Origin of the sequence: Enterobacter sp. MGH 38 (assembly GCF_000492855.1) — a bacterium.
Classification (GTDB): domain Bacteria; phylum Pseudomonadota; class Gammaproteobacteria; order Enterobacterales; family Enterobacteriaceae; genus Enterobacter; species Enterobacter hormaechei_C.
The window spans coordinates 1-54,301 of sequence record NZ_KI535607.1 but is presented as its reverse complement, the minus strand read 5'-3'; the positions used below and the strand labels follow the sequence as shown (position 1 = coordinate 54,301).

Annotated in this window: 66 protein-coding genes, 1 rRNA gene and 1 other annotated feature (1 of these 68 cut by a window edge); of the genes, 49 read left to right on the top strand and 18 right to left on the bottom strand. The window is 53.7% G+C overall.

Going from position 1 to position 54,301, the window contains the following annotated elements; genetic code table 11:
• On the bottom strand, positions 1-361 hold the beginning of the coding sequence (nadK, locus tag L384_RS20555) for an NAD(+) kinase (protein WP_003863124.1). The gene continues 518 nt to the left of window position 1, outside the view; the window shows 361 of its 879 coding nt (coding positions 1-361); the start codon lies at positions 359-361; its stop codon lies off the left edge, out of view.
• A 122-nt stretch (positions 362-483) separates the two neighbouring features.
• Here nadK and grpE point away from each other — a divergent pair, with 122 nt between their 5' ends.
• Positions 484-1,077 (top strand): nucleotide exchange factor GrpE, encoded by a 594-nt coding sequence (gene grpE / locus L384_RS20560; RefSeq protein ID WP_003863126.1) that lies wholly within the window; start codon positions 484-486, stop codon positions 1,075-1,077.
• 52 nt (positions 1,078-1,129) lie between these two features.
• On the opposite strand, the gene L384_RS20565 is transcribed toward grpE, so the two are convergent.
• Together L384_RS20565 and L384_RS20570 are read right to left on the bottom strand one after the other, a co-directional pair.
• Positions 1,130-2,416 (bottom strand): HlyC/CorC family transporter, encoded by a 1,287-nt coding sequence (locus L384_RS20565; RefSeq protein WP_026094274.1) that lies wholly within the window; start codon positions 2,414-2,416, stop codon positions 1,130-1,132.
• A gap of 19 nt (positions 2,417-2,435) precedes the next feature.
• On the bottom strand, positions 2,436-3,227 hold the full coding sequence (locus L384_RS20570) for a cytochrome C assembly family protein (RefSeq protein ID WP_003863130.1): 792 nt from the start codon (positions 3,225-3,227) through the stop codon (positions 2,436-2,438).
• 166 nt (positions 3,228-3,393) lie between these two features.
• Between L384_RS20570 and ffh the strand changes: the two genes are divergently transcribed.
• The 7 genes from ffh to L384_RS20605 all read left to right on the top strand — a co-directional run bounded on the left by ffh (position 3,394) and on the right by L384_RS20605 (position 8,811).
• Positions 3,394-4,755: a signal recognition particle protein gene (gene ffh / locus L384_RS20575; RefSeq protein WP_003863132.1), complete on the top strand. Its 1,362-nt coding sequence runs from the start codon at positions 3,394-3,396 to the stop codon at positions 4,753-4,755.
• 116 nt (positions 4,756-4,871) lie between these two features.
• Positions 4,872-5,120: a 30S ribosomal protein S16 gene (rpsP, locus tag L384_RS20580; protein WP_003863133.1), complete on the top strand. Its 249-nt coding sequence runs from the start codon at positions 4,872-4,874 to the stop codon at positions 5,118-5,120.
• A 15-nt stretch (positions 5,121-5,135) separates the two neighbouring features.
• On the top strand, positions 5,136-5,675 hold the full coding sequence (gene rimM / locus L384_RS20585; protein ID WP_003863136.1) for a ribosome maturation factor RimM: 540 nt from the start codon (positions 5,136-5,138) through the stop codon (positions 5,673-5,675).
• Positions 5,676-5,706: 31 nt separating this feature from the next.
• Positions 5,707-6,474: a tRNA (guanosine(37)-N1)-methyltransferase TrmD gene (trmD, locus tag L384_RS20590; protein ID WP_003863138.1), complete on the top strand. Its 768-nt coding sequence runs from the start codon at positions 5,707-5,709 to the stop codon at positions 6,472-6,474.
• Positions 6,475-6,517: 43 nt separating this feature from the next.
• A complete protein-coding gene (rplS, locus tag L384_RS20595; RefSeq protein ID WP_002914145.1) occupies positions 6,518-6,865 on the top strand; it encodes a 50S ribosomal protein L19 in 348 nt (115 codons plus the stop codon).
• Positions 6,866-6,997: 132 nt separating this feature from the next.
• The gene (locus L384_RS20600) at positions 6,998-7,402 is read left to right on the top strand and encodes a DUF2946 domain-containing protein (RefSeq protein WP_023323615.1); all 405 of its coding nucleotides are present in this window, start codon (positions 6,998-7,000) and stop codon (positions 7,400-7,402) included.
• A 38-nt stretch (positions 7,403-7,440) separates the two neighbouring features.
• Positions 7,441-8,811, top strand: coding sequence for a PepSY-associated TM helix domain-containing protein (locus L384_RS20605; protein WP_023314689.1), 1,371 nt, complete (start codon positions 7,441-7,443; stop codon positions 8,809-8,811).
• Positions 8,812-8,813: 2 nt separating this feature from the next.
• On the opposite strand, the gene L384_RS20610 is transcribed toward L384_RS20605, so the two are convergent.
• The 4 genes from L384_RS20610 to L384_RS20625 all read right to left on the bottom strand — a co-directional run bounded on the left by L384_RS20610 (position 8,814) and on the right by L384_RS20625 (position 11,589).
• Positions 8,814-9,299 (bottom strand): OmpA family protein, encoded by a 486-nt coding sequence (locus tag L384_RS20610; protein ID WP_003863144.1) that lies wholly within the window; start codon positions 9,297-9,299, stop codon positions 8,814-8,816.
• A gap of 12 nt (positions 9,300-9,311) precedes the next feature.
• Complete coding sequence (gene dgcN / locus L384_RS20615; protein ID WP_023323614.1) at positions 9,312-10,532, bottom strand: diguanylate cyclase DgcN/YfiN; 1,221 nt, start codon at positions 10,530-10,532, stop codon at positions 9,312-9,314.
• Positions 10,525-11,061 (bottom strand): regulatory sequestration protein YfiR, encoded by a 537-nt coding sequence (locus L384_RS20620; RefSeq protein WP_023323613.1) that lies wholly within the window; start codon positions 11,059-11,061, stop codon positions 10,525-10,527. The genes dgcN and L384_RS20620 overlap by 8 nt, the downstream gene beginning before the upstream one ends.
• 153 nt (positions 11,062-11,214) lie before the next feature.
• Complete coding sequence (locus L384_RS20625; RefSeq protein ID WP_023323612.1) at positions 11,215-11,589, bottom strand: DUF2799 domain-containing protein; 375 nt, start codon at positions 11,587-11,589, stop codon at positions 11,215-11,217.
• 212 nt (positions 11,590-11,801) lie between these two features.
• On the opposite strand from L384_RS20625, the gene aroF reads away from it, so the two are divergent.
• Complete coding sequence (aroF, locus tag L384_RS20630; RefSeq protein ID WP_006811632.1) at positions 11,802-12,872, top strand: 3-deoxy-7-phosphoheptulonate synthase AroF; 1,071 nt, start codon at positions 11,802-11,804, stop codon at positions 12,870-12,872.
• 10 nt (positions 12,873-12,882) lie between these two features.
• On the top strand, positions 12,883-14,004 hold the full coding sequence (gene tyrA / locus L384_RS20635; protein WP_022649060.1) for a bifunctional chorismate mutase/prephenate dehydrogenase: 1,122 nt from the start codon (positions 12,883-12,885) through the stop codon (positions 14,002-14,004).
• A 188-nt stretch (positions 14,005-14,192) separates the two neighbouring features.
• Here tyrA and L384_RS20640 read toward each other — a convergent pair whose 3' ends face one another.
• Complete coding sequence (locus L384_RS20640) at positions 14,193-15,173, bottom strand: phage integrase (protein ID WP_023323611.1); 981 nt, start codon at positions 15,171-15,173, stop codon at positions 14,193-14,195.
• 69 nt (positions 15,174-15,242) lie between these two features.
• A complete protein-coding gene (locus tag L384_RS20645; protein WP_023323610.1) occupies positions 15,243-15,536 on the bottom strand; it encodes a helix-turn-helix domain-containing protein in 294 nt (97 codons plus the stop codon).
• 158 nt (positions 15,537-15,694) lie between these two features.
• Here L384_RS20645 and L384_RS20650 point away from each other — a divergent pair, with 158 nt between their 5' ends.
• From L384_RS20650 to L384_RS21505, 8 genes are all read left to right on the top strand, one after another.
• On the top strand, positions 15,695-15,967 hold the full coding sequence (locus tag L384_RS20650; protein WP_023295263.1) for a Cox family DNA-binding protein: 273 nt from the start codon (positions 15,695-15,697) through the stop codon (positions 15,965-15,967).
• Between the two features lie 2 nt (positions 15,968-15,969).
• Positions 15,970-16,149: a hypothetical protein gene (locus L384_RS20655; RefSeq protein WP_032627926.1), complete on the top strand. Its 180-nt coding sequence runs from the start codon at positions 15,970-15,972 to the stop codon at positions 16,147-16,149.
• Complete coding sequence (locus L384_RS20660) at positions 16,140-16,640, top strand: hypothetical protein (RefSeq protein ID WP_023323608.1); 501 nt, start codon at positions 16,140-16,142, stop codon at positions 16,638-16,640. Before L384_RS20655 ends, L384_RS20660 begins: the two co-directional genes overlap by 10 nt.
• 64 nt (positions 16,641-16,704) lie before the next feature.
• The gene (locus tag L384_RS20665) at positions 16,705-16,920 is read left to right on the top strand and encodes a DUF2732 family protein (RefSeq protein ID WP_023323607.1); all 216 of its coding nucleotides are present in this window, start codon (positions 16,705-16,707) and stop codon (positions 16,918-16,920) included.
• 16 nt (positions 16,921-16,936) lie between these two features.
• Positions 16,937-17,212 (top strand): DUF5405 family protein, encoded by a 276-nt coding sequence (locus tag L384_RS20670; protein ID WP_023323606.1) that lies wholly within the window; start codon positions 16,937-16,939, stop codon positions 17,210-17,212.
• The gene (locus L384_RS20675) at positions 17,202-19,496 is read left to right on the top strand and encodes a replication endonuclease (RefSeq protein ID WP_023323605.1); all 2,295 of its coding nucleotides are present in this window, start codon (positions 17,202-17,204) and stop codon (positions 19,494-19,496) included. Before L384_RS20670 ends, L384_RS20675 begins: the two co-directional genes overlap by 11 nt.
• On the top strand, positions 19,493-19,801 hold the full coding sequence (locus L384_RS20680) for a hypothetical protein (protein ID WP_023323604.1): 309 nt from the start codon (positions 19,493-19,495) through the stop codon (positions 19,799-19,801). The genes L384_RS20675 and L384_RS20680 overlap by 4 nt, the downstream gene beginning before the upstream one ends.
• Before the next feature lie 419 nt (positions 19,802-20,220).
• A complete protein-coding gene (locus L384_RS21505; protein WP_023323602.1) occupies positions 20,221-20,844 on the top strand; it encodes a hypothetical protein in 624 nt (207 codons plus the stop codon).
• Positions 20,845-21,170: 326 nt separating this feature from the next.
• On the opposite strand, the gene L384_RS20690 is transcribed toward L384_RS21505, so the two are convergent.
• Positions 21,171-22,196 (bottom strand): phage portal protein, encoded by a 1,026-nt coding sequence (locus L384_RS20690; protein ID WP_023323601.1) that lies wholly within the window; start codon positions 22,194-22,196, stop codon positions 21,171-21,173.
• Between the two features lies 1 nt (position 22,197).
• On the bottom strand, positions 22,198-23,967 hold the full coding sequence (locus tag L384_RS20695) for a terminase ATPase subunit family protein (RefSeq protein ID WP_023323600.1): 1,770 nt from the start codon (positions 23,965-23,967) through the stop codon (positions 22,198-22,200).
• Positions 23,968-24,132: 165 nt separating this feature from the next.
• Here L384_RS20695 and L384_RS20700 point away from each other — a divergent pair, with 165 nt between their 5' ends.
• The 12 genes from L384_RS20700 to L384_RS20750 all read left to right on the top strand — a co-directional run bounded on the left by L384_RS20700 (position 24,133) and on the right by L384_RS20750 (position 30,262).
• A complete protein-coding gene (locus tag L384_RS20700) occupies positions 24,133-24,987 on the top strand; it encodes a GPO family capsid scaffolding protein (protein WP_023323599.1) in 855 nt (284 codons plus the stop codon).
• A 55-nt stretch (positions 24,988-25,042) separates the two neighbouring features.
• Positions 25,043-26,137 carry a phage major capsid protein, P2 family gene (locus tag L384_RS20705; protein ID WP_023323598.1) on the top strand — a complete coding sequence of 365 codons (1,095 nt, stop codon included), beginning with the start codon at positions 25,043-25,045 and terminating at the stop codon, positions 26,135-26,137.
• 3 nt (positions 26,138-26,140) lie between these two features.
• On the top strand, positions 26,141-26,896 hold the full coding sequence (locus L384_RS20710) for a phage terminase small subunit (protein ID WP_023323597.1): 756 nt from the start codon (positions 26,141-26,143) through the stop codon (positions 26,894-26,896).
• A gap of 99 nt (positions 26,897-26,995) precedes the next feature.
• Positions 26,996-27,502, top strand: coding sequence for a head completion/stabilization protein (locus L384_RS20715; protein ID WP_023323596.1), 507 nt, complete (start codon positions 26,996-26,998; stop codon positions 27,500-27,502).
• Positions 27,502-27,705 carry a tail protein X gene (locus L384_RS20720; RefSeq protein WP_023323595.1) on the top strand — a complete coding sequence of 68 codons (204 nt, stop codon included), beginning with the start codon at positions 27,502-27,504 and terminating at the stop codon, positions 27,703-27,705. The genes L384_RS20715 and L384_RS20720 overlap by 1 nt, the downstream gene beginning before the upstream one ends.
• Positions 27,696-27,917, top strand: coding sequence for a phage holin family protein (locus L384_RS20725; RefSeq protein WP_014170137.1), 222 nt, complete (start codon positions 27,696-27,698; stop codon positions 27,915-27,917). Before L384_RS20720 ends, L384_RS20725 begins: the two co-directional genes overlap by 10 nt.
• Positions 27,901-28,413, top strand: coding sequence for a lysozyme (locus tag L384_RS20730; protein ID WP_023323594.1), 513 nt, complete (start codon positions 27,901-27,903; stop codon positions 28,411-28,413). Before L384_RS20725 ends, L384_RS20730 begins: the two co-directional genes overlap by 17 nt.
• Positions 28,410-28,841: a DNZ54_00345 family protein gene (locus L384_RS20735; RefSeq protein ID WP_023323593.1), complete on the top strand. Its 432-nt coding sequence runs from the start codon at positions 28,410-28,412 to the stop codon at positions 28,839-28,841. Before L384_RS20730 ends, L384_RS20735 begins: the two co-directional genes overlap by 4 nt.
• Positions 28,841-29,257 carry an Rz-like lysis system protein LysB gene (gene lysB, locus L384_RS22735; protein WP_017382983.1) on the top strand — a complete coding sequence of 139 codons (417 nt, stop codon included), beginning with the start codon at positions 28,841-28,843 and terminating at the stop codon, positions 29,255-29,257. The genes L384_RS20735 and lysB overlap by 1 nt, the downstream gene beginning before the upstream one ends.
• Positions 29,145-29,390: an Rz1-like lysis system protein LysC gene (gene lysC / locus L384_RS22690; RefSeq protein ID WP_072163360.1), complete on the top strand. Its 246-nt coding sequence runs from the start codon at positions 29,145-29,147 to the stop codon at positions 29,388-29,390. The genes lysB and lysC overlap by 113 nt, the downstream gene beginning before the upstream one ends.
• Positions 29,353-29,820 carry a phage tail protein gene (locus L384_RS20745; protein ID WP_023323591.1) on the top strand — a complete coding sequence of 156 codons (468 nt, stop codon included), beginning with the start codon at positions 29,353-29,355 and terminating at the stop codon, positions 29,818-29,820. Before lysC ends, L384_RS20745 begins: the two co-directional genes overlap by 38 nt.
• Positions 29,813-30,262 (top strand): phage virion morphogenesis protein, encoded by a 450-nt coding sequence (locus tag L384_RS20750; protein ID WP_023323590.1) that lies wholly within the window; start codon positions 29,813-29,815, stop codon positions 30,260-30,262. The genes L384_RS20745 and L384_RS20750 overlap by 8 nt, the downstream gene beginning before the upstream one ends.
• 15 nt (positions 30,263-30,277) lie before the next feature.
• On the opposite strand, the gene L384_RS20755 is transcribed toward L384_RS20750, so the two are convergent.
• Positions 30,278-31,255: a DUF4917 family protein gene (locus L384_RS20755; protein WP_023323589.1), complete on the bottom strand. Its 978-nt coding sequence runs from the start codon at positions 31,253-31,255 to the stop codon at positions 30,278-30,280.
• Between the two features lie 98 nt (positions 31,256-31,353).
• On the opposite strand from L384_RS20755, the gene L384_RS20760 reads away from it, so the two are divergent.
• Genes L384_RS20760 through L384_RS20785 form a run of 6 tightly spaced genes read left to right on the top strand, consistent with a single transcriptional unit; the run spans position 31,354 to position 36,479 of the window.
• Positions 31,354-31,995, top strand: coding sequence for a phage baseplate assembly protein V (locus tag L384_RS20760; RefSeq protein WP_023323588.1), 642 nt, complete (start codon positions 31,354-31,356; stop codon positions 31,993-31,995).
• Entirely contained in the window at positions 31,992-32,342 is a 351-nt protein-coding gene (locus L384_RS20765; protein WP_023323587.1) for a GPW/gp25 family protein, read from the top strand. The genes L384_RS20760 and L384_RS20765 overlap by 4 nt, the downstream gene beginning before the upstream one ends.
• Before the next feature lie 5 nt (positions 32,343-32,347).
• Positions 32,348-33,256, top strand: coding sequence for a baseplate assembly protein (locus tag L384_RS20770; RefSeq protein WP_023323586.1), 909 nt, complete (start codon positions 32,348-32,350; stop codon positions 33,254-33,256).
• A complete protein-coding gene (locus L384_RS20775) occupies positions 33,249-33,779 on the top strand; it encodes a phage tail protein I (protein WP_032627921.1) in 531 nt (176 codons plus the stop codon). The genes L384_RS20770 and L384_RS20775 overlap by 8 nt, the downstream gene beginning before the upstream one ends.
• Positions 33,780-33,790: 11 nt before the next feature.
• On the top strand, positions 33,791-36,046 hold the full coding sequence (locus L384_RS22265; protein ID WP_023323584.1) for a phage tail-collar fiber domain-containing protein: 2,256 nt from the start codon (positions 33,791-33,793) through the stop codon (positions 36,044-36,046).
• Between the two features lies 1 nt (position 36,047).
• Positions 36,048-36,479, top strand: coding sequence for a tail fiber assembly protein (locus L384_RS20785; RefSeq protein ID WP_023323583.1), 432 nt, complete (start codon positions 36,048-36,050; stop codon positions 36,477-36,479).
• A gap of 23 nt (positions 36,480-36,502) precedes the next feature.
• Here L384_RS20785 and L384_RS22730 read toward each other — a convergent pair whose 3' ends face one another.
• Positions 36,503-36,625, bottom strand: coding sequence for a hypothetical protein (locus L384_RS22730; protein ID WP_023295234.1), 123 nt, complete (start codon positions 36,623-36,625; stop codon positions 36,503-36,505).
• Between the two features lie 228 nt (positions 36,626-36,853).
• On the opposite strand from L384_RS22730, the gene L384_RS20790 reads away from it, so the two are divergent.
• The 8 genes from L384_RS20790 to L384_RS21575 all read left to right on the top strand — a co-directional run bounded on the left by L384_RS20790 (position 36,854) and on the right by L384_RS21575 (position 43,493).
• Positions 36,854-38,047, top strand: coding sequence for a phage tail sheath protein (locus L384_RS20790; protein ID WP_023323582.1), 1,194 nt, complete (start codon positions 36,854-36,856; stop codon positions 38,045-38,047).
• A gap of 12 nt (positions 38,048-38,059) precedes the next feature.
• Complete coding sequence (locus tag L384_RS20795) at positions 38,060-38,578, top strand: phage major tail tube protein (RefSeq protein ID WP_017382996.1); 519 nt, start codon at positions 38,060-38,062, stop codon at positions 38,576-38,578.
• A gap of 57 nt (positions 38,579-38,635) precedes the next feature.
• A complete protein-coding gene (locus tag L384_RS20800; RefSeq protein ID WP_023323581.1) occupies positions 38,636-38,959 on the top strand; it encodes a phage tail assembly protein in 324 nt (107 codons plus the stop codon).
• Between the two features lie 32 nt (positions 38,960-38,991).
• A complete protein-coding gene (locus L384_RS0120865) occupies positions 38,992-39,114 on the top strand; it encodes a GpE family phage tail protein (RefSeq protein WP_017382998.1) in 123 nt (40 codons plus the stop codon).
• Complete coding sequence (locus tag L384_RS20805; protein WP_023323580.1) at positions 39,104-41,554, top strand: phage tail tape measure protein; 2,451 nt, start codon at positions 39,104-39,106, stop codon at positions 41,552-41,554. Before L384_RS0120865 ends, L384_RS20805 begins: the two co-directional genes overlap by 11 nt.
• Positions 41,555-41,564: 10 nt before the next feature.
• Positions 41,565-42,029 (top strand): phage tail protein, encoded by a 465-nt coding sequence (locus L384_RS20810; RefSeq protein WP_023323579.1) that lies wholly within the window; start codon positions 41,565-41,567, stop codon positions 42,027-42,029.
• Positions 42,026-43,195: a phage late control D family protein gene (locus L384_RS20815; RefSeq protein WP_023323578.1), complete on the top strand. Its 1,170-nt coding sequence runs from the start codon at positions 42,026-42,028 to the stop codon at positions 43,193-43,195. The genes L384_RS20810 and L384_RS20815 overlap by 4 nt, the downstream gene beginning before the upstream one ends.
• Before the next feature lie 76 nt (positions 43,196-43,271).
• Positions 43,272-43,493, top strand: coding sequence for a DNA-binding transcriptional regulator (locus L384_RS21575; protein WP_023323577.1), 222 nt, complete (start codon positions 43,272-43,274; stop codon positions 43,491-43,493).
• Positions 43,494-43,538: 45 nt separating this feature from the next.
• Here the strand turns inward: L384_RS21575 and L384_RS0120860 are convergent, their stop codons facing one another.
• Entirely contained in the window at positions 43,539-44,132 is a 594-nt protein-coding gene (locus tag L384_RS0120860; RefSeq protein WP_232969587.1) for a hypothetical protein, read from the bottom strand.
• Here L384_RS0120860 and L384_RS20820 point away from each other — a divergent pair.
• Positions 44,131-45,003, top strand: a complete 873-nt coding sequence (locus tag L384_RS20820) for an SMP-30/gluconolactonase/LRE family protein (RefSeq protein WP_023323575.1) — start codon at positions 44,131-44,133, stop codon at positions 45,001-45,003. The two genes, L384_RS0120860 and L384_RS20820, sit on opposite strands and share 2 nt — an antisense overlap.
• Here L384_RS20820 and pheA read toward each other — a convergent pair.
• The 4 genes from pheA to bamD all read right to left on the bottom strand — a co-directional run bounded on the left by pheA (position 45,000) and on the right by bamD (position 47,767).
• Complete coding sequence (pheA, locus tag L384_RS20825; RefSeq protein ID WP_023323574.1) at positions 45,000-46,160, bottom strand: bifunctional chorismate mutase/prephenate dehydratase; 1,161 nt, start codon at positions 46,158-46,160, stop codon at positions 45,000-45,002. The genes L384_RS20820 and pheA overlap by 4 nt on opposite strands.
• Before the next feature lie 30 nt (positions 46,161-46,190).
• Positions 46,191-46,316, bottom strand: a sequence feature (Phe leader region).
• Entirely contained in the window at positions 46,268-46,315 is a 48-nt protein-coding gene (pheL, locus tag L384_RS22395; protein WP_100229775.1) for a pheA operon leader peptide PheL, read from the bottom strand. Its footprint overlaps the feature before it by 48 nt.
• A gap of 104 nt (positions 46,317-46,420) precedes the next feature.
• Positions 46,421-46,762, bottom strand: a complete 342-nt coding sequence (raiA, locus tag L384_RS20830) for a ribosome-associated translation inhibitor RaiA (RefSeq protein WP_003863162.1) — start codon at positions 46,760-46,762, stop codon at positions 46,421-46,423.
• A 267-nt stretch (positions 46,763-47,029) separates the two neighbouring features.
• Positions 47,030-47,767, bottom strand: a complete 738-nt coding sequence (gene bamD / locus L384_RS20835) for an outer membrane protein assembly factor BamD (protein ID WP_003863164.1) — start codon at positions 47,765-47,767, stop codon at positions 47,030-47,032.
• 131 nt (positions 47,768-47,898) lie between these two features.
• Between bamD and rluD the strand changes: the two genes are divergently transcribed.
• From rluD to L384_RS20855, 4 genes are all read left to right on the top strand, one after another.
• Complete coding sequence (rluD, locus tag L384_RS20840; protein ID WP_003863165.1) at positions 47,899-48,879, top strand: 23S rRNA pseudouridine(1911/1915/1917) synthase RluD; 981 nt, start codon at positions 47,899-47,901, stop codon at positions 48,877-48,879.
• Complete coding sequence (yfiH, locus tag L384_RS20845; RefSeq protein ID WP_003863167.1) at positions 48,876-49,607, top strand: purine nucleoside phosphorylase YfiH; 732 nt, start codon at positions 48,876-48,878, stop codon at positions 49,605-49,607. Before rluD ends, yfiH begins: the two co-directional genes overlap by 4 nt.
• A 129-nt stretch (positions 49,608-49,736) precedes the next feature.
• Positions 49,737-52,310 carry an ATP-dependent chaperone ClpB gene (clpB, locus tag L384_RS20850; RefSeq protein WP_003863168.1) on the top strand — a complete coding sequence of 858 codons (2,574 nt, stop codon included), beginning with the start codon at positions 49,737-49,739 and terminating at the stop codon, positions 52,308-52,310.
• Between the two features lie 429 nt (positions 52,311-52,739).
• Positions 52,740-54,281 (top strand): 16S ribosomal RNA (locus tag L384_RS20855).
• Positions 54,282-54,301: the final 20 nt, after the last annotated feature.

The window sequence follows — 54,301 nt, the reverse complement described above, 5'->3', positions numbered from 1 at the left end:
AGTGGCCTTCCAGCACGTCCGCCAGCTGCTGCTGCGCATTGTCCGGGTCGAGGTCGGTCAGGAAACCGAGATTGCCACGGTTAACACCTATAACCTTAATATCATAGCGAGCCAGCGTTCGCGCCGCGCCCAGCATATTGCCGTCGCCACCGACCACCACGGCGAGATCCGCCTGCTGGCCAATTTCCGCCAGCGTGCCGGTTCTGACGCTTTTAAGCTGCAACTCCTGGGCAATCTGCTGCTCGACCATCACTTCATAGCCTTTACCACACAGCCAGCGATACAACATTTCATGTGTCGTCAATGCGGTAGGGTGACGCGGATGGCCGACGATCCCAATACACCTGAAATGATTATTCATTTTCTGGAGGTCCTTGTGCCTGATGAATGATGACAATCTGCCTTGTTCCCTTGAATCCAGGAAACTGATCCCCATAATAAGCGAAGTTAGCGAGATGAATGCAGAAAAACGCGGAGAAATTCATGAGTAGTAAAGAACAGAAAACGCCTGAGGGGCAAGCCCCTGAAGAAATTATCACGGAACAGCACGATGAAGTTGAGGCAGTAGAGCCAGACACGTCTGCTGAGCAGGTGGACCCGCGCGATGAAAAAATTGCCAACCTGGAAGCTCAGTTGGTAGAAGCGCAGAATCGCGAACGCGATGGCGTACTGCGTATCAAAGCGGAAATGGAAAACCTGCGCCGTCGTACCGAGCTGGACGTTGAAAAGGCGCACAAATTTGCGCTGGAGAAATTCGTCAACGAACTGCTTCCGGTGATCGACAGCCTGGATCGCGCGCTGGAAGTGGCGGATAAAGCTAACCCGGATAACGCGGCGATGATTGAAGGCATTGAGCTGACGCTGAAATCCATGCTGGATGTGGTGCGTAAGTTCGGTGTTGAAGTGATTGCCGATACGGATGTACCGCTGGATCCAAACGTTCACCAGGCCATTGCGATGGTGGAATCCGAAGACGTTGCCGCGGGTAACGTGCTGGGCGTGATGCAGAAAGGGTATACCCTGAACGGCCGTACTATTCGCGCTGCGATGGTGACCGTGGCGAAAGCGAAAGCGTAATTTGCCGACCCGTAGTGCCGGGTGGCGGCTTCGCCTCACCCGGCCTACAACATTACTCGGCGATACTTTCGCGTAAAGGTTTAACGGGCAGGACCTTAACCTGCTTAATCATGTTGTCCTGAACGTCCAGAATATCAATATCATACTGCTCAATACGCACGCGCGTGCCTGCCGCCGGGATCTCTTCCAGCGCTTCCAGGATCATTCCGTTCATCGTCCGCGCTTCGTCTTCCGGCAAATGCCAGTTGAACGCTTTATTGATTTCACGAATGTTGGCGCTGCCGTCGATAAGCACTGACCCGTCATTTTGCGGGGTGACTTCTTCCGCAAGGGAAGGCGACATCGAGGTGGTAAAGTCCCCGACAATCTCTTCCAGAATATCTTCGACCGTCACCAGCCCCTGTATATCGCCGTATTCATCCACCACCAGGCCGACTTTCTTCTTGTTGCGCTGGAACTTCACCAGCTGCGTGCTGAGTGGGGTGCCTTCCGGCACGTAGTAAATTTCGTCGGCGGCGCGCAGCATTACCTCTTTGGTGAACTCGTTTTTCTCAGTCATCAGGCGATAGGCCTCGCGCACGCGCAGCATGCTGATGGCATCGTCGAGAGAATCGCGATAGAGGACGATACGCCCGTGCGGGGAGTGCGTCAGCTGGCGGACAATGGCCTTCCAGTCGTCGTTGATATCAATCCCGACGATTTCATTGCGCGGCACCATGATGTCGTCAACGCTGACCTTTTCCAGATCCAGCACCGACAGGAGCATGTCCTGATTGCGGCGGGAGATCTGCGAGCGGGATTCGTTCACTATGGTACGCAGTTCGTCTTTGCTGAGCGCGCTACTGATGGTGACGTCTGCCTTTATACCGACCATGCGCATCAGCACCCGTGTCACCATATTCAGCAGCCAGACCAGCGGCATCATCAGAATAAGCAGCGGTGCTAACAGGAAGCTGCTCGGGTAGGCGACTTTTTCCGGGTAAAGCGCCGCGATGGTTTTGGGCAACACTTCCGCAAACACCAGTACCACAAACGTGAGCACACCTGTGGCAATCGCCACGCCTGCGTTGCCGTACAGACGCATCCCGACGATGGTGCCCAGTGCAGAGGCGAGAATATTGACCAGGTTGTTACCGATAAGCACCAGGCTAATCAGACGGTCCGGCTTACGCAGAAGCTTTTCGACACGACGCGCGGCACGGTTACCCTGCTTGGCGCGATGACGTAACCGGTAGCGGTTCAGCGTCATCATGCCGGTTTCAGAGCCAGAGAAATAAGCGGAGATGACCACCATGATGACCAGAATGACGATCAGCGTGGTGGTAGAGATGTGTTCCAGGGGGAACTCCTTTTGTTACTTAGCCAGCAAATTGCTGTATGAAGCGGCTACCAAAATAGGCAAGCGTGAGAATGCCCGCACCCGCTACGTTGAACCAGACCACGCGACGACCGCGCCAGCCTTCATGATAATGGCCCCATAACAGGACAATATAGACAAACCACGCGATGATGGAGAGCACCGCTTTATCGATATTCTCCACGCTGAACAGGTTCTTCATGTAAAACAGCCCGGTGCAGAGCGTGAGCGTCAGCAGCACCACGCCGACCTGGGTGATGTGGAACATCTTACGCTCAATCACCATCAGCGGCGGCATTTCGTGGTTAAACGCCAGCTTTTTATTTTTCAGCTGGTAGTCAATCCAGGCGAGCTGCATGGCGTAAAGGGCGGCGATGATCAGCGTCGCGTAGGCAAAGAGCGACAGGCCGATATGCACCAGCATCCCCGGCGTGGCTTCCAGGTGAGTAATAAACTCATTGGGCATGAACGTGGCTAACGCCAGATTGATCAGCGCAAAGGCGTAGACTATCGGCAGCAGCAGCCAGCCACGGTTTTTAGACGCGACAATGGTCATGACCGTACAGATCATCAGGCTGACCAGCGAGCCGACGTTCAGTACGCTCAGATTTTGCACGCTGCCGTCGCCGGGGATAATGCGTGATTCCAGCGCAAACGCGTGGCTAATCAGTGCGATCACTGCCGAAAGAATAGCCATGCGCCGCCAGCCGCTGTTTTTTTGCAGCAGGCCAGGAATGATCAGCGCGAGGCTGACAGAGTAGGCAACAAGGGCGATCAGTGCGAAAACAGGCATATAGGCGTCGACAGTTGTCTTAATAAGAAAGAGAAGCAGTATAACGTTACGTGACGCCTGCTCCAACCGTTGCATAACAACAAAGGCGCCTTCATGTTATACTCCGGCAAAATTCTGTGTATGTGTCGCCCAGGCGACCTAACGTTTCTACCCCAGGCGAGAGACAATGTTTGATAATTTAACCGATCGTTTGTCGCGCACGCTGCGCAACATCAGCGGCCGTGGACGCCTCACCGAAGAGAACATCAAGGAAACGCTGCGCGAAGTGCGCATGGCGCTGCTGGAAGCAGACGTCGCGTTGCCGGTCGTGCGTGACTTTATCAACCGCGTGAAAGAGAAAGCGGTTGGCCATGAAGTGAACAAGAGCCTGACTCCGGGTCAGGAGTTCGTCAAAATCGTCCGTAACGAGCTGGTTTCGGCGATGGGCGAAGAGAACCAGGTGCTTAACCTGGCGGCTCAGCCGCCAGCCGTCGTGCTGATGGCGGGTCTGCAAGGTGCGGGTAAAACCACCAGCGTCGGTAAGCTGGGGAAATTCCTGCGCGAAAAGCACAAGAAAAAGGTGCTGGTGGTGTCGGCGGACGTGTATCGCCCGGCGGCGATCAAACAGCTGGAAACGCTGGCCGAGCAGGTTGGCGTGGACTTCTTCCCGTCCGACGTGGCCCAGAAGCCTGTCGACATCGTTAACGCGGCGCTGAAAGAGGCGAAGCTGAAATTCTACGACGTGCTGCTGGTGGATACCGCCGGTCGACTGCACGTTGACGAAGCGATGATGGACGAAATCAAGCAGGTTCATGCCTCTATCAATCCAGTAGAGACCCTGTTTGTTGTTGACGCCATGACCGGTCAGGATGCGGCAAACACCGCAAAAGCGTTTAACGAAGCCCTGCCGTTAACCGGCGTGGTGCTGACCAAAGTCGACGGCGATGCCCGCGGCGGTGCGGCGCTGTCTATTCGTCATATTACCGGTAAGCCAATTAAGTTCCTCGGCGTGGGCGAGAAAACCGAAGCGCTGGAGCCGTTCCATCCGGATCGTATTGCCTCCCGTATCCTCGGCATGGGCGACGTGCTGTCGCTGATCGAAGATATTGAAAGCAAGGTTGACCGCGCCCAGGCGGAAAAACTCGCCAGCAAGCTGAAAAAAGGTGACGGTTTCGATCTGACCGACTTCCTTGAGCAGCTGCGTCAGATGAAAAACATGGGCGGCATGGCAAGCCTGATGGGCAAACTGCCAGGCATGGGCCAGATCCCGGACAACGTCAAATCCCAGATGGATGACAAAGTGCTGGTGCGTATGGAGGCCATCATCAACTCGATGACGCTGAAAGAGCGCGCGAAGCCAGAAATCATCAAAGGTTCCCGTAAACGCCGTATCGCTGCCGGTTGCGGCATGCAGGTGCAGGACGTAAACCGCCTTCTGAAACAGTTCGACGACATGCAGCGCATGATGAAGAAAATGAAGAAAGGCGGCATGGCGAAGATGATGCGCGGCATGAAAGGCATGATGCCGCCCGGTTTTCCTGGGCGATAATCGCTTTTGAGATTGCTTTTTGCCCGAAAATGAGTAAAATTTTCGGGCTTTTAATATGACACCCGGGCTCCGTTCCTCGATGGGGCCCGGTTGTTTTATTCACACAAGAGGATGTTATGGTAACTATTCGTTTAGCACGTCACGGCGCTAAAAAGCGTCCGTTCTACCAGGTTGTTGTGACTGACAGCCGTAATGCACGCAACGGTCGCTTCATCGAGCGCGTTGGTTTCTTCAACCCACTGGCCGCTGGCGCAGAAGAAGAAACCCGTCTGGATCTGGATCGTATCGCTCACTGGGTTGGCCAGGGCGCTACTGTTTCCGATCGCGTTGCTACGCTGATCAAAGCAGCAAACAAAGCAGCTTAATCTGTCACGGTGGTCATGATGAGCAATAAAGCACCTGTTGAACCGATCGTATTGGGAAAAATGGGTTCTTGCTACGGTATCCGTGGTTGGCTCAGAGTGTTTTCCTCCACTGAAGACGCTGATAGCATTTTTGATTACCAGCCCTGGTTTATCCAGAAAGCCGGTAAGTGGGAAGAGGTCGAGCTGGAAAGCTGGCGTCACCACAATCAGGACATCATCATCAAGCTGAAAGGCATTGACGATCGTGATGCCGCGAATGCGCTGACTAATTGTGAGATTGTCGTGGATTCGTCGCAGTTGCCGCAGCTGGAAGAGGGTGACTACTACTGGAAAGACCTTATGGGTTGCCAGGTAGTGACCACTGAAGGCTACAGCCTGGGGAAAGTCATCGACATGATGGAAACCGGGTCAAATGACGTTCTCGTCATTAAGGCAAACCTGAAAGATGCATTTGGCATCAAGGAGCGGTTGGTTCCGTTCCTCGATGGACAGGTTATCAAGAAAGTCGATCTCACTACTCAAACCATTGAAGTAGATTGGGATCCTGGTTTTTAAATTCTCCGGATAAACGGTAAAAGACGGCGCTATGTGGATTGGCATAATTAGCCTGTTTCCTGAAATGTTCCGCGCGATTACCGATTACGGGGTAACTGGCCGGGCAGTAAAGAATGGCCTGCTGAGCATCCAGAGCTGGAGTCCTCGTGACTTCACGCACGACCGGCACCGTACCGTGGACGATCGTCCTTACGGCGGCGGACCGGGGATGTTGATGATGGTGCAACCCTTACGGGACGCCATTCACACAGCAAAAGCCGCGGCAGGTGAAGGCGCGAAGGTGATTTATCTGTCACCTCAGGGACGCAAGCTTGATCAAGCGGGCGTGAGCGAACTGGCGACGAATCAAAAACTGATTCTGGTCTGTGGTCGCTACGAAGGAATAGATGAGCGCGTAATTCAAACCGAGATTGACGAAGAATGGTCTATCGGCGATTACGTTCTCAGCGGTGGTGAGTTACCGGCAATGACGCTGATTGACTCCGTCGCCCGGTTTATTCCGGGGGTTCTGGGCCATGAAGCTTCGGCAACGGAAGATTCCTTTGCCGATGGGTTGCTGGACTGTCCACACTATACTCGTCCTGAAGTGTTAGAAGGGATGGAAGTCCCGGCAGTGTTACTGTCTGGAAACCATGCCGAGATACGTCGCTGGCGTTTGAAGCAGTCGCTGGGCCGAACCTGGCTTAGAAGACCTGAACTTCTGGAAAACCTGGCTCTGACTGAAGAGCAAGCAAAGTTGCTGGCCGAGTTCAAAACTGAACACGCGCACCAGCAGCATGAACATGATGGGAAAGCGTAATACGCTCCCGAATATCAGTTTACCCAGGATAAGAGATTAAATTATGAGCAACATTATTAAGCAACTTGAACAAGAGCAGATGAAGCAGGACGTACCTTCCTTCCGTCCAGGTGACACCGTGGAAGTGAAAGTATGGGTTGTTGAAGGTTCCAAAAAACGTCTGCAGGCATTCGAGGGCGTGGTTATCGCTATTCGTAACCGCGGTCTGCACTCTGCATTCACTGTTCGTAAAATTTCCAACGGCGAAGGCGTTGAGCGTGTCTTCCAGACTCACTCTCCGGTAGTTGACAGCATTGCTGTTAAACGTCGTGGTGCTGTACGTAAAGCTAAACTGTACTACCTGCGTGAGCGTACTGGTAAGTCTGCTCGTATTAAAGAGCGTCTGAACTAAGATTCGCTTAAGCGACATCCTGTTAGAAAGGGCTGGCCGAAAGGCTGGCCCTTTTTTTATCTCATCGCACCTCTCGCGTTAACCCTTCCGTCATAAATCATTTACAATGTTCGCCTCTTGGGTGGAGGGTAAGTGGATAACGTACTGCATCAGCATAGCTGGAAACGCGCAGCGGCATTGACCGCGCTGTTTGCGATCCTGCTGATCGTCGTGGCGCCGCTGATCTCCGTCTCGCTGCAAAAAGATCCCATGAGCACCATGCCGGGCATGCACCACGACATGAGCATGATGTCGGTGGACGAGCATCATGGTGATATGACGCATTCTATGCCAGTTGACCATGCTGAAGCATGCGGCTACTGCGTGCTGTTAGCGCATGTGCCTGGCGTGATGCTGGCGCTTATCGTTCTGCTCAGCGTGGTGTTGCAGCGGCTGTGCGTGAAGCCGCCTCGTCAGGCGGTCAGCCACTGGCACTTCTTCCCCTGGCTTTACCCCGATACCCGCGCGCCGCCGCGTCGGTCTGCTTTCTCCCTTTAAAACAAAATCACTCACTTTTTGCCTTAAAAAGGAAAAGTATGACTACCTGCACTCCGCGCGCGGCATGGGGAAACCTGCTGCGTCGCCTCCATTTCTATATCGGGCTGTTTGTCGGTCCGTTTATCTTCTTCGCAGCGCTGACCGGTACGCTGTATGTCGCCACGCCGCAGCTTGAAAATGCGCTGTACCATTATGCACTCCACACGGATGCCGTTGGTGAGGCGCAGCCTCTTGCTGAACAAATTGCCGTGGCAGAAAAGGCCGTGGGTTCAGCGCTGCGTTTACATGCTGTTCGTCCGGGGCTGGAAGAGGGTGAAACGACCCGCGTGATGTTTGCCGACCCGGCGCTGGGTCCCTCCGAGCATCGGGCTATTTTTATTGATCCCGCCAGCCTTGAGGTTCGAGGGGATATGACTGTGTACGGCACCAGCGGGATTTTACCGCTGCGTCAGACTATCGATTATCTGCATACCTCGCTGATGCTGGGCAACATCGGACGCCTCTATAGCGAGTTAGCCGCCTCGTGGATGTGGGTTGCTGCCCTGGGCGGGATCGCGCTGTGGTTCTACACCCGACCGAAGCGCCGTATTAACAATCGTTTCCAGAATCGTCGTCGCCTGCATGTGATCTTAGGCTGGACGTTACTGACGGGAATGCTGCTGTTCTCAGTCACCGGGTTAACCTGGTCACAATGGGCCGGTGGCAACGTCGATAAGCTGCGTGCAGAGATGAACTGGCTGACGCCGCAGGTAAATACCACCCTTTCCGGTGCGCCGGAAATGAGGGATGAACACGCCGAACATCGTGGTCATCACGGGGGAATGACGATGCCTGAAATGCCTGTTGAACTGTCGCTTTTTGACAGCGTATTGCAGGCCGCCCGCCAGTCAGGAATTGATGCGAAAAAGGTTGAGATCCGCCCGGCAAGCAGGGACGACCAGGCCTGGACGGTGACGGAAATCGATCGCCGCTGGCCGACGCAGGTTGATGCCGTTGCCGTGGATCCCCACTCACTGAAGGTGCTGGACAGCACTCGCTTCGGGGATTTCCCGCTGATGGCTAAACTCACCCGCTGGGGCGTGGATTTCCATATGGGGATCCTGTTTGGTCTGGCAAATCAGCTGCTGCTCATCGCGTTTGGCGTTGCGCTGTGCGTGTTGATTATCTGGGGATACCGGATGTGGTGGATGCGTCGCCCTGCAACGTCAGCCGCGAACCCGGTACAGACGCTCTGTCAAAGCTGGCTGGCATTGCCGCTGTGGGGAAGGGGAGTGACGTTCCTGATAAGCCTCCTGCTGGGGCTGGCGTTGCCAGTAATGGGCGTCAGTCTGGTGGTCTTTATTGTGATTGACTGGCTGCGCTGGCGAGCGGTTTCAGGCGTGTCGCTCGCCGGAACATCCGTTAAATAGCCTTAAGGCGTGCTGATGACTACCGCAACCCGGCGGTTTTCAGCGCGCCCCTGTGCAGTGCGGTTGCTGCTGACAGGGTATTTTTTGCCTAAGCCCCGCGTGGTGAGGTTGCTGCGCGGGATGTTCGCGCCCTTCGCCCAGGCATCCGCCACAACATTGGCACGTTTTAACGAAAGCGCTTCGTTGTAGCTCTCTTCGCCATAGTTATCCGTATGGCCATCCATCCGGGCGTGGTTCAGGCCGGTTGCCGCCAGGCGTGAGGCCATAGTCTGGATCTGCGTTTCACTTTCCGGGCGCAGCCTGGCGTCATTTTTATCAAACAGGATCTTATCTGACAGGCCCAGAGACCAGTCGCCATTCAGTTCGTTAAAGCCATAGGATTTCATGGCCGCGATTTGCTCTGGCGTGAATTTCCCTTCAGGGGATGACTGGCATCCGGACATTGCCAGTGATGCCAGTAACAACGGCGCAAAATATCGCTTTAACATATCGTCTTCCTTTCAGGATATTGTTTTCGAACGCTGGTTTTTGACCAGATACATATTGCGATCGGCTTGCTCCAGTAAGGCCTCAACGGAGGCATTTTCCCATGCCAGAGCAAAGCCAATGCTGAGTGACATTGATGCTGTGTGCCCGTTATGCAGATCAAACGGACGGATAAATTGCTGCGACAGCGCAGCGCAAATATATTCGACCTCACGCGCGGTGTGGACGCCGTAAAGGATCATGGCAAATTCGTCGCCGCCAAGACGGTAAGACTGATGACGTTTTTCGCCAAATTCGACCATCCTTTTTGCGGCTTCGATCAGAACGCAGTCACCCGCGGCATGACCCCAGGTGTCATTGATAAACTTGAAGTTATCACCGTCCAGAAATAGCAGGGCGGAATTGGTTTTTGCCGAAGCGTCATTCATTAATGCTGCAATGTTGTTGCGAAACGCGGCGCGGTTTGCAAGCCCCGTGAGCGGATCGTGCATGGCGGTACGCAACAGTTGAGCGTTTTTCGCCTGTAGTTTGAGCTGCCACTCTTCCATTTCATCCAGCAGGCTGTTGAAGTCTTCTCCAAACTGGTGGAACTCTTCAATGCGGCCTTCCGTTACCCGGCGAGAAAAGTTGCGGTTGGTGCGAACGTCATGCACAACGTCAGTGATGTTTTGCATTTCAACAACCATGCCATGATGTAGCGAGCGGGTGATGGTCAATGCGACGGCAGAAGCAAAAAGAATGCACCCGGTGAGGACTGCAAACGAGAGCCAGATAAAGTGGCTAATCAGGCTGTCGCGTGCGGTCAGACGAATTTCGCCAATCACATTGCCGTTATGTATGATGGGCTGTGCGACAGGAACAGGGAACAGCCACCGGTTGACCAGCGCGCCCAGCGTGTCGGTATTATCCGCCGGGTTCCACGACCACCAGGCAAACCGTTTATGATGTGCATTAAGCACTTCCGCCACGGCAAACTGCCCCTGCTTGCCGAGGGTCGCCAGCGTTTCATTTGCTGCCATGGCATCGTTGAACACCAGAGAGGCTTCAAGGCTGTGGCTCATGGTGGCGCCGGTAAGTTCGAGGTTTTTTTGCGCGTATTGCTTTAATGTCACCACGGAAGCGAAACACAGCAGCAACCATATAAACGTCATCGTTATAATGACGCTTATCATGCTGATTCGCCGCAACGTTCTTTTAAACGTCGGACGCGGTGTTGGTACGACTTCCTTATTCATGCTTCTTATTCCGTGCGAGCATTAATACATCCGGATTGACTCTTACGCCACTGCGCGCCAGCGCATCCAGATTTACGGAAAACCTGACCTGGTTGTGCTCTATTATCAGACAAAATGCGCTGCCAATAACGCATTCAGGATTTTGTTCTGACATTAATAGCAACGCCTGGTCCTGATATTGATTTATTATTTCCTGTTGTTTTGCTGGCGACTCGCTCCCGAAATAGAGGGCATCGCACCTTGCTGTGAGTGCTTCCCGATCGCTATGCACAATGACAGGACTATAGGGCAACGGGTTGTGTTCATCTTCACTGCTGAGCGCCTGTCTGTAATGGGAAGAGGCATAAATACAGAGCTTAGGCTGGCCAGACAGTGCTGGCCATCGGGTGTAGCTCACAATACCAGAAACAATCGAACGTACTGATTTATCCGTTTCAGTGAACGAGCCTGCCTTTGCAGGGGCCACTAAAATGAACAGCATTAGCGCCAGGGGGAGTCGGAGCAAAGCGATCAAGATTGCATTTCTCATCAGAATCCGCCAAACCGCCCCGGAAATAGATGTCCTTAAGAATTGTCGGCAGAATACCATTGTTTATCAAAGCCGTCATTATGTCAGAAATATCCCTGTTTTGACCTAAGCTAAATCTTACAGTGAGCTATATTCAATGGAATTCAGGCAGGCTCAATTCAGCCTGCTGGAACGCATACTTTCATCCATTCCTTGTTGCCAGGATTCATACAGTTTTACTGCATTTTCAGTTGTATCGCAGCTGGCAGGAAATGATTTTCCCGCTAATCCCCAGGCGTGAATAAAGCCCTCTTCGCATATTTTTTTCTGTCCGTCAGCGTAGCCACGAAGATATTCCCCTCGATCAACCTGGGGGTCATTAAAACTATCGGCCAGCGCCTGGTTATCTTTAACCGGAACACCATTCATAGCGTCTTCTTTACCGGCAGTGAACCAGTCCGGGCTGGTCCAGCCAGGCTGAAAAGCATAAGGATTGATCTGGCAACCCGACAAAATCAGCGACAATAACATGAGAGTAATTGAACGCATGGCTATTCTCCTTTTTGTGAGCATAGCCTGGCTTACAAGTGTGCGTGTGTAATTTTAAATTTACGGTTTTAGGCCATTAATTTTGCAATTAAAGGGCTTCTGTAAAGTAATGTGTACGTATTTTGGATTGAAATCTTTACTTGATGTGATATCGTTGTGTCACCTCTTCGAGGAAAACCACTATCGCAAACGAGTTTGACAGGATCGCAATCATGCAAAAAGACGCGCTGAACAACGTACATATCACTGACGAACAGGTGTTAATCACCCCGGATCAACTGAAGGCGGAATTCCCGCTGAGCGTCGCGCAGGAAGCTCAGATTGAGCACTCGCGCCAGACCATTTCTGACATTATCGCAGGCCGCGATCCGCGCCTGCTGGTGGTATGTGGTCCTTGCTCCATTCACGATCCTGAAACCGCCATTGAGTACGCTCGTCGATTTAAAGCATTAGCGGAGGAGGTCAGCGATAGCCTCTATCTGGTGATGCGCGTCTATTTTGAAAAGCCACGTACTACGGTTGGCTGGAAAGGGTTGATTAACGATCCGCACATGGATGGCTCGTTTGATGTGGAAGCGGGCCTGAAGATTGCGCGTCGCCTGCTGGTGGAGCTGGTCAGCATGGGGCTGCCGCTGGCAACCGAAGCGCTGGATCCGAACAGCCCGCAGTACCTCGGCGATCTGTTTAGCTGGTCTGCGATTGGGGCGCGCACCACCGAGTCGCAAACCCACCGCGAGATGGCGTCTGGCCTGTCTATGCCGGTTGGTTTTAAAAACGGTACCGACGGCAGCCTGGCTACGGCGATTAACGCCATGCGCGCCGCCGCTATGCCCCATCGTTTTGTCGGGATCAACCAGGCGGGCCAGGTATGCCTGCTGCAAACTCAGGGCAACCCGGACGGGCATGTGATCCTGCGCGGCGGTAAAGCGCCAAACTACAGCCCGGCGGATGTCGCGCAGTGTGAAAAAGAGATGGAACAGGCGGGACTGCGTCCGGCGCTGATGGTAGATTGCAGTCATGGTAATTCGAATAAAGATTACCGTCGCCAGCCTGCGGTTGCAGAATCTGTGATTGCACAGATTAAAGATGGTAACCGTTCAATTATCGGCCTGATGATTGAAAGTAATATTCATGAAGGCAATCAGTCATCGGAACAGCCGCGTAGCGCGATGAAGCCCGGCGTCTCCGTCACGGATGCTTGCATCAGCTGGGAAACCACTGATGCGCTACTGCGTGAGATCCACAAAGATTTGAACGGCCAGCTGGCGACGCGTCTGGCATAAGAGGATAGTTATGGTTGCTGAATTGACCGCATTACGCGATCAAATTGATGAAGTGGATAAGGCGTTGCTGGATCTGCTGGCGCGCCGCATGGCACTGGTTGCTGAGGTCGGCGAAGTTAAAAGCAAATACGGCCTGCCAATTTACGTTCCGGAGCGTGAGGCCTCTATGCTCGCCTCCCGCCGTAAAGAGGCACAGGCGCTGGGCGTTTCACCGGACTTAATTGAAGATGTCCTGCGTCGTGTGATGCGGGAATCCTATTCCAGCGAAAACGACAAGGGCTTCAAAACCCTCTGTCCGTCGCTGCGTCCGGTGGTGATTGTCGGTGGCGGCGGCCAGATGGGGCGTCTGTTTGAAAAAATGCTGACGCTTTCTGGCTATCAGGTGCGCATCCTGGAAAAAGAGGACTGGCCGCATGCACCGGAACTCATGAAGGATGCCGGAATGGTTATCGTCAGCGTACCGATTCATGTGACGGAGCAGATTATCGCGAAACTTCCTCCGCTGCCGGAAGATTGCATTCTGGTGGATCTGGCGTCCGTTAAAAATGGTCCTCTACAGGCAATGCTGGCGGCGCACACCGGGCCCGTGCTTGGGTTACACCCGATGTTTGGCCCGGACAGCGGCAGCCTGGCGAAGCAGGTAGTGGTTTACTGCGACGGTCGTCAGCCGGAAGCGTATCAGTGGTTCCTGGAACAGATTCAGGTCTGGGGGGCACGTTTGCACCGTATCAGTGCGGTTGAGCACGATCAGAACATGGCGTTTATTCAGGCGCTGCGCCACTTTGCAACCTTCGCCTATGGTCTGCACCTGGCGGAAGAGAACGTTCAGCTTGAACAATTGCTGGCGCTTTCCTCGCCAATCTATCGTCTGGAGCTGGCGATGGTGGGGCGACTGTTTGCCCAGGATCCACAGCTTTACGCCGACATCATCATGTCGTCTGAAAATAACCTGGCGCTGATCAAGCGCTACTATCAGCGTTTTGGCGAAGCGATCACCTTGCTGGAACACGGCGATAAACAAGCGTTTATCGACAGTTTCCGTAAAGTGGAGCACTGGTTCGGTGATTACGCCACGCGATTCCAGAGTGAAAGCCGCACGCTGTTGCGCCAGGCAAATGACAGTCGCCAGTAATGTAATGATGTATATACTGAAAGCCAGCATTGCTGGCTTTTACCATATATTGGGTGGATATGGTTTATCAACCACTTACATTAATACGTTAATAAAAACAATAAGTTAAAAAAAGCTGTAACCATCTGGAACCGTTTCTAATACCCCGAAGTGTGGACGCAATGTGGACACTCCGGGGGGAGCAGAATCTACAGCGATATCCCTCCTGAAAGCGGATTCAATGCAACGGCATTTTGCAGGTACTCCGGTGACAAATGCGCATAAGTCATCGTCTGCTGGATGTTTGCATGACCCAGTATTTGCTGTAATGCAATGATGTTACCCCCGTTCATCATGAAATGACTTGCGAAGGTATGACGCAAAATATGCGTTGCCTGATTTGCAGGAATATCGGGTTTAACCATTTTCAGCACCTTGCAAAAACTCACGTAATCGACGTTGAACAGATTCCCGCTGGCATTCTTCTTTATCAGCGATTCAAGCTCAGAAGAAATCGGTACAGTGCGCTTTTTTCCGTTTTTGGTTTTCAGGAATGTCACACGTCCGTTTACTATCTGTGCCGGTTTGAGTGTTGCCAGCTCTGACCACCGCCCGCCGGTACTAATCCCCAGCAGGGCAACCAGCAGATCATCACCTGTAAATGACTTAAGCAGCAGCGCAATTTCTGCTTTGTTAAGGAAAGCCATTTCAGGGTTAGCCTCTGCCAATGGTGGCAAACCATGAACGGGGTGCACCCCAGCAAACTCTTCAAGCTGAATCAGCTTCGTGAACATGCCTGATAAGCGGTACATGTCACGGTTTATCGTCGATGCGCTGACGCCCTCACTAAGCCGCTTTGAACGGTAATCCATAAGTGTTCTTTTGCTTAACCTTGTAACTGGCATGTCTCCCATATCACCAATGGTTTTAAGCAAATGGTTAAACTCCTTCGTTCCGCGCTCATGATTCTGTCCGTAATACTTCCACCATACGTCCAGCAATTCTGAAAGCGTTCTACGATCCGCTCGCTTCCCAGCCCATTCTTTGGTCTGTGCGTTCGCCAGCGTGTAGCGCTCAAAAGCCAGTGCTTCGGCTTTCCTGTCAAACTTCCGGCGAATGCGACGTCCTTCGCGTCCGCGCGGTCTAATGTCCACTTCGTAACGTCCATCATCGAGCTTCTTAATTGACATAAGAAAGCCCTCCGGTGGGGTTAAGACTATCTTGGTAACAAATAGTGAAAATGTAATGCTTATAAAGAGTTAACCAATCTTTTTCTCGGAGTGGTCTGATTTTGTTGGCTCTTGCCCATTGTGCGCGAAAGCCGGTGCGATCTGACCAGCTTGCGGGGCGGTTTTATCCGTCATTAACCAAAGGGTGTATTTCTGAAAAAGAGGAGCGTTGGTCACTCGAAGCACAACACTTAACCCTGGCTCCTTTTGTCCACTTTCGTAATTCTTGATCGTACCTAAAGCTATTCCGCTCATTTCACTGAATTTTGTCTGAGTTAACCCTTCGGCTTTCCTGATGGCTTTTAATTTTTCAAATGTCTGCATTTGACAGTAACCTATTGGTGACTTATATTCCCCATCGAGGTAATAAATGGATTACCTTTTTGGGCGTGAGTCCAGCGCCTCAGGAAGCATCCTGAACCGTTCTAAACCCGCTGGATCTGACAAGGTTAGCATGTAACCACATGAGAATGGAGTGTGTTATGGAAGCAAACGACTACGTTATCCAGTATCCGCTTGACGCGGTACACCCTGATAAATTCGCGGAATTGCTGGGAAAACCTCGCACCGCAGTAGTAGCAATGATTGAAAAAAACAAACTGCCGGTCATTGAGTTTCGCGACCCGGCAAAACCAAAAGCGCGTGCCGGTGACAAGCTTGTTTTCATTCCTGAGTTCAATCGCGGCGTGCGTGAGGCGTTTTATAACCGCCCGGCTGAACAACGTGATGCATGGTTGTTGTGGATGGGGTTATGACTATGAATGAACCACGTTGCATAGCTCAGTTACTCCGTAACGAGAGCCCGACCCCGATTAACTTCACCATCACCCACGGCCGGGGACGTAAAGGCATCATTATCCGTACCCGTAAGCCTGGTATTTTGACCGCTGTTGTTAAGCGCATTATGAAAATCAGAGAGGTGTCAAAATGGCTGTGATGACTCTTGATTTGGTACAAAAACAACCTGCCGCACTGCGCGTTGTCATCGGCAAACATCTTGCAGAAGCTCGCTGGCAGGACTCTTGCGATTTTTACAATCAGATGATGGAACGCGACCGCCTGACGGTCTGTTTTCATGCTCAGCTTAAACAGCGTCACGCGACCATGCGTTTTGAAGAAATGAACGATGTAGACCGTGAGCGTCTGGCCTGCGCGATTGACGAGCTGCGCGGTGCGTTTTCTAAACGGCGTCAGGTCGGAGCCAGTGAGTCGGCGTATATAAGTTTTCTGACAGTAAGCCAGCGCCGCACTTTATTCCTTCACGCAGGTTTAACTGAAAAGGAATTTAATCAGCCTTACTGGCGAGTTAATGAAGAGTCATGTTATTGGCGTGAGAAATTATTTCGTGCTCTACGTGAGTTATTCAGCCTCTTTGAATATGCCCCAACTATTTTGACCTCGGTTAAGCCCGAGCAATATTTGCATTAACTTAATAAAAGAAATTTTTACGCGCTTGAATGCGTGGGACATCTTTTTGTCTGGAGCCGGGTAAATGGAAAAAGAAATATCAGTTCCTCGCAGCCATATGAAAGAGCTGTTAGCGCAGGCCACCTTTGAGGCTCAGGTAGTCACCGCGACACGTTTTGCGTCTGCGCTCGATTCTCTGATAGCGCACATTTGTAAGTCTGAAATGAACCGCACGGAAATCATTGAGCTGTTGGGGAAGGAATCCGAAAAGATTCATAACTCTATTTTAAATCAACGTTAAATTAGTAAGGGGCTGTATGAGCATTAATATCGTCATTGATAATAAATTTGTAATTACCAGCGACCCATTCCAGTTTATTTTGCAGGAAAAGAAAGTCGCTAAGTCTGGCAAAAATGCCGGTAAAGAGTGGCTCGATACCATTGGCTTTTATCCAACTATCAGCAAGCTGGTTTCCGCTTTAGTGCTGCACAACATTTTAACCGGCGAAGCTCGTCAGTTTTCTGAATTAGAGAAGCAAGTCGAGCAGTTAGGTCTAAAATGTCTCGAAGCATTCACTGCTAATGGCCGTTGAGACCCGGGGGCGCGTTGCCCCCTCGCCACCCCCGCCACTACCAAAAAGCACCGGTGAGACTTTCGTCGGTGCTTATCCGTGGAACAAATCTCGCGAGGCCATTGGCCGCGACAGACCCCTTACACGTGCCGAACTCCGTCAGGTGCAAGGTGTTTTAAACCGGATTGACCGCCTGCCGTTTTTTCTGCAAACGCTGTTTACCTCGCGTTATAACTTCATCCGCCGCACAAAGAGCCCTTTGGGTGGGTTGTATTTCCTCAAAAACACGTTTGAGCGCAAGCTGTTACCGCGTCTTGAGCGTGTTAATGAGCTGTGCGGGATGAATGAATCCGCCTCGATAGGTTTTTTATCTGCGCGTGATGAATATGCACGCCTGCCGGATATGAACGACAAAGAGCTCAGGAAATTTGCGGCCAGAATAGCCTCGCAGCTCTGGAGCAGATACGAAGAATTAAGCGATGCATGGGCGCACGCTCACGGCGGCAGAGAGACCCTCTTCACTGATGAGGCGCAGGCGCATTTATATGGGAAGGTTGCCGGAGTTGCGCGCGCTTTTAACTTTACCCCGATGTACTGGAAAAAATACCGTAAGGGTCAGATGACGATCCGCATGGCATTTTCCGCTATTTCACGTCTGATTAAGGATGAGTGGTGGGTTAACCAGCTCAAGGCGCAGCGTATGCGCTGGCGCGAGGCGCTGCTCATCGCTGCCGGTGAGGTCAACAAAGACCGCTCCCCCTACGCCAGCAAAATGGCGATCCGCGATGTTCATGCGCGCCGCCTGGCTAATCTCGAATATCTGAAATCCTGCGAGCTCGAAAACAAAGTCACTGGCGAGCGTGTCGACCTCATCAGTAAGGTCATGGGGAGTATTTCTAACCCTGAAATCCGCCGCATGGAGCTGATGAACACTATCGCCGGCATTGAGCGCTATGCGGCCAGCGTTGGTGATGTTGGGATGTTTATCACGCTGACCACGCCATCGAAGTATCACCCGACGCGTCAGGTCGGCAAAGGTGAAAGCAAAACGGTACAGCTTAATCATGGCTGGAACGAAACCGCATTCACCCCGAAAGACGGGCAGCGCTATCTGTGTCGAATCTGGAGCCTGATGCGCACCGCGTTCAAAGATAACGATTTAGAGGTCTACGGGATGCGAGTTGTCGAACCGCACCACGACGGCACGCCGCACTGGCACATGATGCTGTTTTGCAAACCCGGTCAGCGTAAAGCCATTAACGAAATTATGCGTCGTTATGCCCTCAAAGAGGACGGTCATGAAAAGGGTGCGGCAAAACAGCGCTTTGAGTCACGTCATCTTAATCAGGGCGGCGCGGCGGGTTATATCGCTAAATACATTGCCAAAAATATCGACGGTTACGCGCTCGACGGCCAGCTCGACCACGACACCGGCAAGCCTCTGAAAGATACGGCCGCCGCCGTCACCGCATGGGCGTCTACATGGCGCATCCCGCAGTTTAAACCGATTGGTCTCCCTACGATGGGCGCTTACCGCGAACTGCGCAAGCTGCCGCGAGGCGTGAGTATCGCCAGTGAGTTTGACGACCGTGTCGAGGCTGTCCGGGCTGCTGCTGATGAAGGTGAATTTGACCTGTATATCATCGCGCAGGGAGGAGCAAACATTAAGCGTGATGCTCAGGCCGTCAGGGTCGCCCGTAAGGTGACGGATGAGGTCAACGAATACGAGGAAAATATCGAGAGGGTGGTCGGTATTTACGCTCCTCACCTTGGGGCTGACCGTGTGCGTGTAACCCGTACAGCCGAATGGCGCATCGTTCCAAAGGTTTTGGCCGTTGAGCCTTTGACCTTAAAAAGCGGCTTCGCCGCGCCTCGGAGTCCTGTCAATAACTGTGGAAAGCTCACCGGCGGTGAGGATCCAGTTATGACTCCCAGACCGTCTGAGCAAGCCGCAGCGGTGTTAAATCTGATTGAGCGCGGGGTAATCGGCTGGAATGAGCCGGACGTCGTGAAGGTGCTTAACGGCGCATTAAAAGCTGGCGCACCGCGCAAAAATCGACAGCAAAGAAGCAATGCGCCGCTCAAAACGAGCGAGCTTGCGCCATCAGCCAGGATGACGAAACCCGAAAGGGATCGCATCGCAAAAATTCGTTTCGATTTAGCTCAGGAGGGTATTACCCCGGAACGGTGGGAGCTCGACGCTCTGGCGCGTGGGGCAACGGTAATTTATGGCGATAAAAAATTCAGATATCCGGTGGCTGATGAGTGGCCGGGAAATTTAACTCAACAGGAGTGGACTTTATGAAAACTTATTTGATTCATACAGATAATTATTGGTGTGCATTCGATTTAGGTCTTCCGAAAGGGGACAAATCTGTCGGGATTATATCCCGCGTTGATGACGAAACAGGGATAACAGCGGTTTTGGCAACGATTGATGAGCACGGTATCGGTTTGGTTGCTGAGCTGGCAGATAAGCTGGTCAAAGCTGAAAAACGCAAGTCTGATGTTGAGGCGATGCTGTCGCGGCTCCATGCCGAATGTGATACGGGCGAGGGGGCCCATAATTCCGCCGCCACGTCGACGATAAGCAAACGCCACCGGTGCTGAAACTTGCTTTCAGTGCCGGTGGTGTTGAACAACGAGCCTGGCGAGGCGTTAGCATTTACCCCGGATATCTGCTAAAAGACTGTATGTGCATACAGTCTTTTGCGGGGGGGGTTATATGGGTGTCAGTGACTCGAAATTTCAGGTTGTCTATCGTGGTGAGGTTTTAGAGCACTTTAAACCGGGCGGGTGGGTGTTCTTTCAACGTCCAAAAGAGTGCGGCGGTGGGTACTGGTTAGGACGAACATACCACGATGTTTTTATGATTGAGTACGAACGACCGGTTTCGCTGAGCGAGGGAATGATTTACTTAACCTCGCTGATTAAGGTCGAGGCCATAAGTAACGATTTTGACGAGAATTTTTCGTTGTTTTGATAGGATGTTAAATATTTCGGTGTTCTAAATACACAAAGGATTCTCTATGGGATGGCGACTGGTTGGAGTGATTTTGTTATGCATATTGACGTTTATTGCGGGATTGATGGTTGGTGGAATTGATTCATCTTGGATGAACAGCGGCCATTCCTCCGAGGTTGCGTTCTGGTCTATGTTGGGTGGGTGGGTTTCAGGTATAGCTACTGTAGCGGCTGTCATAGTTTCGCTTTTCATGGCTTATCTTGCATCGCAGGCCAATGTTGAAAAGATAAAAATGATTTTCACGCCTAAAGGACATAATCAGTTTGGAGATTATGTTTTCAAAAATTCATTAACAATAAAGAATTTAAGCGCGGTAAACACTCCGATTATGAAGTTTTTTATTCAAATAGATGGCGCTTATGCTGATTTGTACCCGACTCAGATGGGGATTTTTCAGTTACCCTACACACTTCAACAGCAAGGAGAAAGTTGGGTGTACGAAACTCATTTGGTGCCCTCAGCAGGTTGGTTGTCAGTATTTTCCTCGCTGGCGGAGCAAAAAAAAATCAAGTTCAAAAGTGGCTACTTCATAGTTGAGACTGCATTAAAACAACATCGCTTGAAAATCCCTAAAGAGATGCTTTCGGATATTAAAGAACTCAAAGAAAAAATAGATAGAATAAGTTAATTACGGATTAATAGCTTGGCATGCATTGGGTGCATGAATTTGCATTCCTTCTTTTATTGAGATTTTGCCAGCAAGCGCCAGCGCTGGCGCGGCTCGGGGCTGATGATGCATCTGCATTAAAAGCGCCCCGTTAAGCGCGCAGGCGAGGCGGGGATAGCACTGCGCGCCAGATGTGGTGACAGGATTTATTTTACGCGTCTGTGCGCGTCGTGGTGGCGCGCTGTTATGTGCGGTCTGTTAACGAGGTGCTGGCGTGGTTGCGCCGCGTGTGCGGCGTCTGGCTCGCTCTGAGAGGATGCCGCCCGGAGGCGGCATTTAGGCGGGGGTTACTCAGTTTCGATGTTGTAATCCTTAAAGCGGATCACCTCTAAACCGAGCCATTCATTGATTTCCTTGAAACGCTCCTGCAACGGCGTCAGTTCGTTACGCACAAACACCCGCGCCACCTTCTCGATATCACCCATTGAGCCGATATTCTCGGGCTTGCCGCCCATAAGCTGGAACGGTACGCGGTGCGCATCGAGCAGGTCGGCGGCGCTCACCTTTTTGATGTTGAAAAAATCGTCCTTTGTGGCGACTTCACTCAGCGGCACTATCTTGATGCCGTCCGGTTTCCCGTTCGGGGCATAGAAAAACAGGTTTTTGAAATTCCCGAGCCCTTTCGAGTCTCGCATCGCGGAGCGCAGCGCCTCGACGTCTGTGCTGCTCTGCGCCGCGTCGGTGACGTACATGATGTAACCCGCGTGCGCGCCGTTCTGGTAATACTTGCGACGAAACAGCGTGGCGGATTCATTCAGCCAGGCTGAATTAAGCGCGCTAAGGTATTCCGGCATCCCGTAGAGCTCCTGATTGATGTCGGGCTCAAGCAGATGACAGACTGAGCCGGGGGCGAACTGGTGCGGGTGCGTGAAGTCCGACACGTACCAGTAAACCCCATCCTCGACACCCCGGCGGGTGTATTTGGCCGGAGAGGTTTCAAGCTTCATGAGCTGGCCGGTCACGCTCATGCGCTTCTCAAGATAGCCGTTAGCAAAAACCAGATAATCGAGCACAAGGCGGCTGAAATCCTGCCGTGAAAGCAACGGATGCGGGATGTAGGTGCTCGTCAGGATGTTACGCTTCACGTAAATAGGGGAGCTGTGATGCACGGCGGCGCGCAGGCTTTTCGCCAGCCCGGAGAAGTTGACCGGCGGCTCGTACCATTTGCCGTTATTGATGCACTCGACATAGTCGAGGATATCGCGGCGATCCAGAACGGGTGACGGCTCGCCAAAGGTAAACGCCTCCATTTTCTGCGGTGCGCTGGGGGTCATGTTGGTCTGTTTTGGCTGTTTCTTTTGGCGTTTGTTCATCTTAGTTGATATCCAGAATCGAGGTTGAATGCATACCGCTACCGGCGGAAAGTGGCTCGTTTAACAGGGCGTGCATGGTCGCCCATGCGATATCCGCGTGGCTGGCTTCCTCACTGCGGCTGGCTTCATAGGTGGCACTGCGGCCACTGCTGGTCATGGTTTTGCGGATAGCCATGAATGACTGCGTGATGTCGGTCGCACCGGCGTCATACTCCAGACACCCGCGTCGGATGGTGTCTTTCGCTTTCAGCACCATTGCGGTTTTCATTTCCGGTGTGTAGCGGATAGCGCGCGCTGCCGGGAAGAATGAACGCACGAGCTGGTAAACACCCTGGCCGATGCCGGTCGCATCGATGCCGATATAGTCGACGGTGTATTTCTCGGTCAGCGCACGGATGGCCTCGGCCTGCGCGGCAAAATCCATGCCTTTCCACTGGTGACGCTCAAGGATGCGGAACTTGCCACCGGCAACCAGTGGCGGAGCCAGCACCGCACAGCCTGCGCTGTCGCCGGTGTGTGACGGGTCGTAGCCAATCCAGACCGGACGCCAGTTAAACGGACGGTCAGCGAATGGCTCGAAGTCCTCCCATTCTTCCATCGCATCGACCATGCAACGCTGGAGCTCTTCGAACGGGAATACCGACGCTTTATCGTCAACGAACTCGCACATAAACAGGTTACGGAAGTCATCCGCGCTGTTTTCCTGTCTGAGCTGGTCGAGGTTAAACAGGGTACAGCCCCCGGCGAGCGCGTCCTCAATGGTGACAATCTGCCGCCACTGGCCGTCCCCGCATAACATGCCCCCGGCAAGCGCCTGATGACTGATATCGATGTCGACACGTTCGTCGCGGTTACTGCGGCCACGGTTAAACAGCTCCCCTGACCAGAACGGGTACGCGCCGTGCGCCAGCGTCGACGGCGTCGAAAAATAGGTGGTGCGCAGGTGCGACTGTGAGGCCATACCGGAGGCGACTTTTCGCAGCTTCTGGAAATTGGGTATCCAGAAAATCTCATCGACATAGAGGTCGCCGTTGTGACTCTGCGCGGTATTGGAGTTGGTCCCGAGGAAAATCAGCTCTGCGCCGTTGTTGCCGATGACAATCGGGTCGCCTGACAGGTCGACGTCGACCAGACGCGCAAAGGCGATGATGTACTTACGGAAAACGTAAGCCTGCGTTTTACTGGCGGATAAAAAAATCTGGTTTTGCCCGGTCTTAAGGGCGCGCAGGAGCGCCTCACGCGCGAAGTAGAACGTTGCGCCAATCTGGCGCGATTTGAGGATGTGGCGGATGCGGTGCTCTAACCCGGCTTTATGCCACCTGAGCTGATACTCAAACGACTGGTCAAAGAAAATCTCTTCCAGCTTTTCAATCGCTTCTTCACTGAAGAAATTGCGTTTCGGCTTTTTGCGATCCCCTTTGTTGCGGCTGGCAATGTTGGGGTTTAAATCCACCTCGTTTCCGGTCTGGCCGTAGCGGTTCACGCGCGCGAGGCGCTCCATCTGGCGCGACAGAAAATCGGCGACCTTAAAGTCGTGCGGCGTCAGGTCGGGCTTGGCGTAAAGCTGGATGAGGCGCGCCTCTAACGTCGACTCAACGCGGTTAATCGGCGCGGTTTCCTCCCATCCATCACGCTGTTTCCAGCTCTGCACCGTGGGGCGCTTGAGTTGCAGCATGTCGCAGATTTGCGGCACGGCGAACCCCTGCCAGTACAACAGCCGCGCCTGTCGTCGCGGGTCATTGAGTAGTGAAAGGTCAGTTGAAATGGTCATGCTTACCTCGTTTTGATGTTACGAGGCAAGGCTAAAGAAATGACCGTGCTTAATCGCTAAACCCCTGTTGTGTCAGGGATTGCACTTCCGCAACAGGTGGCTGATGAGGGGCTGAGTCGGGAAACTAACCCCGACCCGAAAACCCAACATCAGGACACCTGAACAATGGCAAAGAAAGTTTCTAAATGGTTTCGCATCGGCGTCGAGGGTGACACCTGCGATGGCCGCGTCATCAGCGCTGATGACATTCAGGAAATGGCCGACACGTTCGACCCGCGCGTCTACGGTTGCCGCATTAACCTCGAACATATCAAAAGCCTCATCCCTGACAGCCCCTTTAAGCGCTATGGCGATGTGACCGCGCTTAAAGCGGAGATTATCAGCGATGACTCTGCGCTCAATGGCAAAAAGGCGCTGTTTGCCAAAATTGCCCCACTCGATGAGCTGGTCAGCATGGTACGTGCCGGGCAGAAGGTTTACACCTCAATGGAGATCCGCCCGAATTTCTCTAACAGCGGCAAATGCTATCTCATCGGGCTCGCCGTCACCGATGACCCGGCAAGCCTCGGCACCGAATACCTCGAATTCTGTAGCCGCGCCACACAAAACCCGCTCGCCGGTAAAAAAGACCAGCCGGGCGATCTCTTCTCTGTGGCCTCACTGGCTGAGCTGGAATTTGAGGACGTTCCCGACACCATGCTCAACAGCCTGACCGACAAGGTTAAGGCTATTTTCAGCCGCAAACAGGCCAGCGATGACGCCCGTCTTGCAGATGTGCATGAGGCTGTGACGACCGTTACCGAGCTGGTGCAAACCAACCTCACCGCCACCAACCAGCGCGTCACCGAGCTTGAGACCGAACTGGCGCAGCTTAAGCAGGACGTGACCAGCAAGGCCGAAGAAAGCGCGCAGGCGTTTAACGACCTCAAAAACTCCCTCGATAACACCGAAAGCCAGCGCCAGCCGCGCCGCGAGCTTTCAAAAGGTGGTACGGGCGACGAGCTGCTGACCAACTGCTGAAAACCCGCCGGGCGCGCTGCCCGGCCTGATACCTATTACCCGAACAGGAAAAACCATGCGTAAACAAACCCGCTTTAAATTCAATGCCTACCTGACCCGCGTCGCGGAGCTGAACGACATTTCCACCGATGACGTGGCGAAGAAATTCACCGTCGAGCCGTCGGTCACGCAAACCATGATGGACACCGTGCAGGAATCGTCCTCATTCCTGACGAAAATCAACATCGTGCCGGTCGACGAGCTGAAAGGCGAAAAGGTCGGTGTGGGCGTTAACGGCACAATCGCGAGCACCGCCGATACTGACGGCGATGGCGAGCGTGAAACCGCTGATTTTACTGCGCTGGAGTCCAATAAATACGAGTGCGCGCAGATTAACTTTGACTTCCATATCCGCTACAAACAGCTCGACCTGTGGGCGCGATTCCAGGACTTCCAGACCCGTATCCGTAACGCCATTATCAAGCGTCAGGCGCTCGATTTAATCATGGCCGGTTTCAACGGCATTGAGCGCGCCGCAAAATCTGACCGCAAAAAAAATCCGATGCTTCAGGATGTGGCGGTGGGCTGGTTGCAGAAGTACCGCAATGAAGCGCCAGCGCGCGTGATGTCAAAAATCACCGACGAGGACGGCGCGGTCATTTCCGATGTGATCCGCGTGGGTAAAAACGGCGACTATGCGAACCTCGACGCGCTGGTCATGGATGCCACCGGCAACCTGATTGATGAGATTTATCAGGATGACCCGGAGCTGGTTGTCATCACCGGTCGCAAGCTGATGGCGGATAAATACTTCCCTATCGTCAACAAAGAGCAGGAAAACAGCGAGTCGCTGGCCGCTGACATCATCATCAGCCAGAAGCGAATCGGCAACCTGCCAGCCGTGCGCGTGCCTTACTTCCCGGCGAATGCCCTGATGGTGACGCGTCTCGATAACCTGTCTATCTACTTCATGGATGACGCGCATCGCCGCAGCATCATCGAAAACCCGAAAAAAGACCGCATCGAAAACTACGAGTCAATGAATACCGACTACGTGGTCGAGGCATACGCTGCCGGATGCCTGATTGAAAATATCAAGCTCGGTGAGTTTGCCGCGCCTGCTGCACCGGAAAGCGCTTCCGCTCCAGTAGATAACGAAGGCGGAGAGTAAGCCATGACGAGTCCCGCAGCGCGTCACATGATGCGGGTCTCGGCCTCTGAAACAGCGCGGCGGGCTGCTGTCCCGCTGCGCAATGCAACTGCCTATGAGCAGATGCTCGTTAAGCTGGCCGCAGACAACCGCACGCTAAAACAAATCCGATCCAATGAGCGCAAGGCAGATAAAAAGCGTGAGCTGCTGCCGTTCTATCTGCCATGGGTGGCTGGCGTCCTCGCAAACGGCAAGGGCGCGCAGGATGACATCGTCATGACGGTCATGCTGTGGCGTCTCGATGCTGACGATATCGCCGGGGCGCTGGAAATTGCCCGTTACGCCATGACCTATGGCCTGACCATGCCGACCGGTCGACGTCCGACGCCTTACCTGCTGGCCGAAGAGGTGGCACTGGCCGCGCAGCGCCTGCTCGCTGCAAAACAGCCGGTCGAACTGGCGAACCTGCTCGACACCATTGCGCTGACTGAACGCGCTGACATGCCCGATATCGTGCGCGCGAAGCTGCACAAAATCACCGGCTATGTCCTGCGTGATGCGAATCAACTGCCCGAGGCGCTGGCGCACCTGCAACGTGCGATCCAGTTAGAACGCACCATCGGTGTGAAAAAGGATATCGAGCAGTTAGAGCGCCAGCTCAGGCCAAAACCCGAACCGGCACCGAAAACCAAAACGACTAAACCGCGCACGCGCAAACCTGCCGCTAAACCGGCGGCACGGCGCGGGCGACCACCAAAGGCGGCAAAAGCCGCAGGTTAACCGAGCGCTCCCCGAGCCGGGCGGCACGCCGGTCAATGCGGGTATCAATTGCCCTGACTGCGACCGGCGTCCACCGCCCACCTATTACCCGAGGTTGTCATGACGACGCTGATTATTGAGCAAAACAAAGAGCCGCAGGATGTGCCGGGCGTGGTGATACCGCCGCCGGGCGTGAGCGAGCCGGTAATCAAAAACACCCCGTTTTTTCCTGATGTTGACCCGAAGCGCGTGCGTGAGGATATGCGTTTAGAGCAGACCGTTTCCCCTGTGCGCCTGCGCCGGGCAATTAAGACCGCCATCGCAGAGACGAACGCGGAGCTGGGCGAATGGCGCGAGCGTCAGCTCGATGCCGGTTACGCCACGCTGGCGGATGTCCCGACCGACAGGCTCGATGGCGAAAGTGTGCGCGTATTCCATTACTTCAACGCCGTGTGTGCCATGACGACCGCCACGCTTTACGAGCGTTTTCGCGGCGTGGATGCGACCGCCAAAGGTGACAAAAAGGCCGACAGCATCGACAGCACTATCGATGAAATGTGGCGGGATATGCGCTGGTCTGTGGCGCGCATCCAGGACAAAGCGCGCTGCATTGTGGGGCAAATCTGATGAAAGCGTATGCGCTACAGGGCGACACCCTCGACGCGATTTGTGTGCGGTACTACGGGCGCACCGAGGGCGTGGTCGAAACCGTCTTAGAAGCGAATCCCGGCCTGTCTGAGCTCGGCGTCATCCTGCCGCACGGCACGGCAATTGAACTGCCCGAGATCGACAGCGCGGCCAGAACCGAAACGGTGAATCTATGGGACTGAGTATGGAGAAAATCACCACGTTTATCGCCTACTGGCTGGCCGTCGCGCTGGCGTACCTCGGCGCAATATCGCCCGAAAAGATGGCGCTTTACGTGGGCGGCGGATGCGCCATTTTTACCGCGCTTACGAATTACTGGTTTAAGCGCAAAACGTACCTCTATCTGACGTCACTCGGACTCGACAAGGGGGCTATTCGTGAAATCAATCGTTAAACGTTGCAGTGTGGCCGCAGTGCTGGCGCTGGCGGCGCTGATGCCTGACTTTCGTCTGCTTAACACCTCGCCCGAGGGGCTGGCGCTGATTGCCGACCTCGAAGGTTGTCGCCTGACGCCTTACCAGTGCAGCGCGGGAGTGTGGACGTCAGGCATCGGCCACACTGCCGGGGTCGTCCCGAAAGGGGAAATCACAGAACGTCAGGCGGCGGCGAACCTCGTCGCGGATGTGATGAACGTCGAGAAGCGTCTTGCAGTCTGCGTGCCGGTAGAAATGCCGCAGCACATTTACGACGCACTGGTGAGCTTCTCATTCAATGTGGGAACCGGCGCGGCCTGCCGGTCGACGCTGGTCTCATACCTCAAGCGCCACCAATGGTGGCAGGCGTGCGACCAGCTTACCCGCTGGGTTTATGTGAATGGCTCAATCAATAAAGGGCTGGAAAATCGCCGCGCGCGTGAGCGTGCTTATTGTCTGAAAGGAGTTTCTCAATGAAAAAGTTTTTACGTTCACTGATTCTAGATGCCCTGCTGGCTGTATTCCTGCTATGGGGGCTGGCTTCGCCGCAAAGTGCAGCACTTAATTTTGTTGCAGCGTGGGCGCTGTTTGGCTGTGTTGTCTGTATTGCGGCGAGCCTTGCCGGTGTGGCTGTTTTTGACCACTGGCTACGAAATGCGGGGAAAGGTATTCCGGTAAAACCCGGAATAATGAAAATCTTCCGCGCTGTTTTCTGCAACAAGCCCTCAAAGGCGCGTCGCGCATGGTCTCTTATTATTTTTGTCGTAACCACAGGGTGTCTGCTCGGTGCTGGCTGGATCTTTACCGCGCTGCTTTACCTGATTTGCGTCCTGACCTTTACGGGGGTGCGCACCTCATACCGTCAGCGCATTGAGGAGGCGGGGCTGTGTCCAGATTCATTGTGATGTTGATTGCCGCAGGTCTGGCGCTGGCGGCTGTGCTCTGGTTAAGGCATGAGAATGGTAATCTACGGCGCTCTTTTGACCGGGCAAATAAGGTCGCGACCGAACAGAAAAACGTGATCGGGATGCTGAAAAATCAGCTTTCCGTTTCGCAGGGAATCGCCAGGCGAAATGAAACCGCACAGGTCAGTTTACGTGGTGAGCTGATTGCTGCCGGTGCGATGGCCGTGCGCCGGGAAGAAACCATTACGAGGCTGATGAATGAAAATGAAACGTTACGCCGCTGGTACAGCGCTGAGCTGCCTGATGTTGTGCGCAGGATGCACACCCGCGCCGGTTGCGCCTCCGCCGGTCATTGTTTACAGCGCCTGCCCGAAAGTGAGCTATTGCCCGATGCCGGGAAGCGACCCGGCCACTAATGGCGACCTGAGTGCAGATATCCGCAGGCTTGAGCACGCGCTCGCCGCCTGCGCGTTACAGATTGAAACCGTCAAAGCCTGTCAGGATAAACTCGATGAAGAAAGCAATCAGCCTGCGAAAAGCGCTAACTGACGCCATCCCGCAGCTTAAAACCAACCCCGAGATGATGCGCATTTTTGCCGACGAGGGGAATATCGATGCACGGCTCGCGGCCTCCCTGTCCCACGAGAAAATTTACACCCTGAATGTGATCGTGTGCGATTTCGTAGGTGACCCTGATTTGATTTTCGTGCCGGTAGCCGCGTGGCTCAGGGAAAACCAGCCGGATATCTGCACGCTCGATGAGGGGCATAAAAAGGGCTACCGCTTCCAGATGGATTTAAACGACGGTGATACGGTTGATATCAGCATTAGCCTCCAGCTCACCGAGCGCACCATCATCAGGGAGGAAAACGGCGCGCTGCATGTGAGCTATGCCCCGGAGCCGCCACCGCCTGAACCCGTCACGCGTCCAAAAGAGCTCTATATCAACGGTGAACTGGTGAGCAAGTGGGATGAGTGACTTTAAACCCTTTGATAACCAGCTCGCGGGGCTGCTTGCTGCCCTGTCACCCGCAGGGCGTCGGAAGCTTGCCGGTGAGATTGCGAAGCAACTCAGAACGGCGCAACAGCAACGTATCAAACAGCAAAAAGCCCCGGATGGCTCACCGTATCAGGCGCGAAAGCGCCAGCCGCTGAGAGCCAAAAAAGGTCGAATTAAACGGGCGATGTTTCAAAAACTGCGCACTAACCGGTACATGAAAGCCAGTGGCCGTGAAAACGGTGCTGTGGTGGAATTTACCGGAAAAGTTCAGCGCATTGCGCGTGTCCATCAGTACGGCCTCAAAGACCGGCCAAATGCACACGCTCAGGAAGTGCAATATGCTCAACGTCAATTATTGGGGTTAAACGAAATCAACATAAAAGAAATAGAGTTGCTGATTGGTGAGTATATTTCAAATTGAAATATGCTCAATATTTCAGACACTTAATGGGTGTGTTGTTGAGTTAAAAAAATGAATCGGTCGTCCAGCAAGTTGTCGGGCCAATCTTGCTTCCATTTCATTTATATTTAAAATGGGTTGTTCTGGGTAAATACTTATTGCTATCTCGGTTATATTGCTATTGTTTTTCAAGGCTTCAACAATGTGGTTGTCAAACTCTTCACTGAGTGAATGCCCAAAAATAAGTATTTTTCCGCTAATTTTCTTTAATTGATTGTAACAAAATGACAGGTAATCATTAGAACCTATTTTTCTGATTTTCTGTTCGCTTTTGCCTTCGGTGATGAAAAGAGGGTAAAGCCCATGTCTTGCACTGAATGAGCTAGATAACACTTCTATTTCCTCGGCTAATGTATCCTGTATACTTCTCTTTTGAGCTAGACCAGTTTCAGTTACTTCTAAATGTAACGCTCCGTGTAGATAAAATAGTTGAGTGTAATTTCCAACAAAAACCTCTGTATTAGTTTTGTCAAATGTAGGTTTGATGCCAGGCCCCCAGAAGAAATCACGAAGCCCATCAATATTGATGTCAACAAAACTCCAGTACGGAATAAGGTCGTAATTTGTTGTGAATACTTTTTTGAACTTGGCGAGTTCATGGAAAATTAATGCGGTTGGGGTTTCGTTTCTTGATACATGAATATCTCTAACTGTTGAGAATAAGCCTTCTTGTAGTTTCCTGTAAGCTGTTTCGATCGCTGGCTTGTTAAAAGTGTGAACGAGATGTGCGTGATGATAAACTTTCAATACTTCTTCGAAGTTAGTGGTTTGTAACTGGTCAAAAAGTCTAAGAGTTTCTGGGTAAATATTAATTAATCCAGCCTGGACCCTGTGTTTTGCTTCATTTAAAAGATTCCAATAATTGAACTTAGGGCTGACACCGATACTAAAGCCGTTTCCTAGTAAGAGATTTTTATACGTGTCGTTATTCGGTACATCTTCCCAATTGAGCATTAATTTATCCTTAAAACCCATCTGCATGATTTGTTGTGTTAGAGACGTCACTAACAGGATTAATATCTTTTGAAAGAATACCACGGCATTCTTTCAGTATGAACACACTCTCTAATATTCAGGAAATCGCTCGTGCGATCCGGAACCTAATTCGCACCGGCATCGTGACCGACGTCGACCTCGACGAGGGGCTGTGTCGTGTCCAGACCGGCGGCATGCAAACCACCTGGCTTAACTGGCTCACCTGTCGCGCCGGTCGCTCTCGCGTGTGGTGGGCTCCATCCGTTGGCGAGCAGGTGTTATTGATGGCCATCGGCGGTGAGCTCGATACGGCCTTTGTGCTGCCGGGCATTTTCTCAGATGACAATCCCGCGCCGTCAGCCTCACCCGATGCGCTTCACGTTACCTTCCCTGATGGCGCGGTCATTGAGTACGAACCCGAAAACAGTGCGCTCACCGTGTCAGGTATCAAAACCGCCAACGTCACCGCGTCGGATTCCATCACGGCCTCAGTGCCGGTGGTGCTGGTGAAAGCCTCGACCCGTATCACGCTCGATTCACCCGAGGTGTTGTGTACCAACAAGCTGACGACCGGCACGCTCGAAGTGCAGAAAGGCGGGAAGATGTCCGGGAACATCGAGCACACCGGCGGGAAACTGACCTCAAACGGCGTGCAGGTGGATGACCATGCACACGGCAACGTACAGAGCGGCGGAAGCTGGACTAAGGGGACGCAATGACGGTGCGTTATCTGGGAATGAACAGCCAGACCGGCCTCAGTATCTCTGAGGTCGAGCATATCAGGCAAAGCGTGCGCGACATTCTCGTCACGCCGGTTGGCTCGCGTGTCATGCGCCGTGAATACGGCTCGCTTCTGTCTGCACTGATTGACCAGCCGCAGACACCTGCACTGCGATTGCAGATTATGGCCGCGTGCTATTCCGCGATCCAGAAGTGGGAGCCGCGCGTCAGTCTGACAACCATCACCTTTGAGCGGTCGGAGACCGACGGCGGGCTGTATGTCGATATCACCGGCACGCGCTCGGCTAACGGCCAGCCCTTTTCCCTCACCATTCCACTGAGTTAAACGCTATGGCAATTGTTGACCTTAACCAGCTCGCCGCGCCTGATGTCGTGGAAGTGCTGGACTATGAGACCATCCTCGCAGAGCGCAAGGCGACGCTCGTCTCGTTATACCCGGAGGAACAACAGGAGGCAGTCGCGCGCACGCTGACCCTCGAATCAGAGCCGATTGTTAAGCTGCTGGAGGAAAACGCCTATCGGGAGGTTATCTGGCGACAGCGCGTCAACGAGGCCGCGCGTGCGGTCATGCTGGCGTATGCAGAAGATGCCGACCTTGACCAGATAGGCGGAAATTATAACGTCGAGCGCCTCGTCATCACCCCGGCAGACGACACGACGTTTCCGCCCACGCCAGCCGTAATGGAGTCGAATACAGACTACCGTCTGCGCATCCAACAGGCTTTTGAAGGACTGAGTACCGCAGGCTCAACCGGTGCATATCAGTTTCATGGCCGCAGCGCCGACGGGCGTGTCGCGGATATTTCCGTCATCAGTCCTGAGCCTGCGTGTGTGACCGTGTCCGTGCTGTCGCGTGAAAATAACGGCGTGGCCTCTGACGAGCTGCTCGCTATCGTGCGCGATGCCCTGAACGACGAGGACGTCAGGCCGGTGGCCGACCGCGTGACCGTGCAGTCAGCGAAAATCGTCGACTACAAAATCACTGCATCGCTTTACCTTTACCCCGGCCCCGAAAGCGAGCCTGTGCTCAGTGCGGCAAAAGCAAAGTTACAGGCGTATATCACCGCGCAGCACCGGCTCGGGCGTGACATCCGTAAATCGGCCATCTATGCGGCGCTCCACGTCGAGGGCGTGCAGCGTGTCGAGCTGGCCGCGCCGGTGGCTGACATCGTTCTCGATGAAACGCAGGCGTCATGGTGCAGTGAGTACAGCGTCACCATAGGGGGTAATGATGAATGACACCCGACTGTTGCCGGTTGGCTCCTCGCCGCTTGAGGTGGCGGCGGCGCGCGCCTGCGCTGAAATCGAAAATACCCCCGTCCCCCTGCGCCGACTCTGGAGCCCGGACGACTGCCCGGCAAACCTCCTGCCGTGGCTGGCGTGGGCGTTTTCCGTTGACCGCTGGGATGAGAACTGGCCGGAGGCCACCAAACGGGATGTGATCCGCAATGCCTGGTATATCCACGCACACAAAGGAACGATTGGGGCAGTGCGCCGCGTCGTGGAGCCGCTCGGCTACCTGATAAACGTGTCTGAGTGGTGGCAGACAAACGATCCGCCCGGCACGTTTCGCCTCGATATCGGTGTGCTGGAGACCGGCATCACCGAGGGAATGTATTACGAAATGGAGCGGCTTATTGCCGATGCAAAGCCAGCCAGCCGCCATCTTATCGGCCTCAATATTATTCAGGACATTCCCGGCTATCTGTACACCGGCGCCCTGAGCTATGACGGCGACATCATCACGGTTTACCCCGGATAAGTGAGAGCACAATGACAGTGAAATATAAAACGGTCATCACCAAAGCCGGTGCCGAAAAACTCGCGGCGGCGACCGTCCCGAACGGGAAAAAGGTGAATTTTACGGCGATGGCCGTCGGTGACGGCGGCGGTACGCTGCCGGTGCCTGATCCGAACCAGACAAAGCTGGTCAAAGAGGTCTGGCGTCACTCGCTGAACAAAATCAGCCAGGACAAGAAAAATAAAAATTATGTCGTGGCGGAGCTGCTCATCCCGCCTGAGACCGGCGGTTTCTGGATGCGTGAGCTCGGACTTTATGACGACACCGGCACGCTGATAGCGGTCGGTAATATGGCCGAAAGCTACAAGCCAGCGCTGGCGGAGGGGTCAGGCCGTGCGCAGACCGTGCGCATGGTCATTATGGTGAGCGACATCGAGTCAGTCGAGCTGACCATCGACACCTCAACGGTGATGGCAACGCAGGACTACGTCGACGACAAGCTCGCTGAGCATGAGAAGTCCCGCCGCCATCCAGACGCCACGCTCACCGATAAGGGGTTCACTCAGTTAAGCAGTGCGACCGACAGCGCGTCTGAGAGCGTCGCAGCGACGCCTAAAGCAGTTAAGGCGGCGTATGACCTTGCGAAAGGGAAATATACGGCTCAGGACGCCACCACGGCGCAAAAGGGTATCGTCCAGCTCAGTAGCGCGACCGACAGCACGTCTGAGAGCGTCGCAGCGACGCCGAAAGCGGTTAAGGCGGCGTATGACCTTGCGAAAGGGAAATATACGGCTCGGGACGCCACCACGGCGCAAAAGGGTATCGTCCAGCTCAGTAGCGCAACCGACAGCACGTCTGAGAGCGTCGCAGCGACGCCGAAAGCCGTTAAGGCCGCGAATGATAACGCCAACGGACGCGTGCCATCAGGACGAAAGATTAATGGTCATGCGCTGACTGATGATTTTAATATCAGCGTGCAGGATATTTTCAACGGGCAGGCCGTGGCGATTGGCAACGCTATGGATTTGAACGCCTACACCACTGCGGGATTGTATTTCCAGCCGATGACTGCTTATGCGCAATCAGGCAGGAATTACCCGGAGGCGCTTGCCGGGTCGCTTGAGGTTTACAAGCACGCCGGGATTACGCAGGTTTACCGGATTTATCATAATTCGCGATCTTATATTCGCACGCAATACAGCGGTTCGTGGTCAGCGTGGGTAAAGCAATATGACGCGGCAAATAAACCGTCCCCGGCTGATATTGGCGCGGTGAATAAAGCCGGCGACACCATGAGTGGCGTACTCAAGGCGGGTGCAGAGGTTCAGAGTACCATCGCAAACAATTTCCGCATTGCTTATGGTAACTACGGCTCATTCTGGCGAAATGACGGCAGCAACCTGTATCTCATGCTGACCAATAAGGGAGACGCTTACGGAGCCTATAACGCGCTTCGGCCATTGCGTGTAAGCCTTGAAACAGGAGCACTACAATCTGAAACGCCACTTACCGTCAGTAATACGATCTATGCCACTAAAGAGATTACGGCGGGTTATAGCGGTGCGTTTGCGTGGGTAGAGCAATATAAAACGAAAGCGCCATTTTTTAATTCATATTCCACAACCGGCGCGAGTGAATACCATCCGGTTATCAAGCAACAGGCGACAATTGCCAGCAAAAACTCCTGGGCTTTTTCGTTTGGGTCACTGGTCGCTGGCGATGAGCTTTCATGGCATCTGCACATGAAAGGCAGTGGCGGGTCAGAGGTTAATTTTAAGTGGGACACTAAAGGAAACTTCACCATACCGGGGCAGGTGAATCCGGGCAGCTATGCGAATTTTGATAACCGTTATTACACCAAAGCGCAATCCGATGCGGGTTATATGGCGAAAACTGGCGCTTATACCAAAGCTGAGAGTGACGGGCGGTTCCAGCCAAAAGGCAATTACACCCCGGCGGGTCAGGCCTATACCAAAGCGGAGTCGGATGCGCGTTATGGGGTGGGTAAAACGACAACAGGCAATAACAGCGCTTACTACACGCACGGCAACGGTGCTGTATTTATGCAGTCTGTAAGAAATATTTCAGTCGGCAACAATGCCACTGTAACAGTGACACTGCCTACGTCGTTCCCTAACGGGATACTTGGTATCGGTTCGAGTTATTACGGTGCAGGGGGTAATAACTCCGCATCATTCTTTAACTGCACGCCTGTCGGTAAAAATCAGGTGAAAATTGAAACCCACAACTGCAACGGAACATTCTTTTTAAACGTAACAGGTTACTGATATGCAGAAATATTTCAGCAATACAGATAAAAGCTTTTACCTTGAGGAAACTGTCAGAACCTATGAAGAACAGGGTATTCCCGTTCCATCAGACCTGATGGCAATATCCGATGCCGAATATGAAACCTTTATGGTTTCACCTGACCGGAAAGCGCCTCAGTACAATGTTGAATCAGAATGTATGGAATGGGTCGACATCGAACCGCCTACCCGCGAGGAAGCTATCGAAAATGCTGAGGCATTAAAGGCGCAGCTCTTGTCTGTTGCAGCTCAGGCCATAGCCCCTTTGCAGGATGCGGTCGATTTGTCGATGGCGACAGATGACGAAATGGCGAGCCTGTCGGCGTGGAAGAAATACCGGGTTTTACTTAACCGGGTTGATACCAGTGAGCCTGACGAAATTGAATGGCCTGAATCACCGTTAACAGAGTAATAAAAAACCCGCGTTAAGCGGGTTTAGTCATAGGGGCATTCTTCATAGTCTTTTTCTGTTTCGTCACCGACAAACAGTCTGAGCCAGCAAAACCCAAAGAGCCACCATGCAGCCAGACCACCAACAATCCAGAGTAAAATCGTCATTATCGCTTCCTCGTTAATGGCGAAACGATAGCGACAATACCCATTTATTGATAATGGTTATCAGCGATCAATTAACCGTGATTGATCGCTGATAACGATCAATGATACTTTCCGCACACCTCAACCGGTCACTGCGCGTTGTGCTGCCACTCCCCCAACGGGCTTTCGTTTCTCACACCTCACACACAACAGAAAATAGTCGCACCCCTTAACCACGGAGTTAAACGGATGAGCGATTATCATCACGGCGTCGAGGTCATCGAGATTAACGATGGCACGCGCACCATTTCCACCGTTTCGACGGCTATCATCGGCATGGTCTGCACCGCCAGCGATGCTGACGATTCCACATTCCCGCTAAATGAGCCGGTGCTGATTACCAGCGTGCAGAACGCTATCGGTAAAGCCGGTAAGCTCGGCACCCTGTCAAAATCCCTGCAAGCCATTGCCGACCAGTGCAAGCCGGTCGTTGTGGTTGTGCGCGTTGCCGAAGGTATTGAAGACCCGGACGACCCGGAAGCAGCGCAGAAAGAGACCATTTCCAACATCATCGGCACGACCGACGAAAACGGCAAATACACGGGGCTTAAAGCGCTGTTGACCGCCAAAACCGTCACCGGCGTCAAGCCGCGCATTCTCGGCGTGCCGGGGCTGGATTCTCTGGAAGTGGCGACCGCGCTCGCGGCGACCTGTCAGAGCCTGCGCGCGTTTGGCTATATCAGCGCGTGGGGCTGCAAGACCATTTCCGAAGCCATCGCCTACCGTGAGAATTTCAGCCAGCGCGAGCTGATGGTCATTCACCCTGATTTTCTGGCGTGGGACACCACGGCGAATCAGACCGATATTGCATGGGCGACCGCCCGCGCGCTCGGCCTGCGTGCCAAAATCGACCAGGAGACGGGCTGGCACAAAACGCTGTCTAACGTCGGCGTGAATGGCGTCACCGGCGTCAGTGCCTCGGTCTCGTGGGACTTGCAGGAGAAGGCCACCGACGCGAACCTGTTGAATCAGGCCGGTGTCACGACGTTGATCCGTAACGACGGATTTAAATTCTGGGGCAACCGTACCTGTTCCGACGATCCATTATTCCTCTTTGAAAACTACACCCGCACGGCGCAGGTGCTGGCCGACACGATGGCGGAGGCGCACGCCTGGGCGATTGATAAACCCGTCACCGCAACGCTTATCCGCGACATCGTCGCCGGTATCAATGCGAAATTCCGCGAGCTGAAAAACAACGGCTATATCGTTGATGGCTCCTGCTGGTACGACCCGGAGTCAAACAGCGTGGAAACGCTCAAGGTGGGGAAACTGTATATCGATTACGACTACACCCCCGTCCCGCCGCTGGAAAACCTGACCCTGCGCCAGCGCATCACTGATACCTATTTGGCGAACCTGTCAGAGTCGGTCAACAGCTAAGGAGCTGAGAGCATGGCATTACCACGCAAACTGAAATACCTGAACATGTTCAACGATGGCCTGAGCTACATGGGCGTTGTTGAATCCGTCACCCTGCCAAAGCTGACCCGTAAGCTTGAGAAATACCGCGGCGGCGGGATGCCGGGCTCGGTATCGATTGACCTCGGTCTCGATGACGATGCGCTGTCGTGCGAGTGGACGCTCGGCGGTCTGCCTGACGTCGAGCTGTGGGCACAGTACGCCTCACCGGGCGCGGACAGCGTACCGTTGCGCTTTACCGGCTCATACCAGCGCGATGACACCGGCGCGATTTCTGCCGTTGAGGTGGTCATGCGTGGCCGTCACAAAGAGTACGACGGCGGCGAAAACAAACAGGGCGAAAGCGGCACGACCAAAATCTCGACCGAATGCGCGTACTACCAGCTCACGATTGACGGCAAGGAGGTCATCGAGATTGACGTCATCAACATGGTGCTGAAAGTCGACGGCGTCGACCGTCTGGCAGAGCATCGCAAGGCCATTGGCCTGTAACCCTCTTTACAGGTCAGTCAGGCTGGCCGGTCACTAAACTTAGACGAGAGCAACATTATGGAAAACAACATCGAAACCGGCGTTACAGAAATTGAAGTCACCGAAACCAAAAAGCCACACGTCGTGATCCTCGACAACCCTCTGATGCGCGGCGAGCAAAAAATCGGAGAGGTGACGGTTTCAAAACCTAACGCGGGAACCCTTCGCGGGGTGTCGCTGGCCTCGCTGGCAAACTCTGACGTTGACGCGCTGATTAAGGTGCTGCCGCGTATGACTTACCCGGCACTCACCGAGCATGAAATTGCCCGTCTCGATGCCTCAGACCTGATGCAGTTCGCCGCTGAGGTGATTGGTTTTTTGTCGCCATCTTCGGCTCGCTGACGTTCCCCGCAAAACTTTCGGTCGATGACCTGATGGCGGATATCGCGGTGATTTTTCACTGGCCGCCATCAGAGCTGTATTCCCTGAGCGTGACCGAGCTCCTCACATGGCGCGACAAGGCGCTACAGCGAAGCGGAAACCACTATGAGCAATAACGTCAGGATCGAGGTGCTGCTTAATGCAGTAGACCGGGCAAGCCGACCGCTAAAAGCTATCCAGAACGCCAGCAAATCCCTCGCTGGCGATATCCGCAACTCACAGACGACCCTGCGCGACCTTAACGCGCAGGCGTCCCGAATTGACGGATTCAGGAAAGCGAGCGCACAGCTTGCCGTGACCGGTCAGTCGCTTAACAAAGCGAAACAGGAGGCCGCAGCGCTGGCCGTCCAGTTTAAAAACACGGAAAACCCCACCAACGCGCAGGCGCGCGCGATGGAGGCAGCAAAAAAATCCGCCGCTGACCTGCAACTCAAATATAACGGACTCAGGCAATCGGTACAGCGCCAGCGCACCGAGCTTGCACAGGCCGGGATAAACACCCGCACGCTGTCGGCTGACGAGCGTCGCCTTAAAACCAGCATCAGTGAGACAACGGCGCAGCTTAACCGGCAACGTGAGGCGCTGGCGCGGGTCAGTCAGCAACAGGCGAAGCTGAGCCGGGTTAAGGAGCGCTATCAGGCCGGAAAGAATATGGCCGGTAGCATGGCGGCGGCTGGCGCGGCGGGTACAGGTATAGCCACGGCTGGCACCATGGCCGGGGTAAAATTGCTGATGCCTGGCTATTCGTTTGCACAGAAAAACTCTGAGCTGCAAGCCGTGCTCGGGGTAGACAAACAGTCGCCCGAAATGGAGGCGTTACGCAAACAGGCCAGACAGCTCGGAGACAATACCGCCGCATCTGCGGACGACGCAGCGAGTGCACAAATCATCATTGCCAAAAGTGGCGGGGATGCTGATGCCATTCAGGCGGCGACGCCGGTCACGCTGAATATGGCGCTGTCGAATCAGCGCTCAATGGAGGAAAACGCCGCCCTGCTGACAGGGATGAAATCTGCGTTTCAGCTTTCCAACGACCAGATCGCGCACATTGGCGACGTGCTGTCGATGACGATGAACAAAACCGCCGCCGACTTTGACGGGCTGAGTGATGCGCTGACCTATGCCGCACCGGTGGCGAAAAATGCCGGGGTCAGTATCGAGCAAACCGCTGCGATGGTCGGTGCGTTGCACGATGCGAAAATTACCGGCTCGATGGCGGGAACGGGTAGCCGTGCAATCCTGAGCCGCCTACAGGCGCCGACCGGTAAAGCCTTTGAGGCTATCAAAGAGCTCGGTGTCAAAACCTCTGATGCCAGAGGAAACACACGCCCGATATTTTCCATCCTGAAGGAAATGCAGCGCAGTTTTGAGAAAAACAATCTCGGTACCAGCCAGCGCGGCGAGTACATGAAAACCATCTTCGGTGAAGAGGCCAGCTCGGCGGCGGCGGTGCTGATGACCGCAGCGTCGACCGGCAAGCTCGACAAACTCACCGCAGCGTTTAAAGCCTCGGACGGTAAAACCGGGGAGCTGGTCAAAATCATGCAGGACAATCTCGGCGGCGACTTTAAAGAGTTTCAGTCTGCTTATGAGGCCGTGGGCACTGACCTGTTTGACCAGCAAAACGACGCTCTGCGAAAACTGACGCAGACGGCCACGCGATATGTTCTGAAACTTGATGGCTGGATCACCCGCAATAAATCACTGGCGACCACTATCGGTGTAGTAGCCGGTGGCGCGCTGGCGCTCATTGGTGTGATTGGCGGGATTGGCCTGATTGCGTGGCCGGTGGTGATGGGGATTAACGCCATTATCGCCGCCGCAGGTCTGCTGGGAACGGTCTTTACCGTCGCCGGTGGCGCAATAGTCACTGCTGTCGGTGCAATCAGTCTGCCGGTGGTCGCGGTCGCCGGTGCGGTGGTGGCCGGGGCACTCCTGATTCGTAAATACTGGGAGCCCATCAGCGCATTCTTTTCGGGCGTGGTGGAGGGGCTTAAAACGGCATTTGCGCCAGTCGCTGAAATCTTCTCACCGTTGACGCCGGTGTTTGATTCCATCATCGAGAAATTGCGCGGGGTCTGGCAGTGGTTCACTGACCTGATAGCACCGGTTAAGGCGACTCAGGAAACACTGGACCGCTGCAAAAATGTCGGCGTGGCGTTTGGCAAGGCGCTGGCCGAAGCGTTAACGGCTCCCCTGAATGTCTTTAACAGACTGAGCGGAAAAGTCGGCTGGCTGCTGGAAAAATTCGGGGTCATCAAAAAAGAGTCGGACGGTCTCGACCAGACGGCCGCTAAAGCCAGTGCCGCAGCCGGTGCGCAAAACGGGTCTTATATCCCGCAGACCTCCGTTTATGGCGGTTATCAGATGTACCAGCCAGTGACGGCGCCTGCTGGCCGGTCCTATGTCGACCAGAGCAAGCGGGAATACAACATTACTCTGTCGGGTGGCGTTGCGCCGGGAACTGACCTTGACCGGCGGCTCCGGGACGCTGTCGATAAACTCGACCGGGAAGAAAGAGCGCGCCAGCGCTCAAGTATGCGCCATGATGGATGAGGACTAAAACATGTTAATGGTACTGGGTTTATTTGTATTTGAGCGCCGCACGCTGCCGCATCAGTCCATGCAGTACTCAAAGGACTACCGCTGGGCGTCAAATGACCGCATCGGCAAACCCCCGGCTTATCAGTATCTCGGCGAGGGGGAAACCTCGCGCACGCTCTCGGGCGTGCTGTACCCCGAAATCACCGGCGGACGCCTGTCGCTGACGGCCATCGAACTGATGGCCGACGAGGGCAGAGCGTGGCCGCTGATTGACGGGACGGGCATGATCCACGGTATGTATGTCATCGAAAAAGTGACCCACACGCACACCGAATTATTCAGCGACGGCGCGGCCAGAAAAATTGAGTTTAGCCTCTCGCTGAAACGGGTCGATGACTCGCTCGCGGCCATTTATGGAGACCTGAAAACGCAGGCCGACAATCTGGTGACATCTGCCGGTAACTGGATTGGAGGGCTGGCGGGATGATTACGGGTCTGAATGTTCAGGCCGGGGCGCAGATTGCTCCGGCGTTTATGCTCACGCTTGATGGCGATGATATCACGCAGAATTTCAGCGACCGGCTAATCAGTCTGACCATGACGGACAATCGCGGATTCGAGGCTGACCAGCTCGACATCGAGCTTGACGACACCGACGGGCTTGTCGAGCTGCCGCCGCGCGGTGCAAAACTGACGCTGTGGCTGGGCTGGCAGGGCTCAGCCTTGCTGAATAAGGGCAGTTTCACGGTCGACGAAATCGAGCACCGTGGCGCGCCTGATACGCTGACCATCAGGGGGCGCAGCGCTGATTTTCGCGGCACGCTGAACTCCCGCCGGGAACAGTCATGGCATGACACCACGCTCGGTGTCATTGTTGAGACCATCGCAGCGCGTAACAAACTCACGGCCAGCGTGGCTGACACGCTGAAAGCGATCCCCGTGCCTCATATTGACCAGGCGCAGGAATCCGACGCGGTGTTTCTGTCCCGCCTGGCTGACCGTAACGGTGCATCAGTGTCGGTGAAAGCGGGGAAACTGCTGTTCCTGAAAGCCGGTACCGGCAGGACGGCCAGTGGCAAGCCCATCCCGCAAATGACCATCGAACGCGGCGACGGCGACCGTCATCAGTTTGCGATTGCTGACCGCGAAGCCTACACCGGCGTAACGGCGAAATGGCTGCACACAAAAGACCCGAAGCCGCAAAAGCAAAAGGTGAAGCTCAAGCGCAAGCCGAAGGAGCAGCACCTGCGCGCGCTGCAACATCCAAAAGCGACAAAAACCACGTCAAAGGCCAGAGCCAAAAAAGAGCAGGAGGCGCGCGAGGGCGAGTATATGGTCGGTGAGTCTGAGAACGTGCTGGAGCTGACGACCATCTACGCGACAAAAGCGCAGGCCATGCGCGCCGCTCAGGCTAAGTGGGACAAGTTACAGCGCGGAGTGGCGGAGTTTTCAATCTCGCTGGCTATTGGTCGGGCAGATTTATTTCCTGAAACGCCAATCGCGGTGAAAGGCTTTAAGCGCGTTATAGACGAGCAGGCTTGGATAATCAGCCGGGTGGTGCACTACCTTAACGGGAACGGCTACACGACGGGCTTAGAGCTTGAGGTTAAGGTTTCGGATGTAGAGTATGAAAGCGAAGAATTAACGCAATAAATGAATTTTATGTATTTGATATATAAGGATTTAATGGTTAAAATTGGTTCATCAATAACGCTCTGAGGTGTTCGCCATGTTCCACTGCCCTAAATGCCATTACGCCGCCCACGCTCGCACAAGTCGCTATTTCTCCGATACGACAAAAGAGCGGTATCATCAGTGCACAAACATCAATTGCAGTTGCACGTTCGTCACCACTGAGACGGTCGAGCGCTTTATCGTTTCGCCGGGTGAAGTGGTACCAGCGCCGCCGCACCCTACGCAGTCAGGCCAGCAACAAATCCACTGGATGTGACCAAAAGAAAACCCCGCAGATGCGGGGCTTTTTATATGCGATTAGTCAAAAAAGATGAGTGTTTGCAAGCATTATAACTTTGGCTCTTTCGGGTTGCTCTTTACCCATTTCATTACAGGTGTTTAGCGGTTTCTCCAAAACATAGCCCTGAGCTTTATGCTTATTGAGAATACGAAGCTCCTTAACCGTTTGAAGATATTTTTTAGGGACGTCTTTTGTCCAAATATCCATACAGGCACCTGAGCTGATAACAGTTTCATACACATCAGATGTTATCTGGTTCTCATTTAAAACAACCGTCAATGTGTCGCCACTTTTCGAGACCTCTACGGGTTGCCATGGCTTAAGGGACTTTTTCAAGGTAGAAGTATCATTTGCTAGTGCGGTGAAGGAAGTCAGGGTAAGGGCTAACAAAACTACCGTTTTGAAGGGTTTCAAATTAATTTCCTTATTAAACATATTGTTGAGACTTATTCTTGCACCGCTTAAAACAAAAAGTAAAGCCCCGCACATGGCAGGGCTTTTTTCGATGTGTGGACGACGTGTGGACATCGTCAGAAACAAATCCTTTTGTTTCAGTCTTTTGCGTCTAAAATTAAACCAGCATTGCTGGCTTTTTTCATTTTGGGGAACTGTCATGGCTGAACCGCAGCTGCTGTTGAACTATACCGGGCATCTGCCTGAATGCCCGACGTGGAGTGCAGAAGAGAAGGCGCTCTACTGGGCGGATATCCTGGAAGGGGAGATCCATCGGTACCATCTGCCCACCGCGGAACACTCGGTGCTCTCATTCCATGAAGAAGTTGGGTGTTTTGCCCTGCGTGAACGCGGCGGATTTATCGTCGCGATGCGAAACGCCATCTGGCTGACCGATAAACACGGCCTGCTCCAGCGTAAGGTTTGCGATAACCCGTCCAACCCGCAGCTTGCACGCTTTAACGATGGAGGCACCGACCATCAGGGACGGTTTTATGCGGGCACGTTCTGGGGGCCGGGAGATTATAACGGCGCCATGCTGATGCGTATCGACAACGACCTGACGCCGAAAGTGATCCAGTGCGATATTCACGGACATAACGGTTTAGCGTTTAGTCCTGACAAACGGTGGATGTTTACTTCTGATACGCCGAACGGTGTGATTTACCGTACGCCGCTTGATGAGCAGGGGGAACCCGGTAAGCGCGAAGAGTTTCGCCGGTTTAGCGAGGGAGACGGTATTCCCGACGGTGCGGCAATGGATGAGGAAGGCTGTTACTGGAGCGCACTGTTTGACGGCTGGCGTATCGCACGGTTTTCACCGCAAGGCGAACAGCTGGAAGAGCACCGGCTGCCGGTACGCTGCCCGACAATGGTCTGCTTTGGCGGCGACGATATGAAAACGCTGTTTATCACCACCACGCGGGAAAATATGGAGGCGGAGGAGCTGGCGAAATACCCGCTTTCCGGTGCCATCTTCACCCTGCCAGTAAATGTGGCAGGGATGAAGAAAAGCCGCTTTATCGAACATTAAGCCGGATCGACCGGGACCACGGTTTCGCTCGGATAGCAGCCCAGCACTTTCATGGAGCGTGTGATCTCGCCCAGTTCGCGCAGGGCTTTCTGCATGGATGCAGACTCCAGGTTGGCCTGAACGTCGAGATAGAACATCTCTTCCCACGGGTTGCCATGGATTGGACGGGATTCCAGCTTCGTCATGATCAGGTTGTGATTACGCAGCACCAGCAGCGCTTCAACCAGCGCACCCGCCTGCTGGCCGGTCGCCATCAGCAGGGTGGTTTTCGCCGGGACCTGATCCGATACGTTGATGGCCTTGCGGGCCAGAACCACGAAACGGGTGATGTTCTGCGTCTGGTTGGCCAGATTGCGTTCCAGCACCTGTAAGCCATACAGCGCGCCGCCCGCTTCGCTACCGAGAGCCGCGACGGCAGGAGAGTTTGCCTGCGCCACTTTTTCCATCGCCGCCGAGGTGCTTTCGGTGTACTCAATTTTCCAGTGCGGATAACGGTTCAGGAACTGGCTGCACTGCTGGAACGGCTGCGGGTGGCTGTACACCGTTTCGATCTGATTCAGATCGGTTGAGCCAGAGACCAGCACGCAGTGATCGATAGGGATGGTCAACTCGCCGACTAATGACAGGCTGGTGTGCTGGAGCAGATCGTAAACATCGTTGATGGCGCCGGAACTGGTGTTCTCAATAGGCACCACGGCGTAATCGGCCTGGCCGGTTTCGACCTGGTTGAAAATGTCTGCAAATTTCGCGCAACCGCTCTCAATAAACTCTTCGAAATGGCGGGCTGCGTACTGGCGGGCCGCCAGATGAGAATAGGAGCCTTTCGGACCGAGGAAAGCGATACGAGCAGAGTGCGGGTTGGTTTTGTTCAGATGCTGCTGGAGCAGGGCTTGTTGCGTCAGAACGGAATCTTCGATGATGAGCTGGAACAGACGGGTGATGTAGTGGGCATCCAGATGATGCGCTTTGCCGAGTTGAATCAACCGTTCCAGCAAATCACGTTCGCGATCGATATCGCGCACCGGCCGATGGGACTCGAGCTTGGCTTTGCCCACTTCAACGGCGAGCGCGCGGCGTTCTGCCAGCAGGGCCAGTAATTTTTCGTCGAGTGCACTGATTTTTACGCGTAAATCCAGGAGCGGGTTTTCCGGTGTCATAGTGTTGTCTGTCTCATTTTATCGTTATCAATAAAAAAGGCCTCCCGGTGTGGGAGGCCTTGTTGTTCGTCTTCGCATTCTTTATCACACGACGAAACGCCTCCCGGTCAGGGGAAGGTAAAAAAGAATGCGAAGAAAAACGGCGTCTGTTTCATAAGGTCATCCTGAAATTGATAGGGTTAAAGTACCTGCACTGTTTTGATTCTGTCAATAAAAAACGCGCCCGAAGGCGCGTTGTCGGTACACTCAATTTTAGAGGATTACTCTTCTTCAACTTCTTCCGCGAAGCTGGCGTCTTTCACCGAGGTTGCGGCGCGACGTGCTTCACCTTTGTGTTGCACTTTATTGAGCTGCCGTTCCAGCTTGTTGATCAAATCGTTAATTGCGGTGTACATATCCTCGTGTTTTGCGCTGGCGACCAGATGGCCGTTTGGAGTATTGATAGTTGCATCAGCGATGAAACCCTGCGGCTCCTTGGACAGGATGATATGTGGATTAATCAAATGTGTTTGCCATTTATCCAGTTTGGCGAGACGGTCTGCGACGTGCTGGCGGATTGCCGGAGTAATTTCCATTTGTTTACTGGTAATGTTCATTGTCATAAATTTTACCTCTTGTCTTTCCGTCTTGGTGATTCCAGCATACCCGACCTAATGTCAAAATGTGTGATTTAGATCACGTTATTTTGTCGGTTTTTGTCAGGGAATCTTTTTTGTGAGGCAGGGCAGGAAGAGGTGAGATTTACCTTGTCGAAGCAAACAATTGCGGTCATAGTTGAATGGATGTGTTGAAGCTAAACCGCTTCAGCGTAAGTCTGAAAGAATAAAAAAACGGCAGCCCGCGGGCTGCCGTTATGCGTTGTAGCGGTATCAGGTGTTGCTGCTGTTCGCGGCGATGATTTTCGCCACTTTGTCAGCCTGAGCCGTCATCTGCATCTGGCGATACGCATTTTCCATCAGCTTCAGGCCATCACGCGTGGCTTGGGTATCCGGATAATCACGCAGCATGCCTTCTACACGGTTAACCACGGCAACCCATGCGCCACGGCGGGTGTAGTATTCCGCAACGGAGTACTCATATTTCGCCAGACGATCTTTCAGGAACACCAGACGCTTAGTGGCATCGGTAATGTACTGGCTGTTCGGGTAGCTACGCACCAGTTTGGAGAAGTCATTGAAAGCATCACGCGCATGTTGCGGGTCACGGTCTGAACGATCCACCCCGAAGAAGCCCTGCAATGCACTGTCATCCAGCGCCATGTTAGTCAGGCCGCGCATGTACATCACGTAATCGATGTTAGGATGGGTAGGGTTCAGACGCATGAAACGATCGATCGTTGCCTGAGCCAGCGGCAGATCGGCATTTTTGTAGTAGGCGTAGATAAGATCTAACTGTACCTGCTGCGAATACGGACCAAACGGATAGCGATTATCCAACGCTTCCAGTTGCGTTATCGCCTGTTTCCAGTTACCGTCCTGCAACTTTTGTTGTGCAGTCGCATAGATTTCATTCGGCGGATTGTCAGGGACCTGTTCATTCGAACCGGAGCAGCCCACCAAAGCCAGGCTCAACGTGGCCGCTGCCACCAGATATTTCATGCGCGTCATGACGTTTTGACTTTCCTCAAATGTTTGTCCGGGAGAAACTCAGTTCCTGCTCCCGATTAAGACCAGCTACAATAGCACACTATATTAAACGGCAAAGCCGTAAAACCCAACGTTAAACGAAGAAGCAGTTTATGGCACAACGAGTAGAACTCACCGCAACAGTCTCCGAAAATCAGCTCGGTCAACGCTTAGATCAGGCTTTGGCCGAATTGTTCCCTGATTATTCGCGTTCACGCATAAAAGAATGGATCCTTGACCAGCGCGTGCTGGTAAACGGCAAGATCTGGGACAAACCAAAAGAGAAAGTGTTTGGTGGGGAAGCTGTCGCCATCAATGCTGAAATCGAAGAGGAAATCCGCTTCGAGCCGCAGGATATCCCGCTGGATATCGTCTACGAAGATGACGACATTCTGGTCATCAACAAGCCGCGCGACTTTGTTGTTCACCCGGGCGCGGGCAATCCTGACGGTACGGTACTTAACGCACTCCTTCATTATTATCCGCCGATTGCCGACGTACCGCGTGCCGGTATTGTTCACCGTCTGGATAAAGACACCACGGGTCTGATGGTGGTGGCGAAGACGGTTCCCGCCCAGACTCGCCTGGTGGAATCGTTGCAACTGCGCGAAATCACCCGTGAGTATGAAGCGGTGGCGATTGGTCATATGACCTCTGGCGGCACGGTGGAAGAGCCTATCAGCCGTCACCCAACCAAGCGTACGCATATGTCCGTACACCCGATGGGTAAACCGGCGGTAACCCATTACCGCATCATGGAACATTTCCGTATTCATACCCGCCTGCGTCTGCGCCTGGAAACCGGGCGTACTCACCAGATCCGCGTGCACATGGCGCATATTACCCATCCGCTGGTGGGTGACCCGGTTTACGGCGGTCGTCCGCGTCCACCAAAGGGCGCATCGGATGAATTCATCTCCGTGCTGCGTAAATTCGATCGCCAGGCGCTGCATGCGACGATGCTGCGTCTTTACCACCCAATCACCGGAATTCAGATGGAATGGCATGCGCCGATCCCACAGGATATGGTGGAACTTATCGACGCGATGCGCGCAGATTTCGAAGAACATAAGGATCACGTGGACTGGTTATGACCAAACTGATTGTCCCGGAGTGGCCACTGCCTGAAGGCGTGGCCGCCTGTAGTTCAACCCGTATCGGTGGCGTGAGCCAGGGCGCGTGGGAGTCTTTGAACCTCGGTGCGCACTGTGGCGATAACCTGGAGCACGTTGAAGAGAACCGTAAACGCCTCTTTGCTGCGGGAAACCTTCCTTCAAAACCGGTCTGGCTTGAGCAGGTGCACGGTAAAGCGGTGCTGAAGCTGACGGGTGAGCCCTATGCGTCTAAACGCGCCGATGCTTCGTACAGCAATACGCCGGGAACGGTTTGCGCGGTGATGACTGCTGATTGCCTGCCGGTGTTGTTCTGCAATCAGGCAGGAACTGAAGTGGCTGCTGCCCACGCCGGATGGCGAGGCCTGTGCGAAGGCGTGCTGGAAGAGACCGTCGCCTGCTTTCAGGACGATTCTGCAAATCTTATCGCCTGGCTTGGCCCGGCGATTGGCCCGCAGGCATTTGAGGTCGGGCCCGAAGTGCGCGATGCCTTTATGGAAAAAGATCCGCAAGCGGTCGAAGCGTTTGTGGCTTCCGGAGATAAATATCTGGCCGATATTTACCAGCTTGCCCGCCAGCGCCTGAATAACGTCGGTGTGACTCAAATCTTCGGCGGAGATCGCTGTACCTTCACCGAAAAGGGTGATTTTTTCTCCTATCGCCGCGACAAGACGACAGGCCGTATGGCAAGTTTCATTTGGCTGATATAACCTAAACAATCAAGACGATCCGGTACGCGCCGTTTTCTTTTCACATAATTCAGGTTATTAACCTTGAATAATTGAGGGATGACCTCATTTAATCTCCAGTAGCAAATTTGACCTGTTATGGGAGGAGTTATGCGTCTGGATCGTCTTACTAATAAATTCCAGCTTGCTCTCGCCGATGCCCAGTCCCTCGCACTGGGGCACGACAACCAATTTATCGAACCTCTTCATTTAATGAGCGCCTTGCTGAATCAGGAAGGGGGATCGGTACGTCCGTTATTAACGTCCGCTGGCATTAATGCCGGCCAGTTACGCACCGCCATCGATCAGGCGCTGAGCCGTTTACCGCAGGTCGAAGGTACCGGCGGCGACGTGCAGCCGTCGCAGGATCTGGTGCGCGTGCTGAACCTTTGCGACAAGCTGGCGCAAAAACGTGGGGACAACTTTATTTCGTCAGAGCTGTTTGTTCTGGCGGCGCTTGAATCACGCGGTACCTTAACCGACCTGCTGAAATCCGCCGGTGCAACCACCGCTAATGTGACCCAGGCGATTGAGAAAATGCGCGGAGGTGAAAGCGTGAACGACCAGGGAGCCGAAGACCAACGTCAGGCTTTGAAGAAATTTACGGTCGACCTGACCGAACGTGCCGAGCAGGGCAAACTTGACCCGGTGATCGGCCGCGACGAAGAAATCCGCCGGACAATCCAGGTACTGCAACGTCGTACCAAAAACAACCCGGTGCTGATTGGTGAGCCAGGCGTCGGTAAAACCGCCATTGTTGAAGGGCTGGCGCAGCGTATCGTTAATGGCGAAGTGCCCGAAGGGCTGAAAGGCCGTCGCGTACTGGCGCTGGATATGGGCGCGCTGGTGGCCGGGGCGAAATACCGCGGTGAATTTGAAGAGCGTCTGAAAGGCGTGCTGAACGATCTGGCGAAGCAGGAAGGTAACGTCATCCTGTTTATCGACGAACTGCACACCATGGTGGGGGCGGGTAAAGCTGACGGCGCAATGGATGCCGGGAACATGCTGAAACCTGCTCTGGCGCGCGGTGAACTTCACTGTGTCGGCGCCACTACGCTTGACGAGTATCGTCAGTACATTGAGAAAGATGCCGCGCTGGAGCGTCGTTTCCAGAAGGTGTTTGTCGCTGAACCAAGCGTTGAAGATACCATCGCCATTTTGCGTGGTCTGAAAGAGCGTTATGAGCTGCACCATCACGTGCAGATCACCGACCCGGCCATCGTTGCGGCGGCGACGCTTTCGCATCGTTACATTGCCGACCGTCAGTTGCCGGATAAAGCCATTGACCTTATCGATGAAGCGGCGTCCAGCATCCGTATGCAGATTGACTCGAAACCGGAAGAGCTTGACCGACTCGATCGCCGTATTATCCAGCTCAAGCTGGAACAGCAGGCGCTGAACAAAGAGTCTGATGAAGCGAGCAAGAAACGCCTTGATATGCTCAACGAAGAACTGGACGAGAAAGAGCGTCAGTATTCTGAGCTGGAAGAAGAGTGGAAAGCTGAGAAAGCCTCCCTCTCTGGCACCCAGACAATCAAGGCGGAGCTGGAGCAGGCTAAAATTGCCATTGAGCAGGCGCGTCGCGTAGGGGATCTGGCACGGATGTCCGAACTACAGTACGGCAAGATCCCTGAGCTGGAAAAACAACTCGAGATCGCCACGCAATCAGAAGGCAAAACCATGCGTCTGTTGCGTAATAAAGTGACGGATGCCGAGATTGCCGAAGTGCTGGCGCGCTGGACGGGTATTCCTGTGGCTCGCATGATGGAAAGCGAACGCGAGAAACTGCTGCGTATGGAGCAGGATCTGCATCAGCGCGTCATTGGACAGAACGAAGCGGTCGAAGCGGTATCTAACGCCATTCGTCGTAGCCGTGCGGGGCTGTCCGATCCGAATCGTCCAATCGGCTCGTTCCTGTTCCTGGGGCCAACCGGTGTCGGTAAAACTGAGCTGTGTAAAGCGCTGGCTAACTTTATGTTCGACAGCGATGACGCGATGGTGCGTATCGATATGTCCGAGTTTATGGAGAAACACGCCGTCTCGCGTCTGGTCGGTGCGCCTCCGGGATATGTCGGTTATGAAGAGGGCGGTTATCTGACGGAAGCGGTTCGCCGTCGTCCTTATTCCGTCATCCTGCTGGATGAAGTAGAAAAGGCACATCCTGACGTGTTTAACATTCTGTTGCAGGTGCTGGATGATGGGCGTCTGACGGATGGGCAGGGAAGAACGGTCGACTTCCGTAACACGGTGGTGATCATGACCTCGAACCTGGGTTCCGATTTGATTCAGGAACGCTTCGGTGAGCTGGATTACAGCCATATGAAAGATCTGGTGCTGGGTGTGGTCAGCCAAAACTTCCGTCCGGAGTTCATCAACCGTATTGATGAAGTGGTCGTGTTCCATCCGCTGGGTGAGAAACACATTGCGTCGATTGCGCAGATCCAGTTGCAGCGTCTGTACAAACGTCTGGAAGAGCGTGGGTATGAAATCCACATCTCGGATGATGCGCTGAAACTGCTGAGCGAGAATGGTTACGATCCTGTTTATGGCGCGCGTCCGTTAAAACGTGCTATCCAGCAGCAGATCGAAAACCCGCTGGCACAGCAAATCCTCTCTGGGGAGCTGGTTCCGGGCAAAGTTATCCGTCTGGAAGCCAACGAAGACCGAATTGTGGCAGTGCAGTAAGTCACAAAACGCAAAAACGGGCCGCTTGCGGCTCGTTTTTGTTTAAAAACCAGGCAAGAATTAATGTCTGAGATGTGTTTTGCCTGGAAAGTGAGCAGTCGGTAAATAATTTTCACTTTGCACTTGCAGCCTCAGAATAACTCCCTATAATGCGCCTCCACTGACACGGAACAACGGCACGCAAGCCGCCGGGTCAGCAGAGAAAAGCAAAACAAACGCTTGACTCTGAAGCGGGAAAGCGTAATATGCACACCCCGCGCCGCAGCGAAAACGAAGCGGCACTGCTCTTTAACAATTTATCAGACAATCTGTGTGGGCACTCAAAGTGACATGGATTCTTAACGTCCTCGGACGATAAATGAATACCAAGTCTCAACGAGTGAACACGTAATTCATTACGAAGTTTAATTCATTGAGCATCAAACTTTTAAATTGAAGAGTTTGATCATGGCTCAGATTGAACGCTGGCGGCAGGCCTAACACATGCAAGTCGAACGGTAACAGGAAGCAGCTTGCTGCTTCGCTGACGAGTGGCGGACGGGTGAGTAATGTCTGGGAAACTGCCTGATGGAGGGGGATAACTACTGGAAACGGTAGCTAATACCGCATAACGTCGCAAGACCAAAGAGGGGGACCTTCGGGCCTCTTGCCATCGGATGTGCCCAGATGGGATTAGCTAGTAGGTGGGGTAACGGCTCACCTAGGCGACGATCCCTAGCTGGTCTGAGAGGATGACCAGCCACACTGGAACTGAGACACGGTCCAGACTCCTACGGGAGGCAGCAGTGGGGAATATTGCACAATGGGCGCAAGCCTGATGCAGCCATGCCGCGTGTATGAAGAAGGCCTTCGGGTTGTAAAGTACTTTCAGCGGGGAGGAAGGCGATAAGGTTAATAACCTTGTCGATTGACGTTACCCGCAGAAGAAGCACCGGCTAACTCCGTGCCAGCAGCCGCGGTAATACGGAGGGTGCAAGCGTTAATCGGAATTACTGGGCGTAAAGCGCACGCAGGCGGTCTGTCAAGTCGGATGTGAAATCCCCGGGCTCAACCTGGGAACTGCATTCGAAACTGGCAGGCTAGAGTCTTGTAGAGGGGGGTAGAATTCCAGGTGTAGCGGTGAAATGCGTAGAGATCTGGAGGAATACCGGTGGCGAAGGCGGCCCCCTGGACAAAGACTGACGCTCAGGTGCGAAAGCGTGGGGAGCAAACAGGATTAGATACCCTGGTAGTCCACGCCGTAAACGATGTCGACTTGGAGGTTGTGCCCTTGAGGCGTGGCTTCCGGAGCTAACGCGTTAAGTCGACCGCCTGGGGAGTACGGCCGCAAGGTTAAAACTCAAATGAATTGACGGGGGCCCGCACAAGCGGTGGAGCATGTGGTTTAATTCGATGCAACGCGAAGAACCTTACCTACTCTTGACATCCAGAGAACTTTCCAGAGATGGATTGGTGCCTTCGGGAACTCTGAGACAGGTGCTGCATGGCTGTCGTCAGCTCGTGTTGTGAAATGTTGGGTTAAGTCCCGCAACGAGCGCAACCCTTATCCTTTGTTGCCAGCGGTTAGGCCGGGAACTCAAAGGAGACTGCCAGTGATAAACTGGAGGAAGGTGGGGATGACGTCAAGTCATCATGGCCCTTACGAGTAGGGCTACACACGTGCTACAATGGCGCATACAAAGAGAAGCGACCTCGCGAGAGCAAGCGGACCTCATAAAGTGCGTCGTAGTCCGGATTGGAGTCTGCAACTCGACTCCATGAAGTCGGAATCGCTAGTAATCGTGGATCAGAATGCCACGGTGAATACGTTCCCGGGCCTTGTACACACCGCCCGTCACACCATGGGAGTGGGTTGCAAAAGAAGTAGGTAGCTTAACCTTCGGGAGGGCGCTTACCACTTTGTGATTCATGACTGGGGTGAAGTCGTAACAAGGTAACCGTAGGGGAACCTGCGGTTGGATCACCTCCTTACCTTAAAGAACCTGCCTTTG

Coding starts and splice junctions, on each gene's coding strand:
- grpE (WP_003863126.1), top strand. CDS start 484: ATGAGTAGTAAAGAACAGAAAACGCCTGAGGGGCAAGCCCCTGAAGAA.
- L384_RS20570 (WP_003863130.1), bottom strand. CDS start 3,227: ATGCCTGTTTTCGCACTGATCGCCCTTGTTGCCTACTCTGTCAGCCTC.
- ffh (WP_003863132.1), top strand. CDS start 3,394: ATGTTTGATAATTTAACCGATCGTTTGTCGCGCACGCTGCGCAACATC.
- rpsP (WP_003863133.1), top strand. CDS start 4,872: ATGGTAACTATTCGTTTAGCACGTCACGGCGCTAAAAAGCGTCCGTTC.
- rimM (WP_003863136.1), top strand. CDS start 5,136: ATGATGAGCAATAAAGCACCTGTTGAACCGATCGTATTGGGAAAAATG.
- trmD (WP_003863138.1), top strand. CDS start 5,707: ATGTGGATTGGCATAATTAGCCTGTTTCCTGAAATGTTCCGCGCGATT.
- rplS (WP_002914145.1), top strand. CDS start 6,518: ATGAGCAACATTATTAAGCAACTTGAACAAGAGCAGATGAAGCAGGAC.
- L384_RS20605 (WP_023314689.1), top strand. CDS start 7,441: ATGACTACCTGCACTCCGCGCGCGGCATGGGGAAACCTGCTGCGTCGC.
- L384_RS20610 (WP_003863144.1), bottom strand. CDS start 9,299: ATGTTAAAGCGATATTTTGCGCCGTTGTTACTGGCATCACTGGCAATG.
- dgcN (WP_023323614.1), bottom strand. CDS start 10,532: ATGAATAAGGAAGTCGTACCAACACCGCGTCCGACGTTTAAAAGAACG.
- L384_RS20620 (WP_023323613.1), bottom strand. CDS start 11,061: ATGAGAAATGCAATCTTGATCGCTTTGCTCCGACTCCCCCTGGCGCTA.
- L384_RS20625 (WP_023323612.1), bottom strand. CDS start 11,589: ATGCGTTCAATTACTCTCATGTTATTGTCGCTGATTTTGTCGGGTTGC.
- aroF (WP_006811632.1), top strand. CDS start 11,802: ATGCAAAAAGACGCGCTGAACAACGTACATATCACTGACGAACAGGTG.
- tyrA (WP_022649060.1), top strand. CDS start 12,883: ATGGTTGCTGAATTGACCGCATTACGCGATCAAATTGATGAAGTGGAT.
- L384_RS20640 (WP_023323611.1), bottom strand. CDS start 15,173: ATGTCAATTAAGAAGCTCGATGATGGACGTTACGAAGTGGACATTAGA.
- L384_RS20645 (WP_023323610.1), bottom strand. CDS start 15,536: ATGCAGACATTTGAAAAATTAAAAGCCATCAGGAAAGCCGAAGGGTTA.
- L384_RS20650 (WP_023295263.1), top strand. CDS start 15,695: ATGGAAGCAAACGACTACGTTATCCAGTATCCGCTTGACGCGGTACAC.
- L384_RS20655 (WP_032627926.1), top strand. CDS start 15,970: ATGAATGAACCACGTTGCATAGCTCAGTTACTCCGTAACGAGAGCCCG.
- L384_RS20660 (WP_023323608.1), top strand. CDS start 16,140: ATGGCTGTGATGACTCTTGATTTGGTACAAAAACAACCTGCCGCACTG.
- L384_RS20665 (WP_023323607.1), top strand. CDS start 16,705: ATGGAAAAAGAAATATCAGTTCCTCGCAGCCATATGAAAGAGCTGTTA.
- L384_RS20670 (WP_023323606.1), top strand. CDS start 16,937: ATGAGCATTAATATCGTCATTGATAATAAATTTGTAATTACCAGCGAC.
- L384_RS20675 (WP_023323605.1), top strand. CDS start 17,202: ATGGCCGTTGAGACCCGGGGGCGCGTTGCCCCCTCGCCACCCCCGCCA.
- L384_RS20680 (WP_023323604.1), top strand. CDS start 19,493: ATGAAAACTTATTTGATTCATACAGATAATTATTGGTGTGCATTCGAT.
- L384_RS21505 (WP_023323602.1), top strand. CDS start 20,221: ATGGGATGGCGACTGGTTGGAGTGATTTTGTTATGCATATTGACGTTT.
- L384_RS20690 (WP_023323601.1), bottom strand. CDS start 22,196: ATGAACAAACGCCAAAAGAAACAGCCAAAACAGACCAACATGACCCCC.
- L384_RS20695 (WP_023323600.1), bottom strand. CDS start 23,967: ATGACCATTTCAACTGACCTTTCACTACTCAATGACCCGCGACGACAG.
- L384_RS20700 (WP_023323599.1), top strand. CDS start 24,133: ATGGCAAAGAAAGTTTCTAAATGGTTTCGCATCGGCGTCGAGGGTGAC.
- L384_RS20705 (WP_023323598.1), top strand. CDS start 25,043: ATGCGTAAACAAACCCGCTTTAAATTCAATGCCTACCTGACCCGCGTC.
- L384_RS20710 (WP_023323597.1), top strand. CDS start 26,141: ATGACGAGTCCCGCAGCGCGTCACATGATGCGGGTCTCGGCCTCTGAA.
- L384_RS20715 (WP_023323596.1), top strand. CDS start 26,996: ATGACGACGCTGATTATTGAGCAAAACAAAGAGCCGCAGGATGTGCCG.
- L384_RS20720 (WP_023323595.1), top strand. CDS start 27,502: ATGAAAGCGTATGCGCTACAGGGCGACACCCTCGACGCGATTTGTGTG.
- L384_RS20725 (WP_014170137.1), top strand. CDS start 27,696: ATGGGACTGAGTATGGAGAAAATCACCACGTTTATCGCCTACTGGCTG.
- L384_RS20735 (WP_023323593.1), top strand. CDS start 28,410: ATGAAAAAGTTTTTACGTTCACTGATTCTAGATGCCCTGCTGGCTGTA.
- lysB (WP_017382983.1), top strand. CDS start 28,841: ATGTTGATTGCCGCAGGTCTGGCGCTGGCGGCTGTGCTCTGGTTAAGG.
- lysC (WP_072163360.1), top strand. CDS start 29,145: ATGTTGTGCGCAGGATGCACACCCGCGCCGGTTGCGCCTCCGCCGGTC.
- L384_RS20745 (WP_023323591.1), top strand. CDS start 29,353: ATGAAGAAAGCAATCAGCCTGCGAAAAGCGCTAACTGACGCCATCCCG.
- L384_RS20750 (WP_023323590.1), top strand. CDS start 29,813: ATGAGTGACTTTAAACCCTTTGATAACCAGCTCGCGGGGCTGCTTGCT.
- L384_RS20755 (WP_023323589.1), bottom strand. CDS start 31,255: ATGCTCAATTGGGAAGATGTACCGAATAACGACACGTATAAAAATCTC.
- L384_RS20760 (WP_023323588.1), top strand. CDS start 31,354: ATGAACACACTCTCTAATATTCAGGAAATCGCTCGTGCGATCCGGAAC.
- L384_RS20765 (WP_023323587.1), top strand. CDS start 31,992: ATGACGGTGCGTTATCTGGGAATGAACAGCCAGACCGGCCTCAGTATC.
- L384_RS20770 (WP_023323586.1), top strand. CDS start 32,348: ATGGCAATTGTTGACCTTAACCAGCTCGCCGCGCCTGATGTCGTGGAA.
- L384_RS20775 (WP_032627921.1), top strand. CDS start 33,249: ATGAATGACACCCGACTGTTGCCGGTTGGCTCCTCGCCGCTTGAGGTG.
- L384_RS22265 (WP_023323584.1), top strand. CDS start 33,791: ATGACAGTGAAATATAAAACGGTCATCACCAAAGCCGGTGCCGAAAAA.
- L384_RS20785 (WP_023323583.1), top strand. CDS start 36,048: ATGCAGAAATATTTCAGCAATACAGATAAAAGCTTTTACCTTGAGGAA.
- L384_RS22730 (WP_023295234.1), bottom strand. CDS start 36,625: ATGACGATTTTACTCTGGATTGTTGGTGGTCTGGCTGCATGGTGGCTC.
- L384_RS20790 (WP_023323582.1), top strand. CDS start 36,854: ATGAGCGATTATCATCACGGCGTCGAGGTCATCGAGATTAACGATGGC.
- L384_RS20795 (WP_017382996.1), top strand. CDS start 38,060: ATGGCATTACCACGCAAACTGAAATACCTGAACATGTTCAACGATGGC.
- L384_RS20800 (WP_023323581.1), top strand. CDS start 38,636: ATGGAAAACAACATCGAAACCGGCGTTACAGAAATTGAAGTCACCGAA.
- L384_RS0120865 (WP_017382998.1), top strand. CDS start 38,992: ATGGCGGATATCGCGGTGATTTTTCACTGGCCGCCATCAGAGCTGTAT.
- L384_RS20805 (WP_023323580.1), top strand. CDS start 39,104: ATGAGCAATAACGTCAGGATCGAGGTGCTGCTTAATGCAGTAGACCGG.
- L384_RS20810 (WP_023323579.1), top strand. CDS start 41,565: ATGTTAATGGTACTGGGTTTATTTGTATTTGAGCGCCGCACGCTGCCG.
- L384_RS20815 (WP_023323578.1), top strand. CDS start 42,026: ATGATTACGGGTCTGAATGTTCAGGCCGGGGCGCAGATTGCTCCGGCG.
- L384_RS21575 (WP_023323577.1), top strand. CDS start 43,272: ATGTTCCACTGCCCTAAATGCCATTACGCCGCCCACGCTCGCACAAGT.
- L384_RS20820 (WP_023323575.1), top strand. CDS start 44,131: ATGGCTGAACCGCAGCTGCTGTTGAACTATACCGGGCATCTGCCTGAA.
- L384_RS0120860 (WP_232969587.1), bottom strand. CDS start 44,132: ATGACAGTTCCCCAAAATGAAAAAAGCCAGCAATGCTGGTTTAATTTT.
- pheA (WP_023323574.1), bottom strand. CDS start 46,160: ATGACACCGGAAAACCCGCTCCTGGATTTACGCGTAAAAATCAGTGCA.
- raiA (WP_003863162.1), bottom strand. CDS start 46,762: ATGACAATGAACATTACCAGTAAACAAATGGAAATTACTCCGGCAATC.
- bamD (WP_003863164.1), bottom strand. CDS start 47,767: ATGACGCGCATGAAATATCTGGTGGCAGCGGCCACGTTGAGCCTGGCT.
- rluD (WP_003863165.1), top strand. CDS start 47,899: ATGGCACAACGAGTAGAACTCACCGCAACAGTCTCCGAAAATCAGCTC.
- yfiH (WP_003863167.1), top strand. CDS start 48,876: ATGACCAAACTGATTGTCCCGGAGTGGCCACTGCCTGAAGGCGTGGCC.
- clpB (WP_003863168.1), top strand. CDS start 49,737: ATGCGTCTGGATCGTCTTACTAATAAATTCCAGCTTGCTCTCGCCGAT.